This window comes from Herbidospora galbida, assembly GCF_005233835.1.
Classification (GTDB): domain Bacteria; phylum Actinomycetota; class Actinomycetes; order Streptosporangiales; family Streptosporangiaceae; genus Herbidospora; species Herbidospora galbida.
In genome coordinates this window covers 219,379-277,049 of sequence record NZ_SZQA01000002.1, presented here as the reverse complement: position 1 = coordinate 277,049, position 57,671 = coordinate 219,379, and the positions used below count along the sequence as shown (strand labels likewise).

49 protein-coding genes and 1 tRNA gene (1 of these 50 running past the window's edge) are annotated in these 57,671 nt (G+C 69.3%); 7 read left to right on the top strand and 43 right to left on the bottom strand.

Features of this window, described 5'->3' with window-relative positions; translation table 11 throughout:
• From rplW to FDA94_RS04145, 20 genes are all read right to left on the bottom strand, one after another.
• Positions 1 to 24, bottom strand: partial view of a 50S ribosomal protein L23 gene (gene rplW, locus FDA94_RS04240; RefSeq protein WP_062337777.1) — the 5' end (the start) only. Its footprint begins 279 nt before the window's first position; 24 of the gene's 303 nt are visible here — the first part of the coding sequence; it begins with the start codon at positions 22 to 24; the stop codon falls past the left edge of the window.
• Positions 24 to 674 (bottom strand): 50S ribosomal protein L4, encoded by a 651-nt coding sequence (rplD, locus tag FDA94_RS04235; RefSeq protein ID WP_137245695.1) that lies wholly within the window; start codon positions 672 to 674, stop codon positions 24 to 26. The genes rplW and rplD overlap by 1 nt, the downstream gene beginning before the upstream one ends.
• Entirely contained in the window at positions 671 to 1,324 is a 654-nt protein-coding gene (rplC, locus tag FDA94_RS04230) for a 50S ribosomal protein L3 (RefSeq protein WP_137245694.1), read from the bottom strand. The genes rplD and rplC overlap by 4 nt, the downstream gene beginning before the upstream one ends.
• 14 nt (positions 1,325 to 1,338) lie before the next feature.
• Positions 1,339 to 1,647: a 30S ribosomal protein S10 gene (gene rpsJ, locus FDA94_RS04225; RefSeq protein ID WP_012887830.1), complete on the bottom strand. Its 309-nt coding sequence runs from the start codon at positions 1,645 to 1,647 to the stop codon at positions 1,339 to 1,341.
• Between the two features lie 164 nt (positions 1,648 to 1,811).
• Positions 1,812 to 3,005: an elongation factor Tu gene (gene tuf, locus FDA94_RS04220; protein WP_062345052.1), complete on the bottom strand. Its 1,194-nt coding sequence runs from the start codon at positions 3,003 to 3,005 to the stop codon at positions 1,812 to 1,814.
• 91 nt (positions 3,006 to 3,096) lie between these two features.
• Positions 3,097 to 5,190 (bottom strand): elongation factor G, encoded by a 2,094-nt coding sequence (gene fusA, locus FDA94_RS04215; RefSeq protein ID WP_212735176.1) that lies wholly within the window; start codon positions 5,188 to 5,190, stop codon positions 3,097 to 3,099.
• A gap of 39 nt (positions 5,191 to 5,229) precedes the next feature.
• Entirely contained in the window at positions 5,230 to 5,700 is a 471-nt protein-coding gene (rpsG, locus tag FDA94_RS04210) for a 30S ribosomal protein S7 (protein ID WP_137245693.1), read from the bottom strand.
• On the bottom strand, positions 5,700 to 6,074 hold the full coding sequence (gene rpsL, locus FDA94_RS04205) for a 30S ribosomal protein S12 (RefSeq protein ID WP_137245692.1): 375 nt from the start codon (positions 6,072 to 6,074) through the stop codon (positions 5,700 to 5,702). The genes rpsG and rpsL overlap by 1 nt, the downstream gene beginning before the upstream one ends.
• 429 nt (positions 6,075 to 6,503) lie before the next feature.
• A complete protein-coding gene (locus FDA94_RS04200) occupies positions 6,504 to 10,379 on the bottom strand; it encodes a DNA-directed RNA polymerase subunit beta' (RefSeq protein WP_137245691.1) in 3,876 nt (1,291 codons plus the stop codon).
• 14 nt (positions 10,380 to 10,393) lie between these two features.
• Complete coding sequence (gene rpoB / locus FDA94_RS04195; RefSeq protein ID WP_137245690.1) at positions 10,394 to 13,858, bottom strand: DNA-directed RNA polymerase subunit beta; 3,465 nt, start codon at positions 13,856 to 13,858, stop codon at positions 10,394 to 10,396.
• A 446-nt stretch (positions 13,859 to 14,304) separates the two neighbouring features.
• Positions 14,305 to 14,811: a hypothetical protein gene (locus tag FDA94_RS04190; protein WP_137245689.1), complete on the bottom strand. Its 507-nt coding sequence runs from the start codon at positions 14,809 to 14,811 to the stop codon at positions 14,305 to 14,307.
• On the bottom strand, positions 14,811 to 15,320 hold the full coding sequence (locus tag FDA94_RS04185) for a hypothetical protein (protein ID WP_137245688.1): 510 nt from the start codon (positions 15,318 to 15,320) through the stop codon (positions 14,811 to 14,813). Before FDA94_RS04185 ends, FDA94_RS04190 begins: the two co-directional genes overlap by 1 nt.
• 136 nt (positions 15,321 to 15,456) lie before the next feature.
• On the bottom strand, positions 15,457 to 15,849 hold the full coding sequence (rplL, locus tag FDA94_RS04180) for a 50S ribosomal protein L7/L12 (protein ID WP_062337791.1): 393 nt from the start codon (positions 15,847 to 15,849) through the stop codon (positions 15,457 to 15,459).
• A gap of 81 nt (positions 15,850 to 15,930) precedes the next feature.
• On the bottom strand, positions 15,931 to 16,455 hold the full coding sequence (gene rplJ, locus FDA94_RS04175) for a 50S ribosomal protein L10 (RefSeq protein ID WP_137245687.1): 525 nt from the start codon (positions 16,453 to 16,455) through the stop codon (positions 15,931 to 15,933).
• Positions 16,456 to 16,695: 240 nt separating this feature from the next.
• Positions 16,696 to 17,517 (bottom strand): SCO4651 family lipoprotein, encoded by an 822-nt coding sequence (locus tag FDA94_RS04170; protein WP_137245686.1) that lies wholly within the window; start codon positions 17,515 to 17,517, stop codon positions 16,696 to 16,698.
• Between the two features lie 150 nt (positions 17,518 to 17,667).
• Entirely contained in the window at positions 17,668 to 18,381 is a 714-nt protein-coding gene (gene rplA, locus FDA94_RS04165; protein ID WP_137245685.1) for a 50S ribosomal protein L1, read from the bottom strand.
• Between the two features lie 179 nt (positions 18,382 to 18,560).
• Positions 18,561 to 18,992 (bottom strand): 50S ribosomal protein L11, encoded by a 432-nt coding sequence (gene rplK, locus FDA94_RS04160; RefSeq protein WP_030451515.1) that lies wholly within the window; start codon positions 18,990 to 18,992, stop codon positions 18,561 to 18,563.
• A gap of 124 nt (positions 18,993 to 19,116) precedes the next feature.
• Entirely contained in the window at positions 19,117 to 19,887 is a 771-nt protein-coding gene (nusG, locus tag FDA94_RS04155) for a transcription termination/antitermination protein NusG (RefSeq protein WP_137245684.1), read from the bottom strand.
• Positions 19,888 to 19,931: 44 nt separating this feature from the next.
• A complete protein-coding gene (gene secE, locus FDA94_RS04150) occupies positions 19,932 to 20,186 on the bottom strand; it encodes a preprotein translocase subunit SecE (protein ID WP_030451517.1) in 255 nt (84 codons plus the stop codon).
• 72 nt (positions 20,187 to 20,258) lie between these two features.
• A tRNA-Trp gene (locus tag FDA94_RS04145) sits at positions 20,259 to 20,331 on the bottom strand.
• Between the two features lie 182 nt (positions 20,332 to 20,513).
• Here FDA94_RS04145 and FDA94_RS04140 point away from each other — a divergent pair.
• The gene (locus tag FDA94_RS04140) at positions 20,514 to 21,713 is read left to right on the top strand and encodes a pyridoxal phosphate-dependent aminotransferase (RefSeq protein ID WP_137245683.1); all 1,200 of its coding nucleotides are present in this window, start codon (positions 20,514 to 20,516) and stop codon (positions 21,711 to 21,713) included.
• Here the strand turns inward: FDA94_RS04140 and FDA94_RS04135 are convergent.
• From FDA94_RS04135 to FDA94_RS04120, 4 genes are read right to left on the bottom strand one after another with little or no spacing between them, the layout of a single operon-like run.
• Entirely contained in the window at positions 21,710 to 22,288 is a 579-nt protein-coding gene (locus FDA94_RS04135; protein ID WP_137245682.1) for a hypothetical protein, read from the bottom strand. The two genes, FDA94_RS04140 and FDA94_RS04135, sit on opposite strands and share 4 nt — an antisense overlap.
• A complete protein-coding gene (locus FDA94_RS04130; RefSeq protein ID WP_137245681.1) occupies positions 22,275 to 22,760 on the bottom strand; it encodes a SigE family RNA polymerase sigma factor in 486 nt (161 codons plus the stop codon). Before FDA94_RS04130 ends, FDA94_RS04135 begins: the two co-directional genes overlap by 14 nt.
• 36 nt (positions 22,761 to 22,796) lie before the next feature.
• Positions 22,797 to 23,726 (bottom strand): PASTA domain-containing protein, encoded by a 930-nt coding sequence (locus FDA94_RS04125; protein WP_137245680.1) that lies wholly within the window; start codon positions 23,724 to 23,726, stop codon positions 22,797 to 22,799.
• Entirely contained in the window at positions 23,723 to 24,217 is a 495-nt protein-coding gene (locus FDA94_RS04120) for a SigE family RNA polymerase sigma factor (RefSeq protein ID WP_137245679.1), read from the bottom strand. Before FDA94_RS04120 ends, FDA94_RS04125 begins: the two co-directional genes overlap by 4 nt.
• Before the next feature lie 73 nt (positions 24,218 to 24,290).
• Between FDA94_RS04120 and FDA94_RS04115 the strand changes: the two genes are divergently transcribed.
• Complete coding sequence (locus FDA94_RS04115) at positions 24,291 to 25,304, top strand: adenosine deaminase (RefSeq protein WP_137245678.1); 1,014 nt, start codon at positions 24,291 to 24,293, stop codon at positions 25,302 to 25,304.
• Here the strand turns inward: FDA94_RS04115 and FDA94_RS04110 are convergent.
• From FDA94_RS04110 to FDA94_RS04095, 4 genes are read right to left on the bottom strand one after another with little or no spacing between them, the layout of a single operon-like run.
• On the bottom strand, positions 25,293 to 26,000 hold the full coding sequence (locus tag FDA94_RS04110) for a hypothetical protein (RefSeq protein WP_137245677.1): 708 nt from the start codon (positions 25,998 to 26,000) through the stop codon (positions 25,293 to 25,295). The two genes, FDA94_RS04115 and FDA94_RS04110, sit on opposite strands and share 12 nt — an antisense overlap.
• Complete coding sequence (locus tag FDA94_RS04105; RefSeq protein ID WP_137245676.1) at positions 25,987 to 26,550, bottom strand: RNA polymerase sigma factor; 564 nt, start codon at positions 26,548 to 26,550, stop codon at positions 25,987 to 25,989. Before FDA94_RS04105 ends, FDA94_RS04110 begins: the two co-directional genes overlap by 14 nt.
• On the bottom strand, positions 26,537 to 28,567 hold the full coding sequence (locus FDA94_RS04100; RefSeq protein ID WP_170990773.1) for an ATP-binding protein: 2,031 nt from the start codon (positions 28,565 to 28,567) through the stop codon (positions 26,537 to 26,539). The genes FDA94_RS04105 and FDA94_RS04100 overlap by 14 nt, the downstream gene beginning before the upstream one ends.
• A 24-nt stretch (positions 28,568 to 28,591) precedes the next feature.
• Entirely contained in the window at positions 28,592 to 30,559 is a 1,968-nt protein-coding gene (locus FDA94_RS04095; RefSeq protein WP_137245674.1) for an ATP-binding protein, read from the bottom strand.
• 107 nt (positions 30,560 to 30,666) lie between these two features.
• Here FDA94_RS04095 and FDA94_RS04090 point away from each other — a divergent pair, with 107 nt between their 5' ends.
• From FDA94_RS04090 to FDA94_RS04080, 3 genes are all read left to right on the top strand, one after another.
• Positions 30,667 to 31,395 carry a class I SAM-dependent methyltransferase gene (locus FDA94_RS04090; protein WP_062337820.1) on the top strand — a complete coding sequence of 243 codons (729 nt, stop codon included), beginning with the start codon at positions 30,667 to 30,669 and terminating at the stop codon, positions 31,393 to 31,395.
• Positions 31,396 to 31,523: 128 nt separating this feature from the next.
• Positions 31,524 to 32,210 (top strand): response regulator transcription factor, encoded by a 687-nt coding sequence (locus FDA94_RS04085; RefSeq protein WP_137245673.1) that lies wholly within the window; start codon positions 31,524 to 31,526, stop codon positions 32,208 to 32,210.
• 31 nt (positions 32,211 to 32,241) lie between these two features.
• Positions 32,242 to 33,624 carry a sensor histidine kinase gene (locus FDA94_RS04080; RefSeq protein WP_137245810.1) on the top strand — a complete coding sequence of 461 codons (1,383 nt, stop codon included), beginning with the start codon at positions 32,242 to 32,244 and terminating at the stop codon, positions 33,622 to 33,624.
• On the opposite strand, the gene FDA94_RS04075 is transcribed toward FDA94_RS04080, so the two are convergent.
• From FDA94_RS04075 to FDA94_RS04040, 8 genes are all read right to left on the bottom strand, one after another.
• Positions 33,621 to 34,598 (bottom strand): DUF916 domain-containing protein, encoded by a 978-nt coding sequence (locus FDA94_RS04075; RefSeq protein WP_137245672.1) that lies wholly within the window; start codon positions 34,596 to 34,598, stop codon positions 33,621 to 33,623. The two genes, FDA94_RS04080 and FDA94_RS04075, sit on opposite strands and share 4 nt — an antisense overlap.
• Before the next feature lie 50 nt (positions 34,599 to 34,648).
• Positions 34,649 to 35,269, bottom strand: a complete 621-nt coding sequence (locus FDA94_RS04070) for a hypothetical protein (RefSeq protein ID WP_137245671.1) — start codon at positions 35,267 to 35,269, stop codon at positions 34,649 to 34,651.
• A 28-nt stretch (positions 35,270 to 35,297) separates the two neighbouring features.
• On the bottom strand, positions 35,298 to 38,357 hold the full coding sequence (locus FDA94_RS04065; protein WP_137245670.1) for a family 43 glycosylhydrolase: 3,060 nt from the start codon (positions 38,355 to 38,357) through the stop codon (positions 35,298 to 35,300).
• 66 nt (positions 38,358 to 38,423) lie between these two features.
• The gene (locus FDA94_RS04060) at positions 38,424 to 43,157 is read right to left on the bottom strand and encodes a discoidin domain-containing protein (protein ID WP_170990772.1); all 4,734 of its coding nucleotides are present in this window, start codon (positions 43,155 to 43,157) and stop codon (positions 38,424 to 38,426) included.
• Positions 43,158 to 44,999, bottom strand: coding sequence for a glycoside hydrolase family 127 protein (locus tag FDA94_RS04055; protein WP_137245669.1), 1,842 nt, complete (start codon positions 44,997 to 44,999; stop codon positions 43,158 to 43,160).
• Entirely contained in the window at positions 44,992 to 45,756 is a 765-nt protein-coding gene (locus FDA94_RS04050; protein WP_212735175.1) for a carbohydrate ABC transporter permease, read from the bottom strand. The genes FDA94_RS04055 and FDA94_RS04050 overlap by 8 nt, the downstream gene beginning before the upstream one ends.
• Positions 45,753 to 46,691 (bottom strand): carbohydrate ABC transporter permease, encoded by a 939-nt coding sequence (locus FDA94_RS04045; RefSeq protein ID WP_137245668.1) that lies wholly within the window; start codon positions 46,689 to 46,691, stop codon positions 45,753 to 45,755. The genes FDA94_RS04050 and FDA94_RS04045 overlap by 4 nt, the downstream gene beginning before the upstream one ends.
• Positions 46,688 to 47,959: an ABC transporter substrate-binding protein gene (locus FDA94_RS04040; RefSeq protein ID WP_137245667.1), complete on the bottom strand. Its 1,272-nt coding sequence runs from the start codon at positions 47,957 to 47,959 to the stop codon at positions 46,688 to 46,690. Before FDA94_RS04040 ends, FDA94_RS04045 begins: the two co-directional genes overlap by 4 nt.
• A gap of 147 nt (positions 47,960 to 48,106) precedes the next feature.
• On the opposite strand from FDA94_RS04040, the gene FDA94_RS04035 reads away from it, so the two are divergent.
• Both FDA94_RS04035 and FDA94_RS04030 read left to right on the top strand, forming a co-directional pair.
• On the top strand, positions 48,107 to 49,156 hold the full coding sequence (locus tag FDA94_RS04035) for a LacI family DNA-binding transcriptional regulator (protein ID WP_137245666.1): 1,050 nt from the start codon (positions 48,107 to 48,109) through the stop codon (positions 49,154 to 49,156).
• On the top strand, positions 49,153 to 49,512 hold the full coding sequence (locus tag FDA94_RS04030) for a VOC family protein (protein ID WP_137245665.1): 360 nt from the start codon (positions 49,153 to 49,155) through the stop codon (positions 49,510 to 49,512). Before FDA94_RS04035 ends, FDA94_RS04030 begins: the two co-directional genes overlap by 4 nt.
• Here the strand turns inward: FDA94_RS04030 and FDA94_RS04025 are convergent.
• The 7 genes from FDA94_RS04025 to FDA94_RS41000 form a co-directional block, all read right to left on the bottom strand.
• Positions 49,509 to 50,654 carry an acetyl-CoA C-acetyltransferase gene (locus FDA94_RS04025; RefSeq protein WP_137245664.1) on the bottom strand — a complete coding sequence of 382 codons (1,146 nt, stop codon included), beginning with the start codon at positions 50,652 to 50,654 and terminating at the stop codon, positions 49,509 to 49,511. The two genes, FDA94_RS04030 and FDA94_RS04025, sit on opposite strands and share 4 nt — an antisense overlap.
• Before the next feature lie 71 nt (positions 50,655 to 50,725).
• Positions 50,726 to 51,766, bottom strand: a complete 1,041-nt coding sequence (locus FDA94_RS04020; RefSeq protein WP_137245663.1) for a hypothetical protein — start codon at positions 51,764 to 51,766, stop codon at positions 50,726 to 50,728.
• 21 nt (positions 51,767 to 51,787) lie between these two features.
• A complete protein-coding gene (locus FDA94_RS04015; RefSeq protein WP_137245662.1) occupies positions 51,788 to 52,600 on the bottom strand; it encodes a class F sortase in 813 nt (270 codons plus the stop codon).
• A gap of 7 nt (positions 52,601 to 52,607) precedes the next feature.
• Positions 52,608 to 53,495: a hypothetical protein gene (locus FDA94_RS04010; protein ID WP_137245661.1), complete on the bottom strand. Its 888-nt coding sequence runs from the start codon at positions 53,493 to 53,495 to the stop codon at positions 52,608 to 52,610.
• Positions 53,496 to 53,613: 118 nt separating this feature from the next.
• Complete coding sequence (locus FDA94_RS04005) at positions 53,614 to 54,723, bottom strand: hypothetical protein (protein ID WP_137245660.1); 1,110 nt, start codon at positions 54,721 to 54,723, stop codon at positions 53,614 to 53,616.
• A 32-nt stretch (positions 54,724 to 54,755) separates the two neighbouring features.
• Positions 54,756 to 56,132 (bottom strand): class F sortase, encoded by a 1,377-nt coding sequence (locus FDA94_RS04000; RefSeq protein ID WP_137245659.1) that lies wholly within the window; start codon positions 56,130 to 56,132, stop codon positions 54,756 to 54,758.
• Positions 56,132 to 57,526, bottom strand: a complete 1,395-nt coding sequence (locus FDA94_RS41000; protein WP_137245658.1) for a hypothetical protein — start codon at positions 57,524 to 57,526, stop codon at positions 56,132 to 56,134. Before FDA94_RS41000 ends, FDA94_RS04000 begins: the two co-directional genes overlap by 1 nt.
• Positions 57,527 to 57,671 lie beyond the last annotated feature (145 nt).

Here is a 57,671-nt window from a genome sequence, read left to right as displayed (position 1 = left end):
GCGCGGGTCGGTGATCTTGTCCATCAGGCGTCTTCCTTCCCGCTCTTCTCCAGGCGGGCCACGACCTCGTCGTAGGCCTCCTTGGTGAAGACGACGGCGTCGCTGCACAGCACGTCGTACGTGTTGAGCTGGCCGGCGTCCAGGAGGTGGACCTCCGGGGCGTTGCGCAGGCTCAGCCAGGTGAGCTCGTCGTGCTCGGTGACGACCACGAGCACGCTGCGCGAGCCGGTGATCTTACGGAGCGCCTCGAGAGCGGTCTTGGTCTTCGGCGTGTCGCCGGTGACCAGGGAGCTCACGACGTGGACGAGGTTGCCGCCGGCCCGGTCGGACAGGGCCTGGCGCAGGGCCGCGGCCTTCATCTTCTTGGGCGTGCGCTGCTCGTACGAGCGCGGCTGCGGGCCGTGCACGGTGCCACCGCCGGTGAACTGCGGCGCGCGGGTCGAACCCTGACGGGCCCGGCCGGTGCCCTTCTGGCGGTACGGCTTCTTGCCACCGCCGGACACCTCGCCGCGGGTCTTGGTGGCGTGGGTGCCCTGGCGGCGAGCCGCCAGCTGGGCCACGACGACCTGGTGGATCAGCGGCACGTTGACCTTGGCGCCGAAGATGCTCTCGGGCAGGTCGATCGAGTCGCCGGTCTTGGCGCCGCTCGCGTCGAGGACGTCAATGGTGCTCACTTGGCAGCCCCCTTCTTGGCAGCGGTGCGGATGAGGACCAGGCTGCCGTTCGCGCCGGGGATCGCACCCTTGATCAGGATGAGGCCCTTCTCGGCGTCGACGGCGTGCACCTTCAGGCTCTGGATGGTGGTGCGGACGTTGCCCATCCGACCGGCCATGCGCAGGCCCTTGAAGACGCGGCCCGGGGTGGCGCAGCCACCGATGGAGCCGGGCGAGCGGTGCTTGCGCTGGGTACCGTGCGAGGCGCCCAGGCCCTTGAAGCCGTGACGCTTCATGACACCCGCGAAGCCCTTGCCCTTGCTCTTACCGGTGACGTCGACGAACTGGCCGGCCTCGAAGGTGCCGGCGGTGACTTCCTGGCCGAGCGTGTACTCGGAGGCGTCGTCGGTGCGGACCTCGACGAAGTAGCGGCGCGGCGTGATGTCGTGCTTGCGCAGGTAGTCGCCCAGGGGCTTGTTCACCTTGCGCGGGTCGATCTGGCCGAAGCCGAGCTGAACGGCGGAGTAGCCGTCGCGCTCCGGAGTGCGGACCCGGGTCACCACGCACGGACCGGCCTCCACGACGGTGACCGGGACGATCCGGTTGCCCTCGTCGAAGACCTGGGTCATGCCGAGCTTCTTGCCCAGGACGCCCTTGATCTGGTTAGCCATGTCAGTGCGTTCCCTCAGAGCTTGATCGAGATGTCGACGCCGGCAGGCAGGTCGAGCCGCATGAGCGAGTCGACGGTCTTGGGCGTCGGGTCGATGATGTCAATCAGCCGCTTGTGCGTACGCATCTCAAAGTGCTCGCGGCTGTCCTTGTACTTGTGCGGCGAACGGATCACGCAGTACACGTTCTTCTCGGTCGGCAGGGGCACCGGGCCCGCGACCTTGGCGCCCGTACGCGTCACCGTCTCGACGATCTTCTTGGCCGAGCTGTCGATGACCTCGTGGTCATAGGCCTTGAGCCGAATGCGGATCTTCTGTCCCGCCATAATGGCCTCGGTGTCCTTCGCTGTCGTCTGAACAAGTAACGTGCGGCAGGTTGCCGCTATATGTCCGTGATCCGGCAGTCACTTCGGAGACCCGAAGCGGCTGCGGGATCACGGCGGGTGAAGCAATGTGATGGCCGGGCCCGTGGGGACCCGGCCATCGGGTACTACTTGATGATCTTGACCACGTTGCCGGCGCCGACCGTACGGCCACCCTCACGGATGGCGAACTTGAGGCCGTCCTCCATGGCGATGGGCTGGATCAGCTGGACGGTCATCTCGGTGTTGTCACCGGGCATGACCATCTCGGTGCCCTCGGGCAGGTTCACAACACCGGTCACGTCAGTCGTACGGAAGTAGAACTGCGGACGGTAGTTGTTGAAGAACGGCGTGTGGCGGCCGCCCTCGTCCTTGCTCAGGATGTAGACCTGGGCCTCGAACTCGGTGTGCGGGGTGGTCGTGCCCGGCTTGATGATGCACTGGCCGCGCTCGACGTCCTCGCGCTTGATGCCGCGGAGGAGCAGACCGACGTTGTCACCGGCCTGGCCCTCGTCGAGGAGCTTGCGGAACATCTCGACACCGGTGACGGTGGTCGTGGTGCTCTTCTCCTTGATGCCGATGATGTCGACGGTCTCGTTGACCTTGACGACACCACGCTCGATACGACCGGTCACGACGGTGCCACGACCGGTGATCGAGAAGACGTCCTCGATCGGCATCAGGAACGGCTTGTCGATCGCGCGGGTGGGCTCCGGCACGTTCTCGTCGACGGCGGTCATGAGCTCGATGATCGAGTCGCCCCACTTCTCGTCGCCCTCGAGCGCCTTGAGCGCCGAGACGCGGACGACGGGCAGGTCGTCACCGGGGAACTCCTGAGCCGAGAGGAGCTCGCGAACCTCGAGCTCGACGAGCTCCAGGATCTCCTCGTCGTCCACCATGTCGGCCTTGTTCAGGGCGACGACGATGTAGGGGACGCCGACCTGGCGGGCCAGGAGGACGTGCTCCTTCGTCTGCGGCATGGGGCCGTCAGTCGCGGCGACCACCAGGATGGCGCCGTCCATCTGCGCCGCACCGGTGATCATGTTCTTGACGTAGTCGGCGTGACCAGGGCAGTCGACGTGCGCGTAGTGGCGCTTCTCCGTCTGGTACTCGACGTGGGCGATCGAGATGGTGATCCCGCGGGCCTTCTCCTCGGGCGCCTTGTCGATCTTGTCGAACGGGGTCGCCTCGTTGATCTGCGGGAAACGGTCGTGAAGCACCTTGGTGATCGCCGCGGTCAGAGTCGTCTTGCCGTGGTCGATGTGCCCAATGGTGCCGATGTTCACGTGCGGCTTGTTCCGCTCGAACTTGGCCTTGGCCACTGGTCTGTCTCCTTAGAGATTTCTGACTTGACTTCAATCGCCCGGTCCCGTCCGGCCGTCACTGACGTGGCGGCCGGACGCTGGCGAGGTGTTACTCGCCGCGGACCTTCGCGACGATCTCCTTGGCGATGCCCGGAGGCACTTCCGCGTAGGAGTCGAACTGCATGCTGTAGCTCGCGCGCCCCTGCGTCTTGCTACGGAGGTCGCCCACGTAGCCGAACATCTCAGAGAGCGGAACAAGGGCCTTGACGACACGGGCGCCGGCCCGCTCGTCCATGGCCTGGATCTGCCCGCGACGACCGTTGAGGTCGCCGATGACGTCACCCATGTAGTCCTCGGGCGTGGTGACCTCGACGGCCATCATCGGTTCGAGGAGAACGGGGTCGGCCCTGCGCGCGGCCTCCTTGAAGACCATCGAGCCGGCCATCTTGAAGGCCATTTCGGACGAGTCGACCTCGTGGTAGGCGCCGTCCTGAAGCGTGACCTTGACGCCCACCATCGGGTAACCGGCCAGCACGCCGAACTCGGCGGCCTGCTGGGCGCCCGCGTCGACCGAGGGGATGTACTCCCGCGGGATGCGGCCACCGGTGACCTTGTTCTCGAACTCGTAACCGTCGTTGCCCTCGCCCAGCGGCTCAAGGTCGATGAGGACCTTGGCGAACTGGCCGGAACCACCGGTCTGCTTCTTGTGCGTGTAGTCGATCTTCTCCACCTTGCGGCGGATCGTCTCGCGGTACGCGACCTGGGGACGACCGACGTTCGCCTCGACCTTGAACTCGCGGCGCATGCGGTCGACCAGGATTTCGAGGTGAAGCTCGCCCATGCCGTGGATGACGGTCTGGCCGGTCTCCTCGTCGCGGCGGACCTGGAAGGACGGGTCCTCCTCCGCCAGACGCTGGATCGCGGTGCCGAGCTTCTCCTGGTCGCCCTTGGTCTTCGGCTCGATCGCGACGCTGATGACCGGCGCCGGGAACGTCATCGACTCGAGGACGACCTGGTTCTGGATGTCGGACAGGGTGTCACCGGTGGTGGTGTCCTTGAGGCCCATCACGGCGACGATCTGACCGGCGACCGCGGACGGCCGCTCCTCACGCTTGTTGGCGTGCATCTGGTAGATCTTGCCGATCCGCTCCTTCTTCCCCTTCACCGAGTTGATCACGGTCGTGCCGGATTCAAGGGTGCCGGAGTAGAGGCGGATGTAGGTGAGCTTGCCCAGGTGGGGGTCGCTCATGATCTTGAAGGCCAGGGCGGAGAACGGCTCGGTCACGTCGGGGCGACGCTCGATGACCTTCTCCTCGTCGTTGACCGCGTGGCCCTTGAAGGCCGGGATGTCGGTCGGCGCGGGGAGGTAGGCGACGATCGCGTCGAGCAGGGGCTGCACGCCCTTGTTCTTGAACGCGGTGCCGCACAGGACCGGGTTGATGGCGCTGGCCAGCGTGGCGCGGCGGATGGCCGCGACCAGCTGCTCCTCGGAGGGCTCGACGCCCTCGAGGAAGAGCTCCATCAGCTCGTCGTCGTTCTCGGCCACGGTCTCGACCAGACGGTCGCGCCACTCACGGGCGGTCTCGGCATGGTCGGCGGGGATGTCGACGGTGTCGTACATCTCGCCCTTGGCGGCCTCGGCGCTCCAGATCAGGCCCTTCATCTTCACCAGGTCGATGACGCCCTTGAAGTCGGCCTCAACGCCCCAGGGAAGCTGGATGACCGCGGGAGTCGCGCCCAGCCGGCTGATCATCATGTCGACGCACCGGTGGAACTCCGCGCCGACCCGGTCCATCTTGTTGACGAAGCAGATACGGGGAACCTCGTAGCGGTCGGCCTGCCGCCAGACCGTCTCCGACTGCGGCTCCACCCCGGCGACACCGTCGAACACCGCGACGGCACCGTCGAGGACGCGGAGCGAGCGCTCCACCTCGATGGTGAAGTCGACGTGGCCCGGCGTGTCGATGATGTTGATGGTGTGGCCGAGCCACTCACAGGTCGTCGCGGCAGACGTGATCGTGATGCCGCGCTCCTGCTCCTGCTCCATCCAGTCCATCGTGGCAGCGCCCTCGTGGACTTCACCGATCTTGTAGTTGATACCGGTGTAGAACAGGATGCGCTCGGTCGTGGTGGTCTTGCCCGCGTCGATGTGGGCCATGATCCCGATGTTGCGGACCTTGGCCAGGTCAAGCGTGGTCGCCACTTCTCTCGCGTCCTCGTCGTCTCGTCGAAAATCCGCCGACTACCAGCGGTAGTGGGCGAAGGCCTTGTTGGACTCGGCCATCTTGTGGGTGTCCTCGCGCTTCTTCACGCTCGCCCCGAGGCCGTTGCTGGCGTCGAGGAGCTCGTTCATGAGGCGCTCGGTCATGGTCTTCTCGCGGCGTGCACGCGAGTACTGCACCAGCCAGCGGAGGGCCAGCGTGGTGCTGCGCGCGGCGCGGACCTCGACCGGGACCTGGTAGGTCGCGCCACCGACACGGCGGCTGCGGACCTCGAGGGTCGGCTTCACGTTGTCCAGGGCGCGCTTCAGCGTGACGACCGGGTCGTTGCCGGTCTTGTCCTTGCAGCCCTCGAGGGCGCCGTACACGATCGACTGGGCGATCGAGCGCTTGCCGTCGAGGAGAACCTTGTTGATCAGGGCGGTGACCAGCGGCGAGTTGTGAACCGGGTCGGCCATGAGCTGGCGGCGGCCAGGAGAACCCTTGCGAGGCATTACTTCTTCTCCTTCTTGGCGCCGTAGCGGGAACGAGCCTGCTTGCGGTTGCGGACGCCCTGGGTGTCGAGCGAGCCGCGGATGATCTTGTAGCGAACGCCGGGGAGGTCCTTCACACGACCACCACGAACCAGCACGATGCTGTGCTCCTGGAGGTTGTGGCCGACGCCGGGGATGTATGCGGTGACCTCGATGCCGTTGGTCAGGCGAACACGCGCGACCTTACGAAGCGCCGAGTTCGGCTTCTTCGGGGTGGTGGTGTAGACGCGGGTGCAGACGCCGCGCCGCTGAGGGCTGCCCTTGAGCGCAGGAGTCTTGGTCTTGGAGACCTTGTCCTGCCGGCCCTTTCGGACCAACTGCTGAATCGCGGGCACTACAACAACTCCGTTTCGTGCCTTGGCCGGTGAATCGTGAACATGCTTATTCGCAGGTACTGCCGGTGTCATGACCTGCTGGTTTTCCCTCTCCGCCGACCCACGCGGTCGGGCGTGTCGCGCACTGTTGACGCAACACCCCGGACCTGGAAATCGGGAACCAGGGGCACACGGCGCGCTTCGCTGGCAAGCTGCGCGCACGCGTTTTGGGCCCATGAACCCATGGGCACGAAAGAGAAGACTACCCAGCCGGTAGCGACACGTCAAAACGGTCGCGAGTACGGGTCGTCGGGATTCGTACCTTGAGTCCCGCGGCCCACCTTTCAAACGCAGGCCGTGATTGAGTCCGTGTCAACTATACCGCGCGAAGAGACGTGAAAAAGCCGGAAGCCCGGCCGAGGCCGGGCTTCCGTGATGAACCTTGGATGACTAGCGGCCGTACTGACCGAAGTCGTACTCCTCCAGCGGGACGGCCTCGCCGCTGCCCGAACCGAAGGTGTAGTCGGCCGCGGAGCCGTCGTAGCCGCCGACCGTGTACATCGCGGCCTTGGCCTCCTCGGTCGGCTCGACCCGGATGTTGCGGTACTGGGGCATGCCCGTACCGGCCGGGATGAGCTTACCGATGATGACGTTCTCCTTGAGGCCGAGCAGGCTGTCCGACTTGGCGTGGATCGCCGCGTCGGTCAGGACCCGGGTGGTCTCCTGGAAGGACGCCGCCGACAGCCACGACTCGGTGGCGAGCGAGGCCTTGGTGATGCCCATCAGGACCGGACGGCCGGACGCCGGCTGCCCGCCCTCGGCGACGCACTCGCGGTTCATCCGCTCGAACCTCGGCCGCTCGACCAGCTCACCGGGCAGCATCTCGGTGTCGCCGGACTCCAGCACGTTCACGCGCTTGAGCATCTGGCGGACGATGACCTCGATGTGCTTGTCGTGGATCGACACACCCTGCGAGCGGTAGACCTGCTGCACCTCTTCGACGAGGTGGAGCTGGACCTGGCGCGGGCCGAGGATGCGCAGCACCTCGTTGGGGTTGCGGGCACCGGCGATGAGCTGGTGACCCACCTCGATGTGCTGCCCCTCGGAGACCTGCAGCCGCGACCGCATGGAGACCGGGTAGGCGATCTCCTCGGCACCGTCGTCGGGGGTGATGACGATCTTGCGGGTCTTGTCGGTCTCGTCGATCCGGACCCGGCCGGTGACCTCGGAGATCGGGGCCACACCCTTGGGGATGCGGGCCTCGAAGAGCTCCTGGACACGCGGCAGACCGTGGGTGATGTCGGCGCCCGCCACACCACCGGTGTGGAAGGTACGCATCGTCAGCTGGGTGCCGGGCTCACCGATCGACTGGGCGGCGATGATGCCGACCGCCTCGCCGACGTCGACGAGCTTGCCGGTGGCCAGCGAGCGGCCGTAGCAGGTCGCGCAGACACCGATCTTGGCCTCGCACACCAGCGTGCTGCGGGTGCGGACCGTCTCGATGCCGGCTTCGACCAGCGCGGTGACGGTGATGTCGTTGATGTCGGTGCCGACGGCGGCGACGAGCTTGCCGTCGACCTCGACGTCTTCGGCGAGGATCCGGCCGTGCACGTTGGACTCGGCGTTCTCCGCCTTGACCAGGTTGCCCGACGCGTCGCGCTCACCGACGTGCAGCGGGACCGCGCGGTCGGTGCCGCAGTCGATCTCGCGCACGATGACGTCCTGCGCGACGTCCACCAGACGACGGGTCAGGTAACCCGAGTCGGCGGTACGCAGGGCGGTGTCGGCCAGACCCTTCCGCTGACCGTGGGTGGAGATGAAGTACTCCAGCACCGACAGGCCCTCGCGGAAGGAGGACTTGATCGGACGCGGGATCGTCTCACCCTTGGTGTTGGACACCAGGCCGCGGATGCCGGCGATCTGACGGACCTGCATGAGGTTTCCTCGGGCGCCCGACTGGACCATCATCCAGATGGGGTTGGTCTTCCCGAAGGCGTCCTGCATGTCCTGGGTCACGTCGCTCGTGGCCTTGGTCCAGATCTCGATGAGCTCCTGACGGCGCTCCTCGTCGGTGATCAGACCGCGGTCGTACTCGCGCTGGACCTTGTCGGCCTGCTTCTCGTACGACTCCATGATCGTGCCCTTGTTCGGGGGCGCGATGACGTCGTCGATCGAGATGGTCACACCGGCGCGGGTGGCCCAGTAGAAGCCGGCGTCCTTGAGCGCGTCGAGCGCGTTGGCCACTTCGACCTTGGGGTAGGTCTCGGCCAGCTCGTTCACGATCGCGGACAGCTGCTTCTTGCCGACCTGGTAGTTCACGAACGGGTAGTTCGCGGGCAGCGTGTTGTTGAACAGGCAGCGGCCGAGCGTGGTCTCCAGGCGCAGCGGGTCGCCGACCTCCCAGCCCTCGGGCGCCTCCCAGCCACGCGGCGGGGCGACGTCCTTGAGCCGGACCTGGATCTTCGCCTGCAGGTCGAGCTCGTGGCGGTCGAAGGCCATGAGGGCCTCGGAGACCGACGCGAACACCCGGCCCTCACCCTCGGCCTCGTCGGCCTGGGTGGTGAGCGAGTAGAGGCCGATGACCATGTCCTGGGTGGGCATCGTCACGGGCTTGCCGTCGGCGGGCTTCAGGATGTTGTTGGTCGACAGCATCAGGATGCGCGCCTCGGCCTGGGCCTCGGCAGACAGCGGCAGGTGCACGGCCATCTGGTCGCCGTCGAAGTCGGCGTTGAACGCCGTGCAGACGAGCGGGTGGATCTGGATGGCCTTGCCCTCGACCAGCTGCGGCTCGAAGGCCTGGATGCCCAGGCGGTGCAGCGTCGGAGCGCGGTTCAGCAGCACGGGGTGCTCGGTGATGACCTCTTCGAGCACGTCCCACACGACCGGGCGGGCCCGCTCGACCATGCGCTTGGCGCTCTTGATGTTCTGCGCGTGGTTCAGGTCGACCAGGCGCTTCATCACGAACGGCTTGAACAGCTCCAGCGCCATCTGCTTGGGCAGGCCGCACTGGTGCAGCTTCAGCTGCGGGCCGACGACGATGACCGAACGGCCGGAGTAGTCGACTCGCTTGCCCAGCAGGTTCTGACGGAACCGGCCCTGCTTGCCCTTCAGCATGTCGCTGAGGGACTTCAGGGGACGGTTGCCGGGGCCCGTGACCGGGCGGCCGCGGCGGCCGTTGTCGAACAGCGCGTCGACGGCCTCCTGGAGCATGCGCTTCTCGTTGTTGACGATGATCTCGGGGGCGCCGAGGTCGAGAAGCCGCTTGAGTCGGTTGTTCCGGTTGATCACGCGCCGGTAGAGGTCGTTCAGGTCGGAGGTGGCGAAGCGGCCACCGTCGAGCTGGACCATCGGCCGCAGGTCCGGCGGGATCACCGGGATGCAGTCGAGCACCATGCCGGCGGGCGAGTTGCGGGTGTTCAGGAACGCCGCCACGACCTTGAGCCGCTTGAGGGCGCGGGCCTTCTTCTGGCCCTTGCCGCTGCGGATCGTCTCGCGGAGGTTTTCTGCCTCCTGGTCGAGGTCGAAGCTCTGCAGCCGCTCCTGGATCGCCTGCGCGCCCATGCCGCCGCGGAAGTAGCGGCCGAACCGGTCGCGCATCTCGCGGTAGAGCAGCTCGTCGCCCTCGAGGTCCTGGACCTTGAGGTTCTTGAAGCGGCTCCAGACCTCCTCGAGCCGGTCGAGCTCACGCTGCGCCCGGTCGCGGAGCTGACGCATCTCGCGGTCGGCGCCCTCGCGCACCTTGCGGCGCTGGTCGCCCTTGGCCCCGGCGGCCTCCAGCTCGGCCAGGTCGGCTTCGAGCTTCTTCTGCCGGGCCTCGATGTCGGCGTCACGGCGCTGCTCGACGTGCTGACGCTCGACCGAGATCTTGGCCTCGAGCGAGGACAGGTCGCGGTCGCGCATCTCGGTGTCGACATGCGTGATCATGTACGCCGCGAAGTAGATGACCTTCTCGAGGTCCTTCGGGGCGAGGTCGAGCAGGTAGCCCAGCCGCGAGGGAACGCCCTTGAAGTACCAGATGTGGGTGACCGGGGCGGCCAGCTCGATGTGGCCCATCCGCTCACGACGCACCTTGGCACGGGTCACCTCGACGCCGCAGCGCTCACAGATGATGCCCTTGAAGCGCACGCGCTTGTACTTGCCGCAGTAGCACTCCCAGTCCCGGGTCGGACCGAAGATCTTCTCGCAGAAGAGTCCGTCCTTTTCGGGCTTGAGGGTCCGGTAGTTGATCGTCTCCGGCTTCTTGACCTCACCGTGAGACCACTGACGGATGTCGTCGGCGGTCGCGAGGCCGATTCGGAGCTCGTCGAAGAAGTTGACGTCCAGCATGTGCTATCTCCCCCTCAGACTTCTTCCACGCTGCTCGGCTCGCGCCGGGACAGATCGATACCGAGCTCCTCCGCCGCGCGGAAGACGTCCTCGTCGGTGTCGCGCATCTCGATGGACATGCCGTCGCTGGAGAGCACCTCGACGTTCAGGCACAGCGACTGCATTTCCTTGATGAGGACCTTGAAGGACTCGGGGATGCCGGGCTCGGGGATGTTCTCGCCCTTGACGATGGCCTCGTAGACCTTGACTCGGCCGAGGACGTCGTCGGACTTGATGGTCAGCAGTTCCTGGAGGGCGTAGGCGGCGCCGTACGCTTCCAGCGCCCACACCTCCATCTCACCGAAGCGCTGGCCACCGAACTGCGCCTTACCACCCAGCGGCTGCTGCGTGATCATGGAGTAGGGGCCGGTCGACCGAGCGTGGATCTTGTCGTCGACCAGGTGGAGCAGCTTCAGGATGTAGATGTAGCCGACCGAGATCGGGTGCGGGAACGGCTCGCCGGAGCGGCCGTCGAAGAGCCGGGCCTTGCCGTTCTCCTGGACCATCCGCGAACCGTCACGGTTCTTCAGGGTGCTGTTGAGGAGGCCGACGATCTCCTCCTCGTGGGCGCCGTCGAACACCGGAGTGGCGACCTTGGTCCACGGCTTGACCTCGGTCATCTCCTTCTCGCGCAGCCGCTCGGCCCACGCCTCCTCGATGCCGGAGACGTCCCAGCCTCTGGCGGCGATCCACCCGAGGTGTGTCTCCAGCACCTGGCCGACGTTCATTCGGCCGGGCACGCCCAGCGGGTTGAGGACGATGTCGACCGGGGTGCCGTCTTCCAGGAACGGCATGTCCTCGACCGGAAGGATCTTGGAGATGACGCCCTTGTTGCCGTGGCGGCCGGCCAGCTTGTCGCCGTCGGTGATCTTGCGCTTCTGGGCCACGTAGACGCGGACCAGCTCGTTGACGCCGGGGGGAAGCTCGTCGCCCTCCTCGCGGCTGAACACGCGGACGCCGATGACCTTGCCCGACTCACCGTGGGGAACCTTCAGCGAGGTGTCGCGCACTTCGCGCGCTTTCTCACCGAAGATCGCGCGGAGCAGGCGCTCCTCGGGGGTCAGCTCGGTCTCACCCTTGGGGGTGACCTTTCCGACGAGGATGTCACCCGTGACCACTTCGGCGCCGATCCGGATGATGCCCCGCTCGTCGAGGTCGGCCAGGACCTCCTCGGAGACGTTCGGGATGTCCCGAGTGATCTCCTCCGGGCCGAGCTTGGTGTCGCGGGCGTCGACCTCGTGCTCCTCGATGTGGATCGAGGACAGGACGTCGTCCTGCACGAGGCGCTGCGACAGGATGATCGCGTCCTCGTAGTTGTGGCCCTCCCACGGCATGAACGCCACGAGCAGGTTCTTGCCGAGCGCCATCTCACCGGTGTCGGTGCAGGGGCCGTCGGCGATGACCTGACCAGACTCCACCCGGTCGCCCTCGGCGACGATGGGCTTCTGGTTGAAGCAGGTGCCCTGGTTGGACCGCTTGAACTTGGCGACCCGGTAGGTGGTGCGGGTGCCGTCGTCGTTCATCACGGTGACGTAGTCGGCGGAGACCTCCTCGACGACACCGGCCTTCTCGGCGCTGATGACGTCGCCGGCGTCGGTCGCCGCGCGGTACTCCATGCCGGTGCCGACGAGCGGAGCCTCGCTCTTCAGCAGGGGCACCGACTGACGCTGCATGTTCGAACCCATGAGCGCGCGGTTGGCGTCGTCGTGCTCAAGGAAGGGGATCATGGCGGTCGCGACCGACACCATCTGGCGCGGCGAGACGTCCATGTAGTCGACCTCGGACGGGTGGACGGCCTCGAACTCGCCGCCCTTACGGCGGGCGAGGACGCGGTCTTCGGCGAAGCTGCCGTCGGTGTTCAGGCGCGTGTTGGCCTGGGCCACGACGTGGCGGTCTTCGACGTCGGCCGTCAGGTAGTCGACCTGCTCGCTGACCTTGCCGTCGATGACCTTCCGGTACGGCGTCTCGACGAACCCGAAGGAGTTGATCCGGCCGAACGACGCGAGCGAGCCGATCAGACCGATGTTCGGGCCTTCCGGCGTCTCGATCGGGCACATGCGGCCGTAGTGGGACGGGTGCACGTCACGGACCTCGAAGCCGGCCCGCTCACGCGACAGACCACCGGGCCCGAGCGCCGACAGACGACGCTTGTGGGTCAGGCCCGCGAGGGGGTTGGTCTGGTCCATGAACTGCGACAGCTGCGAGGTGCCGAAGAACTCCTTGATCGACGCCACGACCGGGCGGATGTTGATCAGGGTCTGCGGCGTGATCGCCTCGACGTCCTGGGTCGTCATGCGCTCGCGCACGACGCGCTCCATGCGGGCCAGGCCCAGGCGGACCTGGTTCTGGATCAGCTCGCCGACGGTGCGCAGGCGGCGGTTGCCGAAGTGGTCGATGTCGTCGATCTCGACGATGACCGAGCCGTTCTCGCCCATCGACTCCTCGCCGGCGTGGAGCCGGACGATGTATTCGATGGCGGCGACGACGTCGTCTTCGGTGAGGGTGCCCTGCGTGATCTCGGAGTCACAGCCGAGCTTCTTATTGATCTTGTAACGGCCGACCTTCGCGAGGTCGTACCGCTTGGGGTTGAAGTAGAGGTTCTCGAGCAGCGCCTGCGCGGACTCCTTGGTCGGGGGCTCGCCCGGACGCAGCTTGCGGTAGATGTCGAGCAGCGCGTCGTCCTGGCCGGAGGTGTGGTCCTTCTCCAGGGTGGCGCGCATCGACTCGTACTGGCCGAAGCGCTCCAGGATCTGGTCGGTCGTCCAGCCGAGCGCCTTGAGCAGGACCGTGACGGCCTGCTTGCGCTTGCGGTCGATGCGGACGCCGACGCTGTCACGCTTGTCGATCTCGAACTCGAGCCAGGCACCCCGGGACGGGATGACCTTGGCGCCGTAGAGGTCCTTGTCGGACGTCTTGTCGACGGTGCGCTCGAAGTAGACACCGGGCGAACGGACCAGCTGGGACACCACGACACGCTCGGTGCCGTTGATGATGAAGGTGCCCTTCGAGGTCATGAGCGGGAAGTCGCCCATGAACACGGTCTGGCTCTTGATCTCACCGGTGGTGTTGTTGATGAACTCCGCCGTGACGAACATCGGGGCGGAGTAGGTCATGTCCTTGTCCTTGCACTCGTCGACCGAGTACTTGGGCGGCTCGAACCGGTGATCGCGGAACGAGAGGGACATGGTGCCGGAGAAGTCCTCGATGGGACTGATCTCCTCGAAGATCTCCTCGAGACCCGACTGGGCCGGCACATCGCGGCGGCCCGCCTGGCGGGCCGCCTCGACCCGGGCCTTCCACTTCTCGTTGCCGAGCAACCAGTCGAAGGACTCGGTCTGCAGAGCTAGTAGATCAGGAACTTCCAAAGGCTCCTGGATACGTGCGAACGACACGGTGCGGGGACCGGCGGGTACGGCGGAGGCGTTGCGCGAGGCTGCCAACAGATGTCCTTCCGAGGGCTCGCGGACTGACTACACGCACGCCAGACGACCAAGGAAAGCGAGGTTACTCAGAGAAACGGTCGTCAAAGGGCAGCGCAAAGGGGCAGTGTAGCCGATGGGCATACACCTGTCCACTCCGCTCTCGCTCTGCGCTCCACGTTGCTGGCAGCATCACCCGTCTGGGCTCAAACGTCAAGCCCGAGAGACGACATTTCGGCTAACCAATGGCCAGCACGCTGGGTTTTTCCCTTCCGTGAGACGACCGCCGGTTGCGAAGCCCTATCGACAACCCGCCGAGCCCAGTCGATACCCTCGACCCGAGTCCGCTAACGCTCTGTCACACGGAAGGCCCAACGATGACCGTTGATCGACCTTCCAACGCCCTGGACATTCCCTAGGCCGCTCAAACCAAAACCCAAACGTGACCAACAATTGGGTCTCGGGACTCAGCGGATGGGCGTGTTGCCGATCAACGTCGAGAGCCCCGACACGAGCCAGCGACCGTCCGTAACCACCATGACCAGCCGCGCTCTGTTCTGTACGACCTCCGCCGGCCCTTCTGTCCGGCTTGTGGTGGTGTTCAGGAAGACCAGCACTTTGACCCTTTCGGGGCTGGCCTCCTCGACCGCCACGGCGGCCACCGTCGCCTGCTGGACCTTCTGCTGCCGGCGCACCTGCGGGATGAAGGTGCCGGCCAGATTGGCGTAGTGCTCAGCCAGCGGGCCGGTGGCGTGGCTGCGGGCCCGCGCGAGATCGGCCTCGATGGTCCGGTGATCGTAGGAGAGCATGTCGGCGGCGTACGCCCGGGCCGCCTGCGCCGCCTCGGCCGAGGCCGCCGAGGTGTCCTGGACCCGTTTGAGGTCGAGATAGAGCCGCCCGAGCCCGCCCAGGGCCAGCACGGCCAGCACGACGAGCAGGGAGGTCAGCCGCAGGGCGCGCTGGACGACGGCCATCACGACACCAGCTCCGCGTTCGCGACCAGCCAGCGTCCGCTCTCCTTGGCCAGATCCATGCGCCAGCGGTAGAAGCGCTCCTCCGGCTCGTCGCCCTTCCGGCCGGTGAAGTCGATCATCACGTCGGCGACCACGAGCACCTGGGCGCGGGTCCCCTCGGCGTTCATGGACGCCAGCCCCGCTCCCCGGAGCACCCCCGTCTGGAGGACCTTGTCCTTCATCACGGTCTCGCGGGTGGCGGCCTGGTCGCGTTCGTAACGGGCTCTGGTCTCCCCCGTCGACGTCGACACCACACCGCGGAAGGCGGTGTCGAAGGTGCGGTGGTCGAGCGACATCAGGCTGACGGCGTGGGTGGAGGCGGCCGAGACCGCGGCGGCCTCGTCGGCCTCGCGGGCCAGGGCCGAGGCCCTGAGCGTCCACACCCATCCGGCGGCCGCCCCCAGCACGAGGACCAGGGCCAGCAGGGCCAGGTTGAGACGACGGGGGGCCTCACGGCGGATCCTGGCCACGGGCGGATTGTACGTGGGCCACGCCGGGGCGCCGGCTGAAAGCGATCAAATCAGTCTGGGACCGGAACCGGGTCCGGAAACGCCGGAAGCGGCCCGCCCAGGCACCTGGGGCAGACCGCTTCGCGGGTGACGCTACTTACTTGACGGTGACCTTGGCGCCGGCGCCCTCGAGGGCAGCCTTCGCCTTCTCCGCCTGCTCCTTGTTGACCTTGCCGTCGAAGACCGGCTTCGGAGCGCCGTCGACCAGGTCCTTGGCTTCCTTCAGGCCCAGGCTGGTGAGCGCGCGGATCTCCTTGATGACCTGGATCTTCTTGTCGCCGGCAGCCTCGAGGATGACGTCGAACTCGTCCTGCTCCTCGGCCTCTTCGGCCGGAGCGGCGCCGCCGGGGCCGGCGACGGCCACGGCCGCGACCGGGGCGGCGGCCTTGACGTCGAAGGTCTCCTCGAACAGCTTCACGAAGTCGGACAGCTCAAGGAGGGTCATCTCCTTGAAAGCGTCGAGCAGCTCGTCGGTGCTGAGCTTCGCCATGATGGTTCCTCCATAAGGATCGTGCTGAAAAACGTGAAAAGGGACCGCGGTTTGCGCTTCCCCCCGCTTGCGCGGACCTGCTTACTCCCCGGACTCCTCGCGCTTGGCGCGCAGGGCCTCGGCCAGTCGAGCCATCTGCGTGGGCAGCGCGGCGAAGGTGGCGGCAGCCGTGGACTGCTTGGCCTTCAGCGCACCGGCCAGCTTCGCGAGGAGCACCTCGCGGGACTCGAGGTCAGCGAGCTTGGAGATCTCGGCGGGCGTCATCGACTTGCCGTCGACGACCCCACCCTTGATCACCAGAAGGGGGTTGGCCTTGGCGAACTCACGCAGACCCTTGGCGGCCTCCACCACGTCGCCCTTGACGAACGCGATCGCGGTCGGGCCGTAGAGCAGGTCGTCGAGGGCAGTGATCCCGGCGTTGTTCGCCGCGATCTTGGCCAGCGTGTTCTTCGCCACGGCGAACTTCGCATGCCCACCGAGAGAGACGCGCAGCTGCTTGAGCTGGGCGACGGTGAGCCCGCGGTATTCGGTCAGAACGGCGGCGCTGCTGCCATCGAACTCAGCCTTGAGTTCGTCGACCGCGCCGGCCTTCTCCGCCTTCGCCATGGGCCTCCTTCCAGATGTGCCGCCGGAAGGGATTGAAGGCCCCAAGAAAACAGACGAGCCCCGGGCGCAGGGCGCACGGGGCTCTCAGCAAGCTCCACGAAAGGCTTGTCAGAGGCTCTCAGTCACACCTGCGCGGGTCGCCCACAAACGTGGGACCTTCGGTCACCGGGATAGGCACCCGGAGACAACCGGCGGTCTTTGGCAGGACTAAGAGTACGGTGTCAAGCCCGCAACACCAAATCAGCCGCCCACGGGCATGTTCTTGGGCAGGTCGCCGACCTGGTCGGCGGGCGGCGCGGCGATGCCGAGCTGCTCGTTGAACGACTTGAACAGCAGGGTGGCGGAGAAGCTCGCACCCTGCTCGGCACCGTTGATGCCGATCTTGCGGGGCAGTCCCTCACCGTCGATCCAGGCGTCGAACTTGACGTTCTTCAGCTGGGAGAGCTGGCCCTTGACCCGCTCCTGCGTCTCCTTCGGCAGCAGCAGCACGGCCGCCTCGACCGGGAAGCTGCCGGCGTAGTGGGTCGTGTCGACGCCGTTCACCGACTCGGTGCCGACGGCCTTGACGTCCTTGGACGCGGTCAGCAGGGTGACGCTGGTCTTCAGGTCGATCTGCTGGGCCTGGTCGAGGAACTGGCTGGCCGCCTTGGCGTCGCCGAGCTGCTTCAGGTCGATCTTCACCCACGGCTTGTCGGTGCCGATCAGGGTCTTGAGCAGGTCCATCTTCACGTAGGCGACCTCGTCGGCCAGCACCACGCGCAGCCCGCCGGGAACGGACTGACCGCCGAAGGACACCTGGCTGAGGGTCACGTCGGAGGCGAGGGTGGGCTTCTGCTGGAACAGCATGCTGCCCTGGACGGTGCCCTTCTGACCCTTGGGGTCGGCGAAGTCGAGCACGATGTCGGCGCTGTAGGAGTCGATCGAGTCGGCCTTCTGGGCCGTCTGCTGAATGGCCTCGGCGGCGGAGAGTTTGACGTCCCCCAGCGGCTGGGCAGTCGTGGTCCCGCAACCGGCCACCGCCAGGGCGGCGACGACCCCGGCGGCCACTAAGAATCTGCGCATCTTGTCAATCCCTTCGTCGGCCCGAGCCTACGTTGGGCCGTTCTGGAGCGCGGTCCTGTCCTCAGGATTCGCACAGAAAAGACACAACCCCCGTCCGGTACCCGGACGGGGGCTGTTCAGGCGCTGTCGCGTCTGCCGGAAAGCAGGCGATCAGGCCTCGAGCTCGGCGGTCAGCCCACGGGTGACGTTGGGGTCGACCGGGATGCCGGGGCCCATCGACGTCGCGAAGGTGACCTTCTTGAGGTAGCGGCCCTTGGCGGCCGACGGCTTGAGACGCAGCACCTCGTCGAGGGCGGCGGCGTAGTTCTCGAGGAGCTGACGCTCGTCGAAGGACGCCTTGCCGATGATGAAGTGGAGGTTCGCGTGACGGTCCACGCGGAACTCGATCTTGCCGCCCTTGATGTCGGTGACGGCCTTGCCGACGGCCGGCGTGACGGTGCCGGTCTTCGGGTTGGGCATGAGGCCACGGGGACCGAGCACGCGGCCCAGGCGGCCGACCTTGCCCATGAGGTCGGGGGTGGCCACGACCGCGTCGAAGTCGAGGCGGCCCTTGGCGACCTCGTCGATCAGCTCGTCGGCGCCGACGATGTCGGCTCCGGCGGCGCGCGCCTCCTCGGCACGGTCACCGGTCGCGAAGACCAGGACCCGGGCGGTCTTACCGGTGCCGTGCGGGAGGTTGACGGTGCCGCGGACCATCTGGTCGGCCTTGCGCGGGTCGACACCCAGACGCAGGGCGACCTCGACGGTGGCGTCGAACTTGGTGCTCGCGGTCTTCTTCGCCAGGCGGACCCCGTCGAGGGGGGCCAGCAGGGCGTCGCGGTCGACCTGGGCGGCCGCGTTCTTCCAGCTCTTGCTGCGCTTCACTGCTATCTCTCCAAAGGAAAGTTCGTGGTGTGGACCGCGCTCGGCCCTCCCACTTGGAATGATGTGCCGCGCCTTCGGCACGGCGGCTCGGTCGCTTTGATCCGGTCTCTTCCCTCGTCGCTCCGGGTCGCTGCGCTCCCCTGCGCTCCTCAGTCCGGAAACCGGCGCTCCCTCGCGAGTTATTCGGCGATGGTGATGCCCATGGAGCGGGCGGTGCCGGCGATGATGCGCTCGGCCATCTCGATGTCGTTGGCGTTCAGGTCGGGCATCTTCTGCTCGGCGATGGCGCGGAGCTGCTCCTTGGAGAGCTGGCCGACCTTGGTCTTCAGCGGGTTGTTCGAGCCGCTCTTCAGACCGAGGGCCTTCTTGATCAGTTCGGGCGCCGGGGGCGTCTTGGTGACGAACTGGAAGGTGCGGTCTTCGAAGATGGTGATCTCGACGGGGATGATGTTGCCCCGCTGGGACTCCGTCGCAGCGTTGTACTGCTTGACGAACTCCATGATGTTGACGCCGTGGGGACCAAGGGCGGTACCGACCGGCGGGGCGGGGGTGGCCTGGCCAGCGGGAAGCTGGACCTTCACCAACGCCGCGATCTTCTTCTTGGGAGGCATGACTCTCTCCGGGTCCTGTTATTCGATGATGCGCTCCCCCGGCGAATCGGAGGGGGAACATGTCGGAGAGCCGCCCTTCGCGAAGGAGCGGCTCCAGCCGAACGTCTTATTGTAGGCGACCGCCTCAGATCTTCGAGACCTGGTTGAACGACAGCTCAACGGGGGTCTCGCGACCGAAGATCGACACCAGCACCTTGAGCTTCTGCGACTCGGGGCTGATCTCGCTCACCGAGGCCGGGAGCGTGGCGAACGGGCCGTCCATGACGGTGACCGACTCGCCGATCTCGAACTCGACGGTCGAGGCGGCCGACTTGGTGGCGGCCTTCTTGACCTCTTCGGTCGGCTCGGGCGCCAACAGCTTGGCGACCTCGTCGAGGTTCAGCGGGCTGGGCTTGTTGGACAGACCGACGAACCCGGTGACGCCCGGGGTGTTGCGGACCGCCGCCCACGACTCGTCGGTGAGCTCCATGCGGACCAGGACGTAGCCCGGCAGCACGCGCTCCTTGATCGGGGTCTTCTTGCCGCCCTTGAACTCGGTCACCGTGTGGGTCGGCACCTCGACCTGGAAGATGTAGTCCTCCATGTTGAGGCTGCCCGTGCGGCTCTCGATGTTCTGCTTCACGCGGTTCTCGTAGCCGGCATAGGAGTGGATCACATACCACTCGCCCAGCTGACCGCGGAGCTGGCGCTTGAACTCCTCGACGGGGTCGACGTCGGGGAGGATGTCGCCGTCTTCGTCGACGTTCTCGTCGTCAGAGTCGGCGGCGACGGAAGCCTCAGCCTCGGTGGCCTCGTCGGCCTCCGCAGCGTCGTCAGCGGCCTCGTCGACCTCTTCAACGGCCTCGTCGTCCCACTCGTCGCGGGAGTCGTCGGCCGGCAGCGGGGACTCGGACACGATGGCTATTCCTCTTTCCGTCGGGTTTTACTGTGCTGGGCGGGTCAGGAACCGAAGACCGCCAGCACACCCTGCGTCAAAAGGAAGTCTAGTGCGGACACGATTCCGACCATGATCAGGCAGAAAACGAGGACCACGATGGTGTAGTTGATCAGCTCCTTGCGCGTCGGCCAGATGACCTTGCGGAGCTCCGCTACTGCCTGCCGATAGAAAAGGGCAGGGGTGGTGCGCTTGGCCTTCTTCTCGCCACTCGGCTTTTCCGGCTGAGCCGCGGCCTCGCCGCGCGTGTCGATCGCCACAGTCCTCACCTGATCCGTCGTGTCCATCGCAACCGGCGGCTCATACGCCCTTAGTGCGCGGACCGCACTCCGCAGGGCACGAGGGACTCGAACCCCCAACCGCCGGTTTTGGAGACCGGTGCGCTACCAATTGCGCTAGTGCCCTAAGCCGTGCACCACACTACAGGAGAACAGGCGAACTGTTCACCGCCGTTGTGGGCCACTAGACGTGGAAGTGTACGCAGGATCGGTCACTTCGTCGAACCAGCACGGCCGCGCAGGTCAACGGTACCGTCCGCATCGTGGATATGGCGGGGCGGCGGGATACCGGTCTGAAAACATGTGCGCATGAGCCGAATCTCCGCGCGTGTCGCCGCCATTTCCGAGTCAGCCACCCTCGCCGTCGACGCCCGGGCCAAGGCCATGAAGGCCGCCGGCCGGCCCGTGATCGGGTTCGGCGCCGGGGAGCCCGACTTCCCGACGCCCGGCTACATCGTCGAGGCGGCCGTGGCGGCCTGCGCGGAAGACCGGTTCCACAAGTACACGCCGCCGGGGGGCCTGCCGGAGCTGAAGCAGGCCATCGCGGCCAAGACGCTGCGCGACTCCGGGTTCGAGGTCGACGCGGGCCGGGTGCTGGTCACCAACGGCGGCAAGCACGCCGTCTACGCGGTCTTCGCGACCCTGCTCGACCCGGGTGACGAGGTGCTGGTCGTGGCGCCCTACTGGACCACCTACCCCGAGGCGATCAAGCTGGCCGGGGGCGTCCAGGTCGACGTCGTCACCGACGAGGGCAGCGGCTACCTGGCGTCGGTGGAGCAGCTGGAGGCGGCCCGGACCGAGCGGACCAAGGCGCTGCTGTTCGTCTCCCCGTCGAACCCGACCGGGGCGGTCCACTCCCCCGAGCAGGTCGAGGCGATCGGCCGCTGGGCGGTCGAGCACGACCTGTGGGTCGTGACCGACGAGATCTACGAGCATCTCGTGTACGGCTCCGCGAAGTTCACCAGCATCGCGACCGCCGTGCCCGAGCTGGCCGACAAGGTCGTGGTGCTCAATGGCGTGGCCAAGACGTACGCGATGACGGGCTGGCGGGTCGGGTGGCTCATCGGCCCCTCCGACGTGGTGAAGGCGGCCACCAACCTGCAGTCGCACTCGACGTCCAACGTGTCGAACGTGGCCCAGGCGGCGGCGCTGGCGGCCGTGTCGGGCGATCTGTCGGCGGTGGCCGAGATGCGGACCGCCTTCGACCGGCGGCGGCAGACGATCGTGCGGATGCTGAACGAGATCCCGGGCGTGGTCTGCCCCGAGCCGTTCGGGGCCTTCTACGTCTACCCGTCGGTCAAGGAGCTGATCGGCAAGGAGATCCGGGGGCGCCGGGCGGCGTCGTCGGTCGAGCTGGCCGAGCTGGTGCTGGAGGAGGCCGAGGTCGCGGTGGTGCCGGGCGAGGCGTTCGGCACGCCGGGGTACTTCCGGCTCTCCTACGCCCTGGGCGACGACGACCTCGCCGAAGGGGTCACCCGGCTGGGCAAGCTCTTCGGCGAGGCCCGCTAGCCGGGGACCACGATCCCCTCGACGACCGGCTCCAGGTCGGCACCGACGGCCATGACCATGACGATCACGCCGGGCCGGGGCACCCAGTAGAAGACCTCGATGCCCATCATCATGCCGTGGCGGCCCCATTTCCCGGCGATCTCCCGGGGCTCTCCCGCGCCGAACTCGTCCAGCGAGGCCGGGGTGTTCTCGATGTCGGCACTCCGGTAGACGGAGACCGAGATTCCGTCGCCGCCGTCCGTGAACGGCTTCCCTCCGCCGGTGGACCAGAGGGCGGTGACCCCCGGGAAATCGTCGTCGTCCGGGGGGTCCTCCGGCGCTCTGATCAGTCCGGGCGGCAGATGGGTGACCAGTACGCCGTCGATGATCTGGTCGGCCGGCACGGCGCCCGTACCGAGCGCTTGGGGGACGAGGAACCAGCCGGCGGCGGCCAGGAACGGGACGAGGAGCACGGCGAGGCGGGTGCGCCACCTTCGGCTGCGGGCCCGGCGTTCGACGCGTTCGGCCAGGTCGGGGGCGGCTGCCAGGGTCGCGGTCTCGGCGGCCATCGCCTCCCGGAGGTCATGCTCCAGCATTGGTCGCCTCCTCGCCCAGCAGGGTGCGCAGGCGGGCCATGGCCTTGGCCGTCTGGCTCTTCACCGTGCCGGCGGAACAGCCGAGGATCTCGGCGGTCTGGCTCTCGGTCAGGTCCTCCCAGTAGCGCAGCACGATCACCGCGCGCTGACGGGGTGGCAGGGCTCGCAGGCCGTCCATGAGCACGTGGCGCAGCACCACGTCATCGGCGGGCGCCGGCAGGTCGGGAGGCGATCCCGTGGGGATGATCCGCAGGATCGCCCGTCGTCTGGCCCGGCTGATGACGGTGTTGACGATGATGCGCCGCACGTAGGGCTCCGGATCGCGATCGTCGATCCGGGACCAGTTGCGGCAGGCCTTCTCCAGGGCGGCCTGCAGCACGTCTTCGGCTTCATGGACGGACCCGCAGGTGAGGTACGCCGTCCGGAGCAGGGCGGTGCCCCGGGCGGCGACGAATTCCGCGAATCCCGTCATGCCCTCACATACGCCTGACCGGGCGGGGAGGTTGCCCTACTTCTCGAGGCGGATGTGCTCGATCACCTTGGCGATCTCGGTGCGGGCGCGCTCCTCGCCGAGGGAGGCGCTGTAGTCGGGGCTGAAGAGGACCTGGACGACCTGGTCACCGGGGATGTCACGGCTGGCGGTGAGGGTGGTCGCCGGGCCGAACGGCTCCTCGCCGCCGCCCTCGTTGTAGTTGTTCACCCAGGTGTCGGGGCCGACCTTCTGCCCGTCGCGGCGCAGCAGGTTCTGGTCGACGCCGACGATCACCTGGATGGAGTACATGCCCTCCTCCAGGCCCTCGGTGACGTAGGGGACGGTGGCCGACTTCGGGCCGAAGCCGCCCGCGTAGGAGTTCCCGCTCCACTTGACGCCCTCGGGCAGGTAGCCGACGTGGACGCCCATCCAGGTCAGGCCGTCGCCGAGGTCGCCCAGGTCGGAAGTGGTCGCCGGCTTGTCGGCGGGGGGCTCGGGAGAGGCGGTCGGCGCGGGGACCCACGGGACCTTGATCTGGACGAGCGCCTTCGGGTCGGCGACGGCTCCGGCGGCGGGCTCGGTCAGGATCACGTTCTCGCCGGCGACCACGCCGGCCTTGTCGGCCCCCTCTCCGGGGGTCATGATCATGGGGGTCAGACCGGCCTGCTCCAGGAGCAGGTAGGCCTTCTTGGCGTTCATGCCGACCACGTCGGGCACCACGATCCCGGGCACCGCGATCGCGGGCGCCGAGGCGCCGGAGGCCGGCCCGGCCTGCGGGGTGGTGTTGGTCAGGACGACCGGGACGGTGATCGCGACGGCCGCGGTCACCAGCACGGCTCCGGTCGTACGGAACCGGACGAGCGAACGGCGGCGGCGGCGCCGGACGGCGCTGCCCATCGACGGCGGGGCGTAGACCTCCCCCACCTGGGCGCGCATCGCCTCTTTCAGTGCTTCTTCGACGTTCATGCTGGCACTCCTTCGACCATCGCTTCTCGGATCCTGGCGAGCCCCCGCGCCGCCTGGCTCTTCACCGTGCCGACCGAGCAGCCGAGCTGGGCGGCGGTCTCGGCCTCCGACTGGTCCTCCCAGTAGCGCAGCACCAGGACGGCCCGCATGCGGGCCGGCAGTTTGCGCAGCTCGGTCAGCATCGCTTCGCGAAGACCGAGGTCGGGGGCGTCGACGGGGGTGTCGGGCGGCGCGGCGAACGTGATCTCCTGGATCACGCGCCGGCGGCGCGAGCGGGTGATGGCGCTGTTGACCACCACTTTCCTGGCGTAGGCCTCCGGGTTGTCGGCCCGGATGCGGGACCAGTGGCGGTAGACCTTCTCCAGCGCGCCCTGCACCAGATCCTCAGCGTCGTGAGCGCTGGCGCCGCAGACGAGGATCGCGGTACGGAGCAGCGCCGTGCTGCGCGCGGCCACGAACTCGTCGAAGGCCGCTTCGTCTTCATCGGTCATGGGCTCCCCTTTCGCTCGTCCACAACGCGTGAACCGGGTGAAGGGTTGAGTGCTGTTGCGGCAGGATATGGAGATGCGGCGCCCACTCGACAAACTCCCCAAGGCACATCTCCACCTGCACTTCACCGGTTCGATGCGCCATTCAACGCTCATCGAGCTCGCCCGCGAGCAGGGGGTCCACCTACCGGACGCCCTGGTGCAGGACTGGCCGCCGCAGCTGCACGCCACCGACGAACGCGGCTGGTTCCGGTTCCAGCGGCTCTACGACATCGCCCGGTCGGTGCTGCGGCGGCCCTCCGACGTCTACCGGCTGGTCCGCGAGGCGGCCGAAGACGAGGCCCGTGAGGGGTCGCGGTGGCTGGAGATCCAGGTCGACCCGTCGGGCTACGCCTCCCGGTTCGGCGGCCTGACCGAGACACTGGAGTTGGCGCTCGACGCGGCCCGGGTGGCGTCCGGGGCGACCGGGGTCGGGGTCGCGGTGATCGTGGCGGCCAACCGCACCCGCCATCCGCTCGACGCCCGCACCCTGGCCCGGCTGGCGGCGCAGTACGCCGACAAGGGCGTGGTCGGGTTCGGGTTGTCCAACGACGAGCGGCGCGGCCGGGCGCGCGACTTCGACGCGGCGTTCCGGATCGCGAAGCGGGCCGGGCTGCTGGCGGTGCCCCACGGCGGCGAGCTGCTGGGCGCGGCCTCGGTCGCCGAGTGCGTCGACGACCTGGGGGCCGACCGGGTCGGTCACGGCGTGCGCGCCGCCGAGAGCGGGCGGCTGATGGAGCGGCTGGCCGACCGGCAGATCACCTGCGAGGTGTGCCCGCTCTCCAACGTGGGCCTGGGGGTGGCGCGGGGTCCTGAGGACGTACCGCTGAGAAGGCTTTTCGAGGCCGGGGTGCCGATCGCGCTGGGCGCCGACGACCCGCTCCTGTTCGGCGCCCGGCTGCTGCCGCAGTACGAACTGGCCAGGGATGTCTACGGCTTCTCCGACGCCGAGCTGGCGGAGCTGGCCCGCCAGTCGATCAGGTCGTCAACGGCCCCCGAGCCGGTGCGCAAGGAGATCATCGCCGACATCGACGCCTGGCTAGCGAGCTGACGCCGCGATCTTCTTGGCCTCCTCGACGTCGGGCACGCCTTCGAGGCGCAGGCCGACGCGGCCGTGCTGCCAGATCAGGGTGGGACCGGCCAGGCGGAGGGAGACCGGGTTCCCGCCGCCCGCGGGCAGGTATTCGATGCCGTGTTGCTGGGGGATCCACACCGCCGAGGTGGTGCCGAGCCAGAGCTGCTGCGGGTAGGGGTCGCCGAGCTGTTTGTGCCAGACCTCGCGCAGGGAGCCGTCGTACTGGTCGAGGCGGATCCCGTCCCAGTACATGCTGACGACCTGGCCTCCGTCGGCCACCCTGACCTGGTCGGGTTCGCCGAGCGCGGCCGGTACGACCAGCGGGAAGGCCACCGCCCCGCGCGCCTCGGCCAGGGCGGCGCTCGTCTCCGACGGCAGCGGCGACGGCGAGCCCGACGGGAGGGGCGCGGAGCCGCCGACCTCGATCTCGACCCCGGCGAACCGCAGCACCTCGGCGACCGCCGCGCGGCCCTGCGGGGTGGCGGCGACCAGCACGACCAGGAAGGCGGCCAGGACGGCCACCAGGCGCTTGGTGGTGAACCGGCGCTTAGGCTCGGGCTCCCGCAACGCGGTCAGCACCCGGTCGGCCATCGCGGTGGGCGGCGGCGGCACGTGGAGGGACTCGCCCAGGGCGCGGAGTTCGGCCTCGAAGGGGTCGTCAGAGGAGTTCACGATCCACCTCCTCCCTCAGCCGCCGCAGGCCCCGGTGGGTGCGGCTCTTCACCGACCCGATCGGGCAGTCGAGGACCTCGGCCGTCTCCGCTTCGGACAACTGCAGGAAATACCGGCAGACCACCGCTTCGCGTTCCCGATCAGGCAGGGCCCGGACCGCCGCGAGCAGCCGCGCCGACCGGTCGCCCGCCACCGCCGTGTCCTGCGGATCTTCCGGGCCGCCCGGCTTGCGCACCGCCTCCAGCCGGACCGACAGGTCGGCCCGGCGCCCGCGTGAGCGGGTCGCGTTGTGGGTCTCGTTGGCCACGATGCGCAGCAGCCACGGCCGGAAGGCCGAGTCGCGCCGGAACGACCTCAGATGACGATAGGCCTTGACGAACGCCTCCTGGACCACGTCCTCGGCCTCGTCGCCCGCGCCGAGCAGGAACGCCGTGCGGTGGGCGATCGCGGTGTACCGGGTGACGAGCGCCTCGTAGGCGGTCAGGTCACCGGCGAGCGAACGGCCGACCGCTTCGTCGTCGGTCAGAGGGGGCGGGTCATCGGCATTCATCGGCGGGATGATTCCACCGCATCGCTCCGGAATTGGGAAGACCGCCCAGGGCGTAGCCGACGCCGCCGTCGAGGGACATGCGCCGGCCTTCGGCGTAGGCGTCGAGATAGTCGCGTTCGCCGAGGACCCGGCGGGTGCGCCGGTCGGTGCGGCCACGCGACTCGACGAAACCGGGCGGCGCGAAGTGGGTCGGCCCGAACTCGGCCCACAGCCGCTCCCCCACGCCCAGCAGGCGGGCCGCGCGGACGGCGTCGCCCATCGCGACGGCGCAGGCGGCGAGGCGTTCGACGGCCATCGCGCTGCCCATCACGTCGCCCAGGCGCCAGATCGTGCGCAGGGAGGTGCGGGCGTAGCGGTCGGCGGTGACGGCGTCGCCCCGGCCGAGTTCGGCGGCGGCCCTGATCTGGTCGCCCATCGAGCGGGACCACTCTTCGCCGAGCGCCTCGCAGGCGGCCCGCTGGCCCTCCAGGACGATCACCGCCTCGTCGGGGTCGCCCCGGCCGATCAGGGCCAGCGCCAGCAGCGACATCGCCGACAGGCGGGCGACGTAGCGGCCGCCGACGCGGTCGAGGTGGTCGATGGCCTCCTCGGCGAGCAGGCGTACGGCGTCGAAGTCGCCCTGGAACAGGGCCAGGCTCGCGGCGCCGGTGCAGGCGTGGCCGATGGCGGCCGGATCCTCCTGGGCGAGGGCGGCCTCGCGGGCCTGGGTGAGGCGGATGGCCATCTGGTCGTGGTCGCCCTGGGCGAAGGCGACGAAGGCGGCGGCCCACAGGGCGCGGGTGCGCTGGGGGCTGTCCGCGGTGTTACGTTCCAACGCCCGGTCGAGGTAGTGGCGGCCTTCGCGGGCGTGGCCGAGGCAGTACCAGACGAACCACAGGCGGCCCACCAGGTCGAGGCCGATCGGGCTGGCGATGCTCCGGTCGAGGGCCAGGCGCAGGTTCGGCATCTCGCCGCGCGCCCAGTCGGACCACGACGCCTGGTTGGGGCCGCACCAGTCGGCCTCGGCGCGGCGGGCCAGCGAGACGTAGTGGTCGCGGTGGCGGAGCATCAGGTGCTCCTCCTCGCCGAGTTCGCGCAGCCACTCGCGGCCGTAGACGCGGACCGTCTCCAGCATGTGGAACCGCTCGCCGACGACGCAGACGACCGACTTGTCGGCCAGTCTGGCCAGGGTGCCGGGCACGTTGGGCAGGCGGTCGTCGCCGCAGACGTACTGGGCCGCCTCGGCCTCGAACGAGCCGGCGAACACCGACAGCCGGGCCCAGAGCAGCCGCTCGTCGGGGGTGCACAGTTCGTGGCTCCAGCCGACCGACGTCCGCAGCGCGGCGTGCCGGCCGGTGCGGCCCGGGTGGCCCGAGAGCAGCGCGAACCGGTCGTCGAGCCGGTCGGCCAGCTCTTTGGGGGTCATCGAGCGCAGCCGCCGGGCGGCCAGTTCGATGGCGAGCGGCAGGCCCTCCATGCGGTGGCAGAGCTCGGCGACCTCGTCGGTTGAGGTGAAGCCGGGGACGACGGCGGCGGCGCGTTCGGCGAACAGGCGCAGGGCGTCGGCCTCGGCGAGCGGGCGTACCCGGAAGACGCGTTCGGCCGGATGGCCGATCGGCTGGCGGCCGGTGACCAGGAACCGGACGCCGGGCGCCTTCGCCAGCACCTGGCCGACCAGAGTGCGGACGGGCCCGATGAGGTGTTCGACCGTGTCGAGCACGATCAGCAGACGGCTGTCGGCGAGGTGTGCGGCCAGCACCTCGCCCTGGGGCCGGACCGACTGCTCCGGGAGGCCGAGCGCAGCGGAGACCGCGTGGGCGAGCAGATCGCCGTTGCGCTCGGCGGCCAACTCGGCCACCCGGACCGGCTCCAGGTGAACCCTGGCGTGCTGCGCCGCCGCGCGGAATGCCAGACGCGTCTTCCCCACGCCGCCCGGACCGGCGAGCGTCACCACCGACGACTCGGTGATCAGTCGGCCGACCTCGGACAACTCCGCGTCTCGCCCGACGAAGGTACTGGTTTCCGCCGGAAGGTTCACGGCCGTCAGGGTTTCACGGCGCAATCACGTTTGAGGGGCGGCGGTGGATAATTCTCTACCTCGGGTGGAAAGTTCTAACGCCCGGTCGAGTCCCATCCCCCTGCCGCGCGCCAGCGCCGTCTGGTAAGCCTCCTCGCCCAGTTCGATCGCCGCCCTTCGGGCGCATTCGTCGTGGGCGGCGGTGAAGTGGCGGGAGCCGTACAGAGGAGAGCCGACCGACTCCCAGACGACCGCCGCCGCGCCCTGCAGGAGCGCGCCGCCGGCGGCGTCGCCGGTGCCGACGAGCACCAGCGCGAGCAGTTCGACGTCGAGCACCGTGCCGATCAGATCGTTGAAGATCCTGCTGTACGTCAGCGACTCGCGCGCCAGCCGCTCGGCTCCGGCGTGGTCGCCCGACCCCCACGCGAGATAGGCCTCGACGTAGCAGACGTAGGCCAGCACCCACCTCTCGCCGTGGTCTTCGCACAGCCGCCGGACGTCGCGGCAGATGACTCCGGCCGGTTCGAGCCGGCCGGTGAACGCCTGGGCCATGGCCAGCTCGATCTTGCCCATCAGCACGTGGGTGTCGAGCAGCCCCATGTCCTCGTATTCGGCCAGGGCGTGGAGCAGCAGCGGGATCGCCCGGTCGAGCTCGTCGGCCAGCATCGCCAGCGCGCCCAGCCGCTGCACCGCGCGGGCCCGCGACCGGTCGTCGCCGCGCTCGCGGCACTCGGCCAGCAGGGTGGTGGCCCTGGCGGTGTCGCCCATCATGATCGCGACGTAGCCGGCCACCCACAGCGCCTTGGCCCGCTCGGGCGTGGGCGAGGGGTCGGAGTCGAGGACCTGCTCCAGCCAGTGGCGGCCCTCGCCGAGGTGCCCGCAGCAGACCCAGTAGAACCAGAGCGTGGCGGCCAGGTCGAGCCCGTCGCGCTCCTCGCCGGGGGTGGAGACGCAGAACTCCAGCGCGGCCCGGAAGTTGCCGTGCTCGGCGTGGGTGCGGGCGTAGATCTTCTGCTGGCCGGGGCCGAACCACTGCGACTCGCCGCGCCGGGCCAGCCGCAGGTAGTGGTTCTTGTGCTTGCGGCGCAACCGGTCGGTCTCGTCGGGGCCGAGCCGGTGCAGCCACTCCTCGCCGTAGTCGCGCACGGTGTCGAGCAGCCGGTACTGCGCGCCGGCGCGGACCACGATCGACCGGTCGACCAGACCGCTGATCAGGCCGAGCAGCGCGTGGGCGGGGAGGGTGCGGTCGGCGCACACCTCCTCGGCCGCGGCCAGCCCGAACGACCCGGCGAACACCGACAGGCGCGCCCACAGCAGGCGCTCGGCCGGCGAGCACAGCTCGTGGCTCAGCCCGATCGCGGCGCGCAGCCCGTCGAGCAGCCGGAACCGGTCGTCGAGCCGGCGCACCAGTTCCTCGACCGGGAACTCGCCGAGCCGCACCGCGGCCAGCTCGATCGCCAGTGGGATGCCGTCGAGCCGGTCGCAGAGCCCGGCGTCGTCGGCGACCACCCTCCCGGCGCGTTCGGACAGCAGTTCCAGCGCCTCGGCGCGGGTCATCGGCGCCACCGCGAACAGGTGCTCTCCGGCGACGTCGAGCGGCTGCCTGCTGGTGACCAGCACCCGCAGCTCAGGAGCGCCGCGCAGCAGCAGCTCGGCCAGCTTGGCGCACGCGTCGACGAGCCGGTCGGCGCCGTCGAGCACCAGCAGCGCCCGCCGGTCGGCCAGATGGGCGGTCAGCACCTCGTCGGCCGGGCGGGTGGTGCGGTCGGTCAGCCGCATCGCGTCGGCGACGGCATGGCTGAGCAGGTCGGGCTCGCCGACTTTCGCGAGGTCGGCGACGAACACTCCGTCGGGGGAGGCGGCCTGCGCCACGGCCGCGACCCGGCTCGCCAGCCGGGACTTGCCGACGCCGCCCACGCCGGTGAGAGTCACCAGGCGGGAGACCTCGAGCAGGCGCGCGATCTCGGTGATCTCCGGCTCCCGGCCGATGAAACTGGTCACCTCGGCACGCATTAACGAATCGTAACTCTGTAGTGGGAGATGCCGCAGAAGAGAATCGGCGTCATTCTGCTGGGCACTAGACTCGCTCGAACCGCCACCAGCTCGTTGAATGAGGAGCCATGTCTGGGTACGACCGTGTAGTACAACCCGCTGCCGGAGACGAAGCCCTGGAGAACCATCTGGGCGGCGACGAAGCGCGCAACTACCGGCAATACGAGTTCGACATGGTTGCACCGCACGTCGGCCGGTCGATGCTGGAGATCGGCTCCGGGCTCGGGCACTTCGCCGAGCAGTTCCTGCCCCGCCTCGACCGTCTGGTGACGAGCGACTTCGACCCCTACTGCGTCGAGCAGCTGGAGAAGCGCTTCGCCGACAACCCCGACGTCGGCGTGCTGCAGTTCGGGCTGCCGACCGACATCCCGCTTGAGGACAAGGTCGACACGGTCGTGCTGATGAACGTGCTGGAGCACATCGAGGAGGACGTCGAGGCGCTGCGCTCGCTCGCCCGCGTCACCCAGCCCGGCGGCAAGATCATCATTTGGGTGCCCGGCTACATGCAGCTCTACGGCGACTTCGACAAGAAGGTCGGCCACGTCACCCGCTACACCCCCAAGACGCTCGGCGCCACGGTGAAGGCGGCCGGGCTGGGCGTCCACACGCTGAAGCCGATCAACTTCCTGGGCGGCATCGCCTGGTGGGCGGCCGTGCGCCGCGGCGGCGTCGGCTACCCCGACCCGCGCCTGGTCAAGATCTACGACCGGACGGTCGTGCCGGCCACGCGGTTCATCGAGCGATTCGTCACGCCGCCGTTCGGCCAGACCGTCTTCTGCGTCGCGACGGTGAAGTGACTCAGGCTTTTCTCACCCTTCTCCTCCGGGCGCCACAGGCGCGGAGGAGAAGGTGTGGCGCATGAGACGCCACGATGTGACCGATATGGGGCTTTTAGTGGGAGAAAAGCACCATACTTGAGCTCGCCATGAGTGAGACCAGGATCCTCGTCGTCGAAGACGACCCGAACATCCGCGACATCATCGAGGTGGCCCTCCGCTTCCACGGGTTCACCGTCAAGGCCGTGGCCAACGGGCGCGACGCGCTGCGCGAGTTCGCCGAGCGCAGGCCCGACCTCATCGTGCTCGACGTGATGCTCCCCGACATCGACGGGTTCGAGATCTGCCGCCGGGTCAGGGCCGAGGGCGCGACCACGCCCGTCATCTTCCTGACCGCGCGCGACACCGTCTCCGACACCGTGCGCGGGCTCACCATGGGCGGCGACGACTACGTCACCAAACCGTTCTCGGTGGAGGCGCTGATCGCGCGGGTCCGGGCGGTGCTGCGCCGGACGACCGTCCCCGACGTCGCGGAGCGTCCCAGCCGGGACGTGCTGCGGGTCGCCGACCTCGAACTCGACGAGGCCCGGTGGGAGGTGCGCCGCGGCGGGGTCAGGGTGGAGTTGTCGCCGACCGAGTTCCGGCTGCTCGCCTTCCTGATGGAACATCCCGGGCTGGTGCTGACCAAACGGCAGCTGCTCGACCAGGTCTGGGGGTACGGCGGATCGTCGCAGGTGCTGGAGACGTACATCTCCTATCTGCGGCGGAAGCTGGACCCGCTCGGACCACCTCTGATCCACACGCAACGTGGCGTGGGATACGCTCTGCGGCCCTGACAGATCGGGGCCAGACGAAATGGCGTTGACGATGTCGCTCCGCTCCCGGCTGCTGGCCGGGCTGCTCGTGGTGAGCACGATCCTGCTCGTCGTGTTGTCGGTCACGAGCGCGGTGGTGCTGGAACAGCACCTCACCAGCCGGCTGGAGAGCCAGCTGCTGGCCGCCACCGCGACCGCCACCCGGCGGGTCGACGCCGTGGAGTCGGTCACCCAGGCGCTGGCCGGCTCGCCGTTCGCGGTCGCGCAGGTCAACCTCAAAAGCGGCAAGCCCGCGCTGGTCAACGGCGACTTCCCGCAGTCGCCCAAGGTGCCGGGCATGCTCGCCGACCTCGGCGCCGACCGGCTCGGCGGGCACGCCGCCGCCGGGCGCACCTTCCAGCTGGGCGACGACCTGCTGGCGAGCGCGGCGAAGGACCGTACCGGAACCAGCATCGTGGTCGTGGCGGTGCCGCTCGACGCCGTCGGCGACCCGGTCCGCCACCTGCTGCTGGCCGAGCTCGTCACCGGCGGGCTGCTGATCGCGCTGCTGGCGCTGGGCGGGCGGCTGCTGATCGTGTCGGGCCTGTCGCCGCTCGACCGCATGTCGCGCACGGCCCTGCGGATCGCCCAGGGCGGCGACCTGTCGGCCCGGATGCCCGAGGGAGCCACCGAGGTCGGCCGGCTCGGCAGCGCCATCAACCTGATGCTCGACCGCATCTCCGAGGCGTTCCGCGACCGCTGGACCTCCGAGGAGCGGGTCCGCCGCTTCGCCGCCGACGCCTCCCACGAACTGCGCACGCCGCTGTCCACGGTACGCGGCTACGCCGAGCTCTACCGCGCCGGCGCGATCCCGCCCGAGCAGCTCCCCAAGATCATGGGCCGCATCGAGGACGAGGCCACCCGCATGGGCAACCTGGTCACCGAGATGCTGGAGCTGGCCCGCCTCGACAAGGGCGCCACCCTCAGCCTGGCCGCCACCGACCTGGCCGAGGTGGTCAGGGAGGCCGCCGCCGACGCGGGCGCGCTGAACCCCGGCTCCCCCATCGTCGTCAACGCCCCCGACTCGCTGGTCGCGGTGGTCGACGAGGCCAGGATCCGGCAGATCATGGTGAACCTGCTGGCCAACGTACGCGCCCACACCCCCGAAGGCACCCCCGCGCTGATCCACCTGGCGCAGGACGACGCCCGGGTGCTCCTGGAGATCACCGACCAGGGCCCGGGGATGCCGCCCGAGCAGGTCGCCCAGGCCTTCGACCGGTTCACCCAGGGCTCCTCGGAACGCGCCACCGGCGGCGCGGGCCTCGGCCTGGCCATCGTGAAGGCCATCACCGACGCGCACGGCGGGCGCTGCTGGATCACCTCGGCCCCGGGGAACGGGACGACCGTGCACGTGGCGCTGCCCACCGCGCGCACGGTCGTCATGAGCGAGGTCTAGCCCCGGGCTTCGGCGCGGCCCTCGTCGCGGGCCCTGGCCAGCAGGTCTTCCAGATACCGGCGACGGCGGCGGGCGATCGCCCGGTAGGCGAGGAACAACACCACGACCAGCGCGACCAGGGCCAGTTGCGGCCACGGGACGGTCCAGAGCGTCACGTCGGCGCTCATCGGGACGCCGCCCTCGACCGAGGGGGTCACGGTGACGTTCGCGGACATCGGGCCGAGGGCCCAGACGCCGCCGATCCTGGTCTCCACCGTCCGGCTGTCGCCGGGGAAGATCTCCGCCACGTCGGCCCGGCCGTCGCGTCCGGCCAGCCCGGTCAGGTCGCTGACCGCCACCGCGCCCGCGCCGCCCGCCGCGACGTTGCCCTTGTTGGTCGCCGTGTACTTCACCGTGACGGTTCCCGAGGAGAAGGGGTTCCACGGCTGCTCGTAGACGGCCGACAAGCCGGTGACCGCCACTTCGGCCCTGATGGCGCCGGTGGCGCGCATCATGACGCGGAAGCCGACCCGGCTCTCCACGGCGACGGTGCCGCTTGCGCTGGTGACGGTGGCGGCGATGCCGGCCGGGTGGTCGCCGGGGGCGGCGTCCTTCGGCACGGTGATGGTGAACGGCACGACCGTGGTCGCGTTGCCGCCGACCCTGACTTCTTTCTGGACGTCGATCCAGGTGCCGCCGTCCTTGGAGGTCTGGTCGGACTGGAGCATGTTGAAGCGGCCCTTGTCGGTCAGGTAGCCGTCGGCCGCCTTGAGGGCGAAGACCGCCTCGCCGTCGCCGAAGTTGCGCACCGCCAGGTGCTCGGTCACGGTCTGGCCGGGGTCGAGGGAGAGTTCGATCCAGCGCCGTCCGTCGGGGCCCGCGGCGGTCGCCGGCTGGACCGACCAGGTCAGCGTGGCCGGTTCGGCGTGGGCGGCCGAGGGCGCGAGCGGAACGGCGAGCAGCACCGCCACGAGGACGGCGAGGAATCGGGTCATGGCGGGCTCCTCCGGTGGGACGGGGGGCCGGCGGCCCCCCGTCCGGGGGACTACTCGAACAGGGACAGGGTCAGCGTGGAGCTGTAGGAACCGGCGGCCACGTCGGCCGGGGTCTTCAGGAACAGGTCGGCGTCGACGGTGTAGGAGCCCTCGGTGACCTCGCCGGAGTCGAAGGTCGAGACGAGCAGTTCCTGGTCGACCAGGCCGACGTTGTTGCCCGGCTGGGTCGGCTCGTCGAGGACGGTCACGACCTCCTCTCCCTCGGCGACCAGGCCGGTGTCGCCGCCGTCGATCAGGTTCGGCTTCCAGCCGAGGTGACCGGCGCCGATGGCCGCCTGGCCGGCGTCGCCGGTGAAGTCGGAGGCGTTGCCGAGCACGGCCCACGCCGCGCCCTCGGGGATCTCGTCGCCGGTACGGGTGTCGGTGACGGTCACCGTCGGGAGGGTGCCGGTGAACCGGCGCTCCTCCAGGGTCGAGCCGTCCTCGGCCAGGGCGACCGAGTTGGCGGCGACGGACATGGCCAGGACGCCCGGCTCCTCGATCGGGGCGATCTCGACGGTCACCGCGACGTCGGTGCTGTCACCGGGGTCGGCTGCGGCCGCGCCGGGGAAGGCGACGGCGGTGGTCATGGCGACGGCCGCCGCGAGCAGCCATCTGTGCTGGATCTTCATGTGTCGCTCCACTTTGGGGGGTGTGTTTTCAGGGACAGGAAAGAGCGGGGTAGGTGCCCGTGTGCGCGGAGGTCGTCTCCCCGTCGGTGGCGGTGACGGTGACCGAGCCCGCCCCGATCGAGGCCGCGCGGGTGGTGAACGACTGGTAGGCGTTCACGCCCGGGGCGACGCCGGTGAACGACTTCGCGCCGAAGGCGGTCTCGACGGTGAGGTCCACCGCCGCGTCGTGGTCGTTGCGCGCCTGCACGGCGACGTACGCCTTGCCGGCCAGGCAGCGCGGGGTGACCGTGACCGTCACGGGGAGCCCGGCGGGCTCCTCGGGGGCGGGTTCCTGGGCGAAGACCCGCCACTCCGTGACCGCGACCGCCGAGTAGGTGGTCCCGTTGCCGTTGGCCCGGATCGTGGCCCGCACCCGGGAGGTGGTGACGGGGGTGAAGGAGACGGTGTTGAACGCGGTCGTGCTCGTGCCGTAAGCGGACGGGTTCGGCACGTCCCGCCAGGCCGAGGCGGCCTCGTCCCAGTACTGCAGGACCCAGCCGTCGGGCTGGGCGACGCCGTCGCCGGTGCCCTGGTCGGAGTCGCGCCAGAACTTCAGCTCGGAGCTGACGATCCGGACCGGGCGGGACCATTCGTACTGCGTCCACTGGGTGGCCGGGCGGGTGCCCGACCAGGTGCCCCAGATCTGCGCCTGGCTCGGGTTGGCCGGGTCGGCGTTGTCGTTGAGGGCGGAGACCGCGTTCCAGCCCGCCGTGTACGAGGCCGTCGGCGTCGCGATCGGGGCGACGTTGCCGTTGAGCGGCGCCGACAGGTCGGCCGGGATGACGATCGTCTTGGCGGTCTCGACGTTGCCCGCCCGGTCGGTCGCCCGGTAGGACACCGTGTACTTACTGGCGTCCGGCGCCGAGATGACGCCGCCCGCGAGCGGGGTCCAGGGGCCGGTGCCGATGGCGTACTCGATGCCGGCCACGCCCGAGGTGGGGTCGGCCGCCAGGACCTTGACGGTCCGGTTGGCGTTGAGCGTGCCGACGCTGGCGGGCGCGACCGAGTCGATCTTCACCGACAGGGCCGCGGCGTCGGAGACGTTGCCCGCGCGGTCGGTGGCCCTGGCGGTGACGGTGTGCTCGCCCTCGCCGGTCACCGTGGCGTCGGCCGCGCGGGTGTCGGTGGTGACGACCGGGGCGGCGTCGTCGACCTTGGTCTCGATGGTCATCCGGCCGCCGCTGTCGTCGACCCCGTCGGCCCTGACGCGCACCGCCGACCGGTACCAGCCGTTGGTCCCGGCGCTGCCGCTCGGGGTGAGCGTCACCTCGGGCCTGGTCACGTCGCCCTCGGTGCCCTCCGGCGACAGGACGGTGACCTGGGCGGTGACCCTTCCCGCCGCGTAGCCGAGCACGGTCCCCTCGATGGAGAACGTGCCGGGTGCGGCGACCTGCCCGTCGGTCACGGCGTCCCAGAAGACCGGGATCCGCAGCGTCTCGCCGCCGAAGGCGACGGGCACCGTGCCGGGCAGTTCGCGCTCGCCGACCTCGACCCTGATGGCGGGCGGGGTGAGGTTCGCGGGCTGGGCGGCCAGGATCTTCCACTCCTCCACCGCGACGGCCGAGTAGGTGCTGCCGTTGGTGGAGGCGTTGAAGGTCGCCCGGACCTGCGTGGTGGTCACCGGGTCGAAGTTCGTGTTCTGGAGACCCTGGGTGGCGGTCGGGTAGCCGCTCGGAGCGGGGACGTCGGCCCACTGGCCGGTGGCCGGGTTCCAGTACTGGATCTTCCAGCTCGCCGGGGCGGCGACGCCCACGCCGGTGCCCTGCGCCGAGTCGTTCCAGAAGTCGATCTGGGAACCCGAGATCCGCATCGGCTGGTCCCAGGTGTACTGGACCCACTGCTGCGGCGGATTGCCGCCGGTCCAGGTGCCCCACATGTCCGGGGGCAGCGGGTTGGGCCGCTGGATCTCGTCGTTGAGCGCCTTCACCCAGTACTGGGTGGGCACCGGCTCGTTCGAGACGGCGACCCTGGCCTCCTGCGCGATGTTCGGCCGGGGCGTGCGGTCACGGCCCTTGACCGGGGTCGGCGTGACGAGCTTCATGCGCGGTGGGGTCTGGGTGTCGTCCCACTCCACCGGGTCGATCGCGACCGACCGGCGGAAGTGGTTGCCGCCGGCGGCGTCGGCCGTGTGGTAGGCGATGTACCACTTGCCGTCGAACTCCAGGATGCCCGGGTGGCTGGTGGTCGAGGAGACCGGCCGGAGCATCGTGCCGCGGTAGGTCCAGGGCCCCTCGGGGGCCGCGGCCGTGGCGTAGGCGATGCAGGCGTGGTAGTTCGCCGGGGTGCACTGCGAGGTCGGGCCGGCGTTGTTGCCGGCGTACGCCATGTAGTAGACGCCGTTCCGCTTGAACGCCCAGGCCGCCTCGAAGAAGCCGGTCAGGCCGGTCACCGTGCGCTGGGTGGTGACCGGGGTCTTCATGTCGGCGGCGAGTTCCAGCATTCTCAGGTTGCCGAACGATCCCCACCAGATGAAGACCCGCTGGCCGTCGACCAGGACGGTCGGGTCGATGTTGTGGATGGTGTTGGCCGTGGGCACCCGCTGGGAGATCAGCGGCCCGCCCACGTGGTCGGTCCACGGGCCGGTCGGCGAGTCGGACACGGCGACGCCGATGGCGAACTTGTCGGACGCCGGGCTCTCCCGCTCGTTGATCGGGACGTACCAGTAGTAGCGGCCGTCGAGGCCCCTGACCACCTGGCCCGCGTAGGCGCGGCCCGGGGTGGCCCAGGCGAAGACCGCCTCCGGGCGCATGAGCGAGGGGTAGTGGGTCCACTGGCCCGACTCCACGTCGGAGGTCGCGAACGCGCCCCACTCGTTCATGATGAAGTCGTTGGTCGTGGGCCCGGCCTGGTCGTGGCCGGTGTAGACGAAGAGCTGGTCGTCGACGACGAGGGGGGCGGGGTCGGCGGAGTAGTAGGTGCCGTCCTTCAGGATCGGGTTGACGGTGCTGGTGAAGGTGTACGAGTCGGCGGCATGGGCCGGACCGGGCAGCCCGACCAGGCAGGCCGCCACGAGTGAGGCGGCGGCCGCCGCCCGTATGGCGATCTTCAAGGTGCTCTTCCTTACCGTCGGCAAGGGTGGCGGCGCCCCACGGGAGACGCCGCCACCAGGGGGGTGCTAGCCGCAGTTGCGCGCGGTGTAGGGCACCGACGCCGTCTCGGTGACCGACTGGCCGCCGACGGTCCCGGTGACCTTCACGGTCGCCGTGCCGGCCGGGATCGACCTGGCGCGGGTGTTGAACGACTGGAAGGCGTTCTTGCCGGGCGCCACGCCGGACACCGTCTTCGTTCCGTAGGGCGTGCCGAGCTCGATAGTGAGCGGCCCGTCGGAGTCGTTGCGGACGCTGAGCGACAGGTAGACGTTCATGCCCGTGCACTGCGTCTTCGGCGTGACGGTGGTCGCGAACCGCGGACCGCCCTCCCCGACGACGAGCTTCAGCGTGGTCTGCGTGGTGCCCGCCTGGCTGACGTAGGACGGCAGGACCAGGTCGCCGATGATCGTGTACGTCCCGTCGGTGTTCACCACCTCGGGGTTGTACCGCCAGTTCACGCCGATGGCCTGGTTGTCACGGGAGCCGTCGTTGTACGACACCGAGACCTTGGTGGGCAGCACCGGCTGCTCGCCGACCTCCACGTGCCGCTCGAACGACTCGGCGCCCTGGATCGAGATGCCGCCCTCCGACATCTCGGGACGCACGTAGACGCGGGCCTCGGCGATCAGGCCGTAGGCGTCGTTGGTGCCGTACACGACGAACGGGTCGACGTTGGTCTCGGCGACCATGTCCGCGGTGATGGGCTGCCAGGTGAACGCCACCTGGCCGGGGGCGCCGCTGGTGTAGGTCGCGTCCAGCGTCGCCGGCAAGGTCGGGACGAGGCCGACGCCGGTCCGGATCAGCACCGGGGAGGCCACCGAGTCGACGGTCTCGCCGTTGGCCCGCCAGCGCAGCACGCCGGTGCCCGCGCCGCCGGTCATCAGGCCCCAGATCCGGATGCGGATCCGGCTGGTGCTGACCGGCGTGAAGTTGAACTTGTTGTAGGCGTTGGTGTTCAGGCCGGCCACGTACGTCGATCCTCCGGTGAGGGTGACGGGCGTCCAGGTGGCGCCGTCGGTGGAGGTCTCGATGGCGTACGTGGTGGCCGTCGGGCGGCGGGTGCCGCCGTTGTCGTCGTACCAGTAGACATCGGTCGAGGAGAGCCGGACCGGCGAGGCCCAGGTGTACTGGATCCACGCCTCGTTGGCCGGGCTGGTGCCGTTGCGGGGCTGGCCCCAGTTGCCCCAGCCGTTGCCGGCGCCGGGGTTGCTGTTCGCCGGGGTGGTGTTCTCGTTGACCCGCGAGTGGTTCTCCCACGACGCGGTGCCGCTGGTGGTGATGGTCGCCGAGGAGCCGAACTCCGCGGAGACGGCCTTCTTGGCCAGGGTCACCGACACCGTGGCGGTCGACCGCTTCTCGCCGTCGTCGGCGAAGAACCGGAAGACGTAGTCGCCCTCGGCGGTGCCGGTCACGCGGGTGGCCAGGGCCTTGGAGTCGGCGAAGATGACGCCCGCGCCGGCCGGCGCCGAGACGGTCTCCCAGCCGTAGGTGAGCTCGTCGTCGTAGGGCACGCCGTCGTCGGCGGCGGTGCCGACCAGGCGGGTCGACAGGTTGCCGTCCTGCGAGGCGTCGCGGGCGGCGGTGACGTCCGGGGCCTGGTTGGAGACGTCCGGGACCTCACGGCCCGAGTCGAAGACCTGGATCTCGGAGATCGCGGTGTAGTGGGCCGGGCTGTTGGTGAAGACGATCCGCACCTTGTCGGAGGTCACGGAGTCGAACAGCGCCTCGTTGAACTTCGCGGTCGGCACGGCCGGGTTCTTGAACTGGCCCGGCACCTCCTTCCAGCCGCCCTGGCCGTCGGGCACCTGGATCCACCAGCGGGCGGGCTCGTGGTAACCGCCGGCCTGACGGTCGGAGACGAAGAAGACCTTGACGTTGTCGAACGTCTTGGCCGAGCCGAAGTTCAGCTCGACGTGGCCGTTCTTCTCGGTGGTGCCGTAGTTGCCCCAGTAGGGCTCGTTGGCGGTCACGCCGTCGGTGACGGCCGCCAGCGCCACGGGACGCTCCAGCTCCTTGATCGCGCCGGGGGTGTAGTTCATCGAAGTGGTGCTGTACCCGGGCGTGTGGAACTGCCGCCACGAAGCCGGGCGCGCGCCCTGCTGGGTGTACGACGAGGCCAGGGTCGCGCCCTTCGCCAGGTTCGCCGCGTCCTCGGTGAGGTCGATGCCGGCCGTCTTGAGGTAGGAGACGACCCGCTCGTCCTCGATGGGGGTGTTCACCGAGGTCGGGAAGTCGTCACCCTCAGTGGCCTTGAAGGTCACGGTGACCCCGGCCGCCGGGGTGACGGTGTTGGCCGCCGGGTCGTAGGTGACCTGGCCCAGCTTGTCGACGGCGAACTTGCGCTCGCCGTTGAGGAACAGGCTGTAGCCCGAGCCGAGGCCGTAGGCGGTGCCGTCGGGGTCCCAGACGAGGGTGACGTCCTGGCCGTGGTACTTCAGGTTGTTGACCATGAAGTGCTCGTAGCCGAAGTCGATCGGCCAGAGCTCGATCTTGTCGTCGGCGCGCGGCTGGATGCCGCCCATGTCCTCGACGAAGATGTAGTTCATGTTCCCGAGCATCACGTGGTTCGGGTTGTTCCTGTTGTACGTCTTGGTGGTCGGGTTCCAGTTGGAGTAGTACTCCGACTGGTTGGGGGCCCGCAGGTCACCGGCCGGGTAGATGCTCCAGGCCATCCAGTCGAGCAGGCGCTTGGCGTAGGCCGGGGTGATGTACTTGCCCGCCGGGTCGTAGTGCCGCAGGGCCGAGCGCACGGCCCGGTACTGGACCGTGAAGTTGATGTTGGAGAAGTTGTTCGAGCCGCCGATCCCGTAGGCCGTCCGGTCGTACTGGTTGGCCGTGTAGAACGGGAAGATCGGGAAGTTGTCGCCGTAGGTCAGGAAGCGGTAGCCGTCGACGTACTTCGCGGCCTGGTCGAACGGGATCAGGTTCTCGGAGTAGACGTCGTAGAGGTTCGACTCCTTGGCCGGGATCAGCCCGCGCGCGGCGGCCGGCAGCGGGTTGGCGGTGCCGTTCGAGCTGGCCGCGCTGGTCGCGCCGTGCGAGGCGGCGGCCAGGAACATCTTCGTGTCCGGGCTCCACAGCTTGGTCAGGATCGCGTCCCGGATCCCGTCGGCGCTGGCCGCCATCTCGTCGACCTTGGCCTGGTCGGCGCCGGCCGCCGAGTAGAGCTGCCGGGCGGCGTCGAAGGCGCCCCACACGTACGCCGACTCCGGCCGCTCGATGGTCCGGGCGCCGGGCGCGCCGCCGCCGACCTTCGGGAACCCGAAGGAGATGGCGTCCGCGTCGTTGCCGGGCATGTAGTTGGTGTCGTAGGCGATCAGCTTGTCGCCGTTGCCGTCGTAGTGCTCCAGTTGGCCCTTGCCGTCGCCCTCGAAGTAGCGGGCGAACTTCTGGGCGATCTCCTTGCCGCCGCCGTGCACCTCGTAGGCCTCTAAGCCCGCGGTGCCGATGTACTGCGAGTAGTGGTTGTTCCAGCTCGTGTGACCCGGGCTGTCCAGGAACGCCGAGGAGCCCGAGAGCTCGCCGATGTTGAGGATCTGGCCGTAGGGCAGGTACGGCGTCCGCAGCCACTTGGTGTCCTGCAGGTGCATCGGCTGCGTCAGCGCCACGGCGTTCTGGTAGAGGTTCACCCCCTCGATCGTCGTGGGGTACTGGTAGACGTAGCCGGTCGCGTTGGCGTCGAGGGTGTTGTACCGCTCCCCCCACCAGCGGTAGACGATGGCCTTCTCCAGCGCCGGGTCCGGCACGTCGATGTAGGGCACGTCCTCGGCCCACTGGCGGTTGAACGCGGTGATGCCGTCCTTGACCGCCTCGGCCGGGCTCTTCTGCGCGTAGGCGCGGTATTCGGCCGCCGCCTGCGGCAGCGAGTCCTGCGTGACCGCGCCGACGACCGACAGCGAGACCGAGCCGCCCGCCGGGACGGTGATCTCACGGTCGAGGTTGGCGCCGGTCCGGGCGAACCCGTCACCGGTCAGGTTGACCCTGATCTGGTTCCACGGGGTGTCGATCAGGCCGTTGTTGGAGCCGCTCGTGATGGTCCGGGTGCCGGTCAGCTCGGCGTCGCCCGCGCCCGCCTGGGTGGCCAGCGGAGAGGCCGCGCGGACCGTGAAGGTCGCCGCCGAACCGCCCGGGTTGGTGAAGGTGATCGCGGTGACCGCGACGTTCTCGTAGGTGATGAACTTCGTCAGGTCGGCGGTGACCCCGGTGCCGCCGATCGTGTACCGGCTCCTGGCGTGCGAGGGCGCGTTGAACCGGTTGGCGTTCACCTCGGTCACGGTCTGGCCGGGGACGGTGACCGTGTAGAAGTTGCCCAGGTTGTTGGGCCCTCCGACGAAGGCGCTGCCCGCGAAGCCCATGGTGGTGAAGTTGGCGTTGCTCGCGCCGCGCATGTAGAGCGAGCGGCCCCGGGTCATCAGCACGGCCGACCCGACGGCCCCCTGCACGCCCAGGACGCGGTCGAGGTAGTAGTCCGTCCCGCCCGCGGCGAGGTCCTTGTCGAAGATGGACTGGTGCATGCTGGACGCGGTGAACGGGACACCGGGTTTGACCTGGTTGGCGACGTCGCCGACGTTGGCGTAGACCGGGTCGCCGATCTCCATCGCGTGGTTCTGGCCGTTGGTGTAGACACCGACGTCGCCTTCGTTTCCGGGGAGAATCGGCGTTGCGGCATGGGCGGCGGGAGGCAGGCTGACCAGGCCCGCCACAGTGAGCGCAGCCAGGGCGAGCCACGTGGGCGCCCTGCCTATGCGTCTGGCACTCATTTAGACTTCCTCCAGGTACCGGGATCGGTCGGTTCGGGCGGTGTCGACGGGAAGCCAGACCCGCATCGTCGCGGGCCCGTGGTTGCCCCAGCGGTGGTAGGCCACCAGCCGCAGGGTGATCGGCTCCTCGTCCGGGGTCTCCTTCTCGGCCGTGTACGGCCAGCCGGTCGGCACCCCTGAGATGAGCGCCGCCTTGACGTCCAGTTCGACGGCGCCGTCGACCACGTGCTCCACGGCCGCGTCCGGCCGGACCACGACCTCGGCCAGCGGAGGCTGGTCCCCCACCGATTCGGCGCAGTAGACCAGCGGGCCGCGCTCGATCGCGACGCTGCCCCTGAGCGCGTCGATCCGGGCGTCCGGCACGGTCCAGCGGGAGATGACGGGCAGGTCGAGGGTGATGACGTCGCCCGGACGCCACCCGCCTTCGGCCTCCGCGACGGCGTAGCCGGGCGAGACCGCGCGCCGCGTCTCGCCGTAGGAGACGGTCGCCCCTTCGGCCCATGAGGGCACCCGCAGCGAGATCGACCCGGTCCCGCCCTCGGCCACCGTGACGGCGACCCGGCCCGACCACGGGTAGTCGGTCTCCACGTTCAGCACGAGCCCGTCGTGCCGGATCTCCGCGGGCGTGTAGTGGTGGATCCGGACGCCGGACTCCTCGGCCGCCGCGAAGTAGGCGGGCAGGGAGGCGAACGTCCGCGCGATGTTGCTCGGGCAGCACGACACCGTGAACCACGGCGAGCGCAGCCCGCCCTCGGCGGCCAGGTTGATCCCGTCGAGCGGCTCGGCCGGCACCCGGACCTGCAGCGGGTTGGCGTAGAAGAACGACTTGCCGTCGAGCGCGGGCGAGGTGGCCAGCACGTTGTAGAGAGTGCGTTCGGCCAGGTCGGCGTAGCGGACGTCGCCGGTGGCCAGCAGCAGCCGGTGCGAGAGCATGAACGAGGCGACGCCGGCGCAGGTCTCCGAGTAGGCCCGGTCGGACGGCAGCTCGAAGTCCTCGCCGAACGACTCGCCGAAGTGGCGCGAGCCCATCCCGCCGGTCAGGTAGGTGCGCCGGGCGATCGTCGACTCCCACTGCGCCTCGACGGTCTTCAGCAGGTCGGCGTCGCCGGTCTCGACCGCGACGTCGACGACCCCGGAGGCCAGGTAGAGCGCCCGCACGGCGTGGCCGTGGAACACCTTGGCCTGCCTTACCGGGACGTCGTCCTGGAAGTAGCCCCGGCCGAACTCGATGTCGGCCAGCGCCGGCAGCCCCCGGCGGTCGACGAACCGGCGGGCCATCTCCAGGTAACGTTCCACGCCGGTGGCGCGGTAGAGCTCGACCAGGGCCATCTCGACCACCGGGTGCCCGCAGGTCTCGGTGGTCTCCATGAACCGGGCGCACACGTGGTCGGCGACCCGGCGGACGACCTGCGTCAGTTCGTCTTCGCCGTGGGTGCGGAGGCGGGCGACCCCGGCCTGGATGAGGTGGCCGTAGCAGTACAGCTCGTGGCCCCACTCGAAGTCGGTGTAGCGGGCGTACCGCCAGCGGGTGTTGAGGTAGCCGTCGGGCTCCTGCGCGCGGGCCACGATCCCGGCCAGCTCCGGCAGCGCCGGATGGTCGGCCCAGGCCATGCCCTCCAGCAGCTTGTAGATCTCCGAGTCGCTGAACTCCCGGCCGCGGCGTGGCACCCCGCCCCGGAAGTTGGCGATCCAGCCCTCCTTCTCCATCCATTCCTGGCAGTGGGCCATGGTGACCTCGCGGTTCAGGGCGATCCGGTCGCCCCAGAAACCGGGCGCGGGGCGCACGGCGTCCAGGCCGAGGGGGGACAGCACGCCGGAGGAGGGCAGCACAGGACTAGCCACGCAGAGCTCCTGACATGAATCCGCGCACGTAGTGGCGCTGGAGGACGAGGAAGAGGATCAGGCACGGGATCGCCATGACCATGACGCCGGCCTGCAACATGCCGTAGTCGATGGCGCCGAACGTGTTCTGCGTCATGCTGACCACCGCGACCGGCAGCGTGAAGCCGGCGCCGTCGTTGAGCAGGATCAGCGGCGCGAAGAAGTCGTTCCAGGAGGCCAGGAAGGCGAACAGCCCGACGGTGACCATGGCCGGCCGGACCGCCCGCAGCAAGATGCGGAGGAACGCCCGGAAGGTCGTGCAGCCGTCGACCAGCGCCGCCTCCTCCAGTTCCTTCGGCAACGCCTCGAACGCGTTGCGCATCATGAACAGCGCGAACGGGAGCTGGAACATGACGAACACCAGGGCCACGCCGACCAGCGAGTTCTGCAGCCCGATGTAGCCGAGCAGCACGTACAGCGGGATCAGCACCGTCGCGTACGGCACCATCAGAATCGCCAGCGTCGCCAGGAACAGCAGGTTCTTGCCGGGGAAGGCGAACCGGGCGAAGGCGTAGCCGCCGAGCGCCGAGACGAACAGGGTGCCCGCGACGGTCATCACCGAGACGACGACGCTGTTGGTCAGATACGTGCCCAGCCCCTCGCCGAAGCCGGCCATCTCGACGTAGTTGTGCGGCTCCTCCATGGACGCCCACCCGCTCCACACCAGCGGGAACAGGAACAGGACGGCCAGGGCCGACATGGTGGTGTAGTACCTCACTCCGGCCTCCTGAGGACCCGCAGCTGCAGGGCGTTGAGCGCGACGAGGGCGATCAGCAGCACGACCGACAGGGCGGCGGCGCCGCCGAGGTCGAACCGGAGGAAGGCGTCGCGATAGATCACCATGACCATCGAGACGGTGCTGTTGTCGGGGCCGCCGTTGGTGAAGATGAAGAACTGGTCGAAGGCCAGCAGCGAGCCGGTGACGCTCATGATGAGCATCAGCGCGATCGTGGGGCGCAGCAGCGGCAGCGTGATCCGGCGGAAGATCACCCAGCGGCTCGCGCCGTCGGTGCGGGCCGCCTCGTACACCGCGACCGGGATGGCCTGTAGGCCGGTGAGCAGGATGAGCATGTTGAACCCGGCGAAGCGCCAGAGCACGAGCGTGATCGTGGAGAACAGCGCCATGTTCGGCGTGCCGATCCAGCTGACCGGTTCGTCGATGATCCCCAGGGTTCGCAGGATCGGGTCGATCGGGCCGAAGTCGCTGTTGAGCATGCCGTAGAAGAGCAGCGCCGCCGCCGCGAAGCCCACCGCGCCGGGCAGGAAGAACGCGGTGCGGAAGAACCCCACGCCGGGCCTGCGCTCCTGGACGAGCAGGGCCAGGCCGAGCGCGAACAGCGAGAGCACGACCGTGATGATCACGGTGTACTTCAGGGTGAACCACACGGCGTCGGCGAAGAGCGGGTTGTCGGCGATCTTGGTGTAGTTGGCGGGGGCGTTGAGCGTGGCCTCGCCCAGCAGGGGCCACCGGTTCAGTGACATCCAGCCGACGAGGACGAGTGGCGCCAGGAAGAGCACGACCACGATCAGGGCGGTCGGGGCGGCGTACAGCCAGCCCTGTGCTCCTTGGCGGCGCCACCAGGGCGGCGGCGCGACGGCGGAGGAGGAACCTCCGCGCGCCGCACGCCCACGGGGGCGTGTCAGGGTGGTCATGACCGCAACGAGGCGTTGATCGCGGCGTTGAGTTCGGTCACCTTCGCGGCGTCGCCGAAGAGGGCCTCGCGGGCGAGGCGGAGGAAGGGCCCCTGCGGGTCGTTGAAGCTCTCGCCGAACTTCAGCGCCATCGGGGTCTGGCCCTTGCCGACCAGGGAGTTGATCAGGACCACCCGGGGGTCCTCCGCCGAGTACTTGTTGTCGGCCAGGTCGACCCGCGCGAGCACGTCCTTGTTCTTGGCCATGACCTCGACCTGGGCCTCGTCCGAGACCGACCAGGCCAGGAAGTCCCAGGCGGCGTCGGCGTTCTTGCTGGTCGAGGAGATGCCGACGGAGTCGCCGCCGACGAAGGTCGACTCGCCGCCGTCGGGGCCGGCGATCGGCGCGACGCCGATGTTCATGTCGGCGGGCATCGAGCCGAGCGTGGTCGACGGCATCGGCATGACGCCGATCTCACCCTTGGGGAAGAAGCCGGTCCAGGTCGGGCCCTGCTCCTCCTTGGTGGTGGCGCCGGTGACGCCCTTCTCGAAGAGGCCCCGGTAGATCGCGAACACGTCGGTCATCGGCGACTTGTCGTTGAGGGACTCGGTGCCCTCGGGGTTGAGCGTCTGACCGCCGGCCGCCCAGACCGAGGGCCAGAAGGTGAAGACGAAGCAGCCGCCGCAGTTGCCGCCGAAGAAGGTGCCGCTGACCTTGCCGTCCTGGCCGAGTTTCTCGTCGACGGCGGTGGCCTGCTCGGCGAACTCCTTGAGGGACGTCGGGCCCTTCTCCGGGTCGAGCCCGGCCTTCTCGTAGAGGTCCTTGTTCCAGAACCAGACCGACAGGTCGAGCGTGTGCGGGAGGGTGTGGTTCCGGCCCTCCAGGGTGCCCAGCTTCATGTGCGAGGGCGCGAGGCTGTCCTTGAACGGCAGGGACGCGACCCGGTCGGTGATGTCCATGAACAGGCCCTGCGAGGTGTAGTTGGGCACGAACACCACGTCGGAGGCGAAGATGTCGGGCAGCTGCCCCGCGCCGGCCGCCGCGGCGACCCTCGGCTGGTAGTTGTCCGTCGGGATGACGGTCAGTTTCACCTGGTTCTTGTGGCTCGCGTTGTAGGCCTTGACCAACCGCTCACTCTGCGCCTGGGTGGCCGCCCGGGTCCACATCGTGACCTCGACGCCGGCGTCCGAGGCGGCGGGCTGCTGCCCGCCCGCACCCGAACCGCCGCACGCCGCGACTAACGACACCAATGCGACCACAGCAGCGCTGACCAGCACACGTGGCTTCATGGCCTGCTCCTTCCGATACCCCCCGAACCAATGACCGAAATCACCTAAAAGGTTTTCGTAACGTAGAAGAAACCTGCATCACTGTCAACGGTTTGCCAGGTATGATGCCGTTTGACCAGCCAATGTCAGGCGAAAGGGTTTTCGGGAGTGACGACGAGACGTGCGACCATCACCGACGTGGCCGCCCTTGCGGGCGTCTCCGTCGCCACGGCGTCCAAGGCGCTCAACGGCCGCGACGACGTCCGGGCCACTACCAGGCAACTGGTCATCGACGCTGCGGCCCAGCTCAGCTTCCAACCCAACGTGCTGGCTCAAGGCCTGCTCAGCGGGCAGACGCGCACCGTCGGGCTGCTCACGAGCGACATGGTCGGGCGGTTCGGCATCCCGGTTCTGCTGGGTGCGGAAAACGCTTTCGGCGCCGGGGAGATGGCGGTGCTCCTCTGCGACGCCCGGGGCGACGCGATCCGCGAGCAGCACTACATCCGCACCCTGCTCTCCCGCCGGGTCGACGGCCTCATCGTCGTCGGCGAGAGCACCAACCCCCGCCCGTCCATCACCAAGGACGTGCCGGTTCCGGTCGTGTACGCCTACGCGCCCTCAGACGACCCCGCGGACGTCTCGTTCGTCCCCGACGACGAGGGCGGCGCGCGGCTGGCTGTCCGCCACCTGATCGCCACCGGGCGGACCCGCGTCGCCCACATCACCGGCCCCACCACCTACAAGGCGGCCACCGACCGGGCCGAGGGAGTGCGGGAGACGCTGGAGGAGGCCGGCCTGGAACAGGCCGGCGAGACGCTCTACGGCGCGTGGTCCCAGCGCTGGGGCCGGCTCGCGGCCGACATGCTGCTGCTGAACGACCCCACGGTCGACGCGGTGTTCTGCGGCAACGACCAGATCGCGGCCGGCTTCATCGAGGCCGCCAGGGAACGCGGACGCCGGGTGCCCGACGACATCGCGGTCGTCGGCTACGACAACTGGGAGGTGCTGTCGGAGGAGACCCGGCCCACCCTCACCACGATCGACCCCGACCTGGAGCGCCTCGGCCACACCGCCGCCCAGCACCTGTTCGCCGCCATCGACGGCAAGGCCACGCCGGGCGTGCACAGCATGCCCACCCGGCTGGTCATCCGCGACTCCACCGCGCCCGGGATTCCTGACACGCCCTGGCAGGTATCGCGAGGAGGATCAGGCGCATGACCACGATCGCGAAACTGATCGCAGTGAACATCGACTGCGCCGAGCCCAAGACCCTCGCCGAGTTCTACGCCACCGTCCTCGGCTTCGAAGTCCAGCACTCCCAGGACGAATACAGCGCCATCGGCGACGGCACCACGACCTTCTACTTCCAGCGCGTCCCCGAGCGGGCCCCGGCCCCGTGGCCGGGACCGGGCAAGCAGTTCCACATCGACGTCCGGGTGCCCGACGTCGCCAAGGCGGTGGAGGAGTATCTCGCGCTGGGGGCCACCAAGCCCGACTTCCAGCCGGGCGGCGACCACTGGACGGTGATCGCCGACCCGGAAGGGCACCTGATCGACGTCTGCCCCGAGGGCTAGAGCCGCTCGATGATGGTGACGTTGGCCTGACCGCCGCCCTCGCACATCGTCTGCAGGCCGTAGCGGCCGCCGGTGCGCTCCAGCTCGTGCAGCAGCTTGGCCATCAGGATCGCGCCGGTGCCGCCCAGCGGGTGGCCCAGGGCGATCGCGCCGCCGTTCGGGTTGGTCTTGTCGGGGTCGGCGTCGAGCTCCTTCATCCACGCCATCGGGACCGGCGCGAACGCCTCGTTGATCTCGACCACGTCGATGTCGCCGATGCTCAGCCCGGCCCGCTTCAGCGCCTTCTTCGTCGCCGGGATCGGCGCGGTCAGCATGTAGACCGGGTCGTCGCCGGTGAGCGCCAGGGTGACGATCCGGGCCCTGGGGGTCAGGTTGTGGTCGCGTACGGCCTGCTCCGAGGCCACCAGGATCGCGCCGGCGCCGTCGGAGATCTGCGAGGAGGTAGCGGCCGTGATCCGGCCGCCCTCCCGCAGCAGCTTCAGCGAGGCCATCTTCTCGAGCGTCGTGTCGGGGCGGGGGCCCTCGTCGTCCTCGACGCCGGCGACCGGGACGATCTGGTCTCTGAAGTAGCCGTTGGCGACGGCCTTGGCGGCGCGCTGGTGGCTCTCGTAGGCGTAGCAGTCCATGTCCTCGCGGGAGAAGCCCCACTTCTCGGCCATCAGCTCGGCGCCCCGGAACTGGGAGATCTCCTGCATGCCGTAGCGCTCGACCCACTTCTCGCCGAACGGGAACGGCATGCCCTTCTCCAGGGCGGCCGTGATGCTGGAGCCCATCGGGACGATCGACATCGACTCGACCCCGGCCGCCACCACCAGGTCCTGCGTGCCCGACATGACGCCCTGGGCGGCGAAGTGGATCGACTGCTGCGACGACCCGCACTGCCGGTCGATCGTGACGCCCGCCACGGTCTCGGGCAGGCCCGCGCTCAGCCAGGCGTTCCGCGCGATGTCCATGGACTGCGGCCCGAACTGCATGACGCAGCCCATGATCACGTCGTCGACGGCGGACGGGTCAACCCCGGTCCGGTCGATGAGCTCCTTCAGCGGATACGCGGCCAGATCGACCGGATGGACGGCCGACAGCCCGCCCTTCTTCCTGCCGACGGGAGTGCGAACCGCACCGACGATGTACGCCTCTGCCACGATGGCCTCCACCTGTTCCACGAAACCGAGCAACATTCGGTCGTTACTTGGGAGGCTACAACAGTCGCTTCCTAGACGCTCCTGGGCGGCAGCAGATCGGCGGGTTCGAAGACCTGGAATCCCCAGTGGTCGACCACGGGACCGTCAAGAGCGGTGCCGAGAGCCAGGGCCACGTTGCCGGGATCGAGCATCCGGGCATCGCCGTCGAGCTCTTCGGTGGCGCTGACCGCGATCCTGACGACCTCGGTCGCGTAGGGCATGAGCCCGGCGACGGCGGCGGGGAAACGATGCACGGGCGTCACCGAAACGCGGAAGCCGGCGGCCTCGTAGACACCGTCGGACGACCAACGGGACGTCCGCGCCTTGGGGGCCTCGGGGGTGTCGTCTGACTCGTCCTGGGAACCGGGCGCGACGTCGTCGGACGCGCTCTCGGCGTCGTCGGATTCGTCCCCGGCCTCAGTCGCGGCGTCGGAAGCGCCCTCGGTGCCGCTGTCGGTCTGGTCCTCGACGGCTTCAGAAGCAGCGCTCCCGGGAGCGCTCCCGGCTCGGTCCCCGGTGGTGGCGTCGCCATCCGGGTGGCCGTCGGCGGTCTCGTTGGCTTCGGTCTCGGTGCTCGACGCGGTCGGGTCGTCGACTCCCGGAGAAGCGCCCTCTGCGGCGTCCTCTTCCGTACCGAGGATCTTCTCCAGAGCCGGGGTCAGCTCCGACTCCTCGACCGCCGGGAGGTAGACCACGTACTCCAGCTCGACGTCCTCGGCCGGGTCGTCGGCCGAGCCCTCGCACAGGCAGTAGCCGCCCAGGCGGTAGGCCAGCCCGGCCGCCAGCAGCTTGTCGTAGTAGTCGACCGGCAGCGGGCGCTCGGCCACCACCCGGTGGGCCCAGAGCTTCTCCTCGCCGTCGAGGCCGAGCTTCTTCTGCAGGTCGGGGGTGAGCTCGACGCCGTCGTGGATGCGGGTCGCGGCGGCCAGCACGTCGTTGCCGTCGAGTTCCGCCTGCGGGTCGGCCAGCCGGACGATCTCCAGGATCGCCTCGGGCTTGGTCTTGGCCGGCAACACGACCGTGGGGCCGGTGCGCAGCCGGCCGGGCAGCAGCAGATTGGAGAGAAGACCCATGTGCCCTTCCTTACGTAGAAGTCAGGACGAGGCTAGGCCGGTCCCTGTCATCGTCGCGTAAACGATGACATTGTCCACGTAGTGACGGGTGGTGCGGTTGTATGTTCCACCACATGTGATCAATCTGAGCTCGGCCATGTCGCTGTCGCCGTAGACCCGCTCGGTCGGGAACGTCGTCTTGTCGGCCTGCTCGATGCCGCCGACGGTGAAGATCGCGACGGTGCCGTCCTGCCGGACCACTTCGACGGTGTCGCCGTAGCGCAGCTCGGCCAGCCGGTTGAACACCGCGGGCGAGGTCGCGGTGTCGCGGTGACCCACCAGTGTGGCCGGCCCGGCGGAGCCCGGGGTCGGGCCCTTCCGGTACCAGCCGACCAGGTTCGTGTTGGCCAGCGGCGGCGGCTCGATCGCGCCGGTCTTGTCGAGCCCCACCGAGCGCACCGGCGCGTCGATGTTCAGCCGCTTGACGATCAGGCGCTTGGGCGACGACGGCTGGGTCATGGGGGCGACGGGCGTCAGCGGCGGCAACGGGGCCGGCGCCTCGGGAACGGCCTGCGGCAGCTCAGGACCGCCACCCCGGCCCACTTCGGCGAGCATGCCGTTGGCGGGCTTGAGGTTGACCCGGTTGGGCTCGCCGTACTCCTCCGGGTTGCCCAGGATGAACACCAGTCCGAGCCCGACCGTCAGGAGACCGGCCACCGCGGCGATGATCAGAATCAGCCGGACGAGCTGGGTGCCGTTCTTCCCCTCAGGCTCCTGCTGCGGCGCCGGAACCTGCTGGTAGTAGACGTAGCCCTGCTGCGGCTGGTTGGGATCCTGCGGGTAATAGCCGGTCACCGGCGCCTCATCCCTGCTGCGGCCGTCGCCGGGAGCGCAGCATCAGCCCGCCGATGCCGGCCGCCAGCACGATCGCCGTGCCGGTCAGCACGAACACCCGGCCGTCGGGGCCGAGCATGCCGCCGCCGCCGGTGGCCACGCCGCCGTCGGGCGTCTCGACCTGGTCGTCGACCGGCACCTCGGCGGTGGCGGTCTCGGTCACCGTCTTGGTGGTCCGGGGGGTCGGCGTGTTGGAGGTGGACGGGCTCGGCGAGGGCGTCTGCGAGGTCGAAGGGGTGGTACTCGCGCCCGTGACGCTCAGGGTCGCGCTCGCCGGAGTCGGGAGCGGAGCCGTGGTCGGCAGGCTGCACACGAACTTGGCGGCCTCGGTGGTGCCGCTCATCAGCCGGATCGTGAAGTTCTTGGCGGTCAGGATCAGCTGGGTCGTACCGGTCGACGGGGTGATCGTGGCCGTGGGGGTGGGCAGAGCGGGAAGCGCGCCGCCGACGGAGATCGGGGCGGCCGGGGCTACGGAGGCCGACGGGGTCACCGTGGCGATGGCCGCCGCGCTGCCGTTGCCCTTGATCTCGATCTCGGCGGCGATCTGGATCGAGTTGGTCGTCTCCAGGGCCACCGGTGCCGGGGGAAGCGCGGTGCCGCTCAGCGCGACGGTCGCGTTGAAACCGGTGGCGATGGTCGCGGCCGTCACGGAGGAGTTCAGGGCCACGGTCACGTCATAGTCGATGTCGGTTCCCTCGACCCCGGCCAGCCAGGGCTTGCAGATGTAGTTCACCGTCTTCGTGTCGGCGGTGGCGCTGCTGAGCAGGGGACCGAGACCAAGAAGAAGACCAGCACTGACCACACCGGCAGCGGCGGCCTTGGTAGCGATGCGTCGCCGTGCCTTGCACTTCAGCACTGACTCTCTCCGTTTCAGATTCGATGACCGTTTCATGGCGGATGGGGAGATCCTAGGGACAAAGCCTGGGAGAAGGCAGGGATAACCCCTACTCTGACGACAATCAGTAAAGATTTCGTCAAGACCCCACACGTCTCCTGAGCATCAGGCCTCCCACCATCGCGGCCAGCGTGACGGTGCCTCCGGCCAGCACGAGCACCCGCCCGTCGGGCCCGAGAGACCCTCCCCCACCGGTCGCGACGCCCCCGCCGGGGGTCTCGACCTGAGCGGTGACGGTCGCCGTGGCGGTACGGGTGGAGCGGTCGACCGGCGTCGGCGCGGTCACCGTGGCGGTGGCGGTCACCGTGCCCCTGGGGGTCGGCGTGCCGCTGCCGGTCGGCGTGGGGGTGGTGGACGAACTGGGGGTCGTGGACGACGTCGGAGTCGGCGACGCGACCACAGTGATCTTCAACGCGACCGGGGTCGCGCTGTCAGGGAGGGCGCAGTTGTAGAGCACGCTGTCGGTCGTGGCCCCCGAGGGCCTGACCCGCACCGTGAAATCACGGGCGGACACCTCGAACACCCCGGTCGCCTTGGGGGTGACGACCCCGATGAGCTGCGGGATCGGCCACACGGTGGCGCCCTGGGTGGCCGCCGCGTTCACCGTCACCGTGGCGTTGGCGGTCGCGCCGTGGTACACCGGCGGGTCGTCACCGGACTCGTCGGGGTCCTGGGTCGGAGTCAGGCTCGCGGTGGGGGTCTGGCTGGGGGTCTGGCTCGGCGTCGTACTGGGGGTGGTGCTCGGAGTCGTGCTGGGCGTCTGGCTGGGGGTCTGGCTGCCCGAGCCGCTCGGAGTCGTGCTGGGAGTCGTGCTCGGAGTCGTGCTCGGCGTGGGGGTCGAGGAGTCGATGGCCGGGCCGGTGGCCCGCAGCACGCCCTGGGCCGCGACCTGGTCGCCCACGGCCAGCGGGGTCGGCAGGCTCATGACGGGCCCGCCGCTGGCCGTCGGCGTCGCGGGGAGCAGGCTCCAGACGACCGACACGGGCGCGCTCGGCTTGGGCTGGTCGGGTGCGCCGAGGATGACCCGCACCCGATAGGGCGTGGCCGACGTCTCGGCGCCCCTGACGCACTCGTAGGTCGTCGTGCCGTCGCTGTTGCCGGCCAGCGCGGGGAGGCCGAGTAACAGCAGGGCGGCGACGGCCCCGGCGCCCGCTCCGCGCGCGGCGAAACGGGCACGAGTGTTCAGCATCCTCATCGCTTGCCCCCGGATACGACCGTCTATCAGCGGACCTCGGTCAGGGTCGCGTAGACGACGATGTTGTCGGTGTAGTGATGGGTCTTCGCATTGTAGGCACCACCACACGTGATCAACCGAAGGCTTGAGGTGATGGTGTTCCCGTAGACGCGCTTGGTCGGGAAGGCCTTCTTGCTGACCTGCTCGACGCCATCGACGGTGAAGACCGCCAGTTTACCGTCCGCGCGCAGGATGCTGATCTTGTTGCCGCGCTTGATGTCGCGCAGGCGGCTGAAGACCGCGGCGCCCGAGCGGGTGTTGACGTGCCCGAGGATGACGGCCGGACCCTGGTCGCCGGGGGCGGGCCCGAACCTGTACCAGGCGGTCTCCTTGGGCTTGGCCATCGACGGCGTCGCGATCTCGCCCTTCTTGGTCACGCCCACAGTGCCGATCTTGGCCCGGTTCACGCCGACCGCCGGAATGCTGATCTTCAAGGGACGCGACGACTTGGGCGCGGTCACCTTCGGCGCGGAACTCGCCTTCGCGGCCGGCTTCGGCACCTCGACGTTGAGGCCCACCCCGTTCGCCTGCGCCACGACCTGCGGCGACAGGGTCAGCGGAGCGACCGGCTGGGTGGCCGGCTGGGGCGGCGGGGCGGTCGGGTCGGCCGCGGTCAGCGGGACGCCGGGGCCGCCCGGGCCCACGGTCGGCGGGATGACGTAGGAGTTGCCGGCGGCCTGGATGCTGACCTCGTCGGCCGGCTCCTCGATCGGCGCGGTCGGCGAGAACACCATCAGCAGCCCGGCCATGATCGCCGCGATACCGCTGAAGGAGCCGCCGACCAGCAGGGCCGTGAGGGTCCGCTTGGACATGCCGTCAGGCGCAGGCGCCTGCGCCGGGACCTGGATGACGGGGACGACCTGAGCGGAGGGCGTACCGGAAACCGGAACCGCACCCACCGGAACACCGGCACCCGGAACCTGAGCCCCGGGGACACCGGCGCCGGGAACACCGGCCTGCGCCCCGGGAACGGCACCTGGGACACCAGCACCGGGGACACCCGAACCCGGAACACCGGCACCAGGAACCTGGTTCACCGGCACCATCACGACGGGCACCATGCCCGGAGGCACCGACCCGCTCGGGACCATGACCACGCCACCCGGCGCGACCGCACCGGGCGCGTCGGGGGCGGAGGCCGCCGGAGCCGTCGAGGCGTCCGCGGCGTCGGTGGTCTCGTCGGCCGAGGGGTCGATGGGCAGGGCCGGCTTGTCGCCGCTGTCGCCCTTCACGAGCTTGTGCCCGGTCGCCTTCAGCAGCCGGTCGTAGGGGTGCTGCACGATCGCCCCGGGAGAGGCGGGCTTCTGCTGCTCCTCCTCCGGCTCGGGGTCGGGCGTCGGATAGGGATTGCGCTTGTCCGTCATCACCGCTCCCCGGCGTGGGCCGCGCGCCTGCGCAGCAGCTTGATTCCGCTGACCATGCCACCCATCAGCAGCAACGCACCGGCCACCAGCACCGCGGCGCCGGGGTTCGACCGGTCGGGCGCCTCACCGGTCTGCGCGCCGCCCAGTGGCGTGATGGCCACCTGCGCCACGGTCGGGGTCGAGGTCAGCGTCACGGTCGTGGTCGCCGTGGGGGTCGGGGTGCCCTGCACGATCACCGACACCAGCGGCGTGAAGTTCTCCTGCGGCGTCGGCGGCCTGCTCACGTTGCCGGAGGGCGTCGCCGAGCCACTCGGCGTGGTGGTGGGCGTCGTCGTCGGGGTGGTCGACGGCGTGACCGACGGGTTCCCCGAGGGGCTCTGCGACGGGTCGCCGGAGGGGTCGGGCGACGGGGAGCCGTTGCCGCCGCCGGTCACCGTCAGCGGGATCAGCGGGAACTTCGGCTCGGGGCTGCAGACGGTGTGGTAGGGCGACTTGTTCAGGTTGTCGGCGGTGCTCGCGTGGACGCGCCAGGCGTCGATCCGGGCGTGCTTGCCCTCGGTCTTGTTGTTGACCTTGACGGTGTACTTGCCGTAGGGCAGGTCCTTGGCCGCCGTGAAGGTCTCCCGGACCCGCCGCTCACCCGCGACCGACCAGTAGGCGTTGTAGCGCTCGGAGGCCTCGTCCGGGGGGTTGCCCTGGTCGGTGACGAGCGTGAACTCGCTCATGTCGCTCGCCTTGTCGCCGATCAGGTCGACGCCGGTGCCGACGAAGGTGAAGGACGCCTCGGCGTCCTCCTTGCTCGCCTGGTGGAGGTCGTGGTTGAAGTGGGTCTCGCCGAGGTAGGAGTTGTTGTCGGCGAGGTAGGACCAGTTGCCGTCGTAGGCCACCCCGAAGTCACCGACCGGCTCGACGAAGGTGTTGTTCCAGGTCGACTCGACCGGAGCCAGGTCCAGGATGATCGGCCCGACCTCGATCGACCCGGAGCCGGCCCGCTCGGCGGTCGCCAGACCCGGCGAGACCAGCCCCAGCGACAACGGCTTGCCGGTACGCAGGTCGCCCTCCTCGACCAGGCGGGTGCCGGTCGAGTCGATCGCGCCCTGGCCGGTCCACACGCCGTGCGCCTTCACGCGGGCGGTGACCGCGAGGTGGCCGCCCTTGTCGTGATTGGGGTTCAAGGGGTCGGGGACCTTCACGCTGCGCTGCGCGTCACCGAGCTGCCAGTTGATGACCAGCTGCTGGCCGACCGTCAGCTCCTTGGACGACAGCGAGATCGACGCCGCGATCGTCTGGCCGTCGGCCAGCGGGCCGACGCACTTGAAGTAGTAGGGACCTTCTGCCGAACCCTGGCTGGTGCCGGGGAAGACGATCAGTGCGCCAGCAGTGGCAATTCCCACCGCTCCCAGGGCGGCCCACCGCCGACGCGTTCGTTCCCACCGCATTGCCCACACTCCGATATCGCGGCATACCAAACCGAAGGTAGATCTTATGGGGTTAAGGAGAGGGATTGGTGGGAACGTGGCGCACTTGTGATGCGCTCCC

Coding starts and splice junctions, on each gene's coding strand:
- rplC (WP_137245694.1), bottom strand. CDS start 1,324: ATGGCTAACCAGATCAAGGGCGTCCTGGGCAAGAAGCTCGGCATGACC.
- rpsJ (WP_012887830.1), bottom strand. CDS start 1,647: ATGGCGGGACAGAAGATCCGCATTCGGCTCAAGGCCTATGACCACGAG.
- rpsG (WP_137245693.1), bottom strand. CDS start 5,700: ATGCCTCGCAAGGGTTCTCCTGGCCGCCGCCAGCTCATGGCCGACCCG.
- FDA94_RS04200 (WP_137245691.1), bottom strand. CDS start 10,379: ATGCTGGACGTCAACTTCTTCGACGAGCTCCGAATCGGCCTCGCGACC.
- FDA94_RS04190 (WP_137245689.1), bottom strand. CDS start 14,811: ATGGCCGTCGTCCAGCGCGCCCTGCGGCTGACCTCCCTGCTCGTCGTG.
- rplL (WP_062337791.1), bottom strand. CDS start 15,849: ATGGCGAAGCTCAGCACCGACGAGCTGCTCGACGCTTTCAAGGAGATG.
- rplJ (WP_137245687.1), bottom strand. CDS start 16,455: ATGGCGAAGGCGGAGAAGGCCGGCGCGGTCGACGAACTCAAGGCTGAG.
- FDA94_RS04170 (WP_137245686.1), bottom strand. CDS start 17,517: ATGCGCAGATTCTTAGTGGCCGCCGGGGTCGTCGCCGCCCTGGCGGTG.
- rplK (WP_030451515.1), bottom strand. CDS start 18,992: ATGCCTCCCAAGAAGAAGATCGCGGCGTTGGTGAAGGTCCAGCTTCCC.
- FDA94_RS04140 (WP_137245683.1), top strand. CDS start 20,514: ATGAGCCGAATCTCCGCGCGTGTCGCCGCCATTTCCGAGTCAGCCACC.
- FDA94_RS04135 (WP_137245682.1), bottom strand. CDS start 22,288: ATGCTGGAGCATGACCTCCGGGAGGCGATGGCCGCCGAGACCGCGACC.
- FDA94_RS04130 (WP_137245681.1), bottom strand. CDS start 22,760: ATGACGGGATTCGCGGAATTCGTCGCCGCCCGGGGCACCGCCCTGCTC.
- FDA94_RS04125 (WP_137245680.1), bottom strand. CDS start 23,726: ATGAACGTCGAAGAAGCACTGAAAGAGGCGATGCGCGCCCAGGTGGGG.
- FDA94_RS04120 (WP_137245679.1), bottom strand. CDS start 24,217: ATGACCGATGAAGACGAAGCGGCCTTCGACGAGTTCGTGGCCGCGCGC.
- FDA94_RS04115 (WP_137245678.1), top strand. CDS start 24,291: ATGCGGCGCCCACTCGACAAACTCCCCAAGGCACATCTCCACCTGCAC.
- FDA94_RS04105 (WP_137245676.1), bottom strand. CDS start 26,550: ATGAATGCCGATGACCCGCCCCCTCTGACCGACGACGAAGCGGTCGGC.
- FDA94_RS04095 (WP_137245674.1), bottom strand. CDS start 30,559: ATGCGTGCCGAGGTGACCAGTTTCATCGGCCGGGAGCCGGAGATCACC.
- FDA94_RS04090 (WP_062337820.1), top strand. CDS start 30,667: ATGTCTGGGTACGACCGTGTAGTACAACCCGCTGCCGGAGACGAAGCC.
- FDA94_RS04085 (WP_137245673.1), top strand. CDS start 31,524: ATGAGTGAGACCAGGATCCTCGTCGTCGAAGACGACCCGAACATCCGC.
- FDA94_RS04080 (WP_137245810.1), top strand. CDS start 32,242: ATGTCGCTCCGCTCCCGGCTGCTGGCCGGGCTGCTCGTGGTGAGCACG.
- FDA94_RS04075 (WP_137245672.1), bottom strand. CDS start 34,598: ATGACCCGATTCCTCGCCGTCCTCGTGGCGGTGCTGCTCGCCGTTCCG.
- FDA94_RS04070 (WP_137245671.1), bottom strand. CDS start 35,269: ATGAAGATCCAGCACAGATGGCTGCTCGCGGCGGCCGTCGCCATGACC.
- FDA94_RS04060 (WP_170990772.1), bottom strand. CDS start 43,157: ATGAGTGCCAGACGCATAGGCAGGGCGCCCACGTGGCTCGCCCTGGCT.
- FDA94_RS04045 (WP_137245668.1), bottom strand. CDS start 46,691: ATGACCACCCTGACACGCCCCCGTGGGCGTGCGGCGCGCGGAGGTTCC.
- FDA94_RS04040 (WP_137245667.1), bottom strand. CDS start 47,959: ATGAAGCCACGTGTGCTGGTCAGCGCTGCTGTGGTCGCATTGGTGTCG.
- FDA94_RS04030 (WP_137245665.1), top strand. CDS start 49,153: ATGACCACGATCGCGAAACTGATCGCAGTGAACATCGACTGCGCCGAG.
- FDA94_RS04020 (WP_137245663.1), bottom strand. CDS start 51,766: ATGGGTCTTCTCTCCAATCTGCTGCTGCCCGGCCGGCTGCGCACCGGC.
- FDA94_RS04005 (WP_137245660.1), bottom strand. CDS start 54,723: ATGCTGAACACTCGTGCCCGTTTCGCCGCGCGCGGAGCGGGCGCCGGG.
- FDA94_RS04000 (WP_137245659.1), bottom strand. CDS start 56,132: ATGACGGACAAGCGCAATCCCTATCCGACGCCCGACCCCGAGCCGGAG.